The 43,613-nt window shown below is 60.5% G+C and carries 36 protein-coding genes and 13 pseudogenes; 32 read left to right on the top strand and 17 right to left on the bottom strand.

Features of this window, described 5'->3' with window-relative positions:
- Both EH240_RS31270 and EH240_RS40225 read left to right on the top strand, forming a co-directional pair.
- Positions 1–547, top strand: a 547-nt coding sequence (locus EH240_RS31270) for an EAL domain-containing protein (RefSeq protein WP_148101157.1), incomplete at its 5' end; no start/stop codon positions are given.
- Positions 548–1,212: 665 nt separating this feature from the next.
- Positions 1,213–1,599, top strand: coding sequence for a hypothetical protein (locus EH240_RS40225; protein ID WP_125005795.1), 387 nt, complete (start codon positions 1,213–1,215; stop codon positions 1,597–1,599).
- Between the two features lie 602 nt (positions 1,600–2,201).
- On the opposite strand, the gene EH240_RS31260 is transcribed toward EH240_RS40225, so the two are convergent.
- On the bottom strand, positions 2,202–2,630 hold the full coding sequence (locus tag EH240_RS31260; protein ID WP_125005787.1) for a hypothetical protein: 429 nt from the start codon (positions 2,628–2,630) through the stop codon (positions 2,202–2,204).
- A gap of 37 nt (positions 2,631–2,667) precedes the next feature.
- Positions 2,668–2,979, bottom strand: a complete 312-nt coding sequence (locus EH240_RS39385; RefSeq protein ID WP_281035186.1) for an MFS transporter — start codon at positions 2,977–2,979, stop codon at positions 2,668–2,670.
- A gap of 333 nt (positions 2,980–3,312) precedes the next feature.
- Here EH240_RS39385 and EH240_RS31250 point away from each other — a divergent pair, with 333 nt between their 5' ends.
- The 4 genes from EH240_RS31250 (at position 3,313) to EH240_RS39380 (ending at position 5,633) form a co-directional block, all read left to right on the top strand.
- Positions 3,313–3,522, top strand: coding sequence for a hypothetical protein (locus EH240_RS31250; protein WP_125005785.1), 210 nt, complete (start codon positions 3,313–3,315; stop codon positions 3,520–3,522).
- A 44-nt stretch (positions 3,523–3,566) separates the two neighbouring features.
- Positions 3,567–3,764: a hypothetical protein gene (locus EH240_RS38590; RefSeq protein WP_125005783.1), complete on the top strand. Its 198-nt coding sequence runs from the start codon at positions 3,567–3,569 to the stop codon at positions 3,762–3,764.
- Positions 3,765–4,347: 583 nt separating this feature from the next.
- Complete coding sequence (locus tag EH240_RS38265; RefSeq protein WP_167484240.1) at positions 4,348–4,620, top strand: hypothetical protein; 273 nt, start codon at positions 4,348–4,350, stop codon at positions 4,618–4,620.
- 620 nt (positions 4,621–5,240) lie between these two features.
- The gene (locus EH240_RS39380; protein ID WP_245436540.1) at positions 5,241–5,633 is read left to right on the top strand and encodes a thioredoxin domain-containing protein; all 393 of its coding nucleotides are present in this window, start codon (positions 5,241–5,243) and stop codon (positions 5,631–5,633) included.
- Positions 5,634–6,278: 645 nt separating this feature from the next.
- On the opposite strand, the gene EH240_RS31225 is transcribed toward EH240_RS39380, so the two are convergent.
- A complete protein-coding gene (locus tag EH240_RS31225; protein WP_425374851.1) occupies positions 6,279–7,427 on the bottom strand; it encodes an IS110 family RNA-guided transposase in 1,149 nt (382 codons plus the stop codon).
- Between the two features lie 378 nt (positions 7,428–7,805).
- Between EH240_RS31225 and EH240_RS31220 the strand changes: the two are divergent.
- The 4 genes and pseudogenes from EH240_RS31220 to EH240_RS31205 form a co-directional block, all read left to right on the top strand.
- Positions 7,806–8,474: pseudogene (locus tag EH240_RS31220) on the top strand (ArdC family protein); the annotation flags it as partial.
- A gap of 53 nt (positions 8,475–8,527) precedes the next feature.
- A pseudogene (locus tag EH240_RS31215) lies at positions 8,528–9,214 on the top strand (ArdC family protein); the annotation flags it as partial.
- A 174-nt stretch (positions 9,215–9,388) separates the two neighbouring features.
- On the top strand, positions 9,389–10,813 hold the full coding sequence (locus EH240_RS31210) for a tyrosine-type recombinase/integrase (protein ID WP_125005791.1): 1,425 nt from the start codon (positions 9,389–9,391) through the stop codon (positions 10,811–10,813).
- Positions 10,810–12,597, top strand: coding sequence for a hypothetical protein (locus EH240_RS31205; RefSeq protein ID WP_125005775.1), 1,788 nt, complete (start codon positions 10,810–10,812; stop codon positions 12,595–12,597). The genes EH240_RS31210 and EH240_RS31205 overlap by 4 nt, the downstream gene beginning before the upstream one ends.
- A gap of 229 nt (positions 12,598–12,826) precedes the next feature.
- On the opposite strand, the gene EH240_RS39950 is transcribed toward EH240_RS31205, so the two are convergent.
- A complete protein-coding gene (locus EH240_RS39950) occupies positions 12,827–13,039 on the bottom strand; it encodes a hypothetical protein (protein ID WP_342634119.1) in 213 nt (70 codons plus the stop codon).
- 153 nt (positions 13,040–13,192) lie between these two features.
- On the opposite strand from EH240_RS39950, the gene EH240_RS31200 reads away from it, so the two are divergent.
- The 6 genes and pseudogenes from EH240_RS31200 to EH240_RS40215 all read left to right on the top strand — a co-directional run bounded on the left by EH240_RS31200 (position 13,193) and on the right by EH240_RS40215 (position 17,201).
- Positions 13,193–14,758 (top strand): integrase, encoded by a 1,566-nt coding sequence (locus EH240_RS31200; RefSeq protein WP_342634118.1) that lies wholly within the window; start codon positions 13,193–13,195, stop codon positions 14,756–14,758.
- A 218-nt stretch (positions 14,759–14,976) separates the two neighbouring features.
- Positions 14,977–15,855, top strand: a complete 879-nt coding sequence (locus EH240_RS31195; protein ID WP_125005773.1) for an ArdC family protein — start codon at positions 14,977–14,979, stop codon at positions 15,853–15,855.
- Between the two features lie 149 nt (positions 15,856–16,004).
- Positions 16,005–16,193: pseudogene (locus EH240_RS31190) on the top strand (zincin-like metallopeptidase domain-containing protein); the annotation flags it as partial.
- Between the two features lie 149 nt (positions 16,194–16,342).
- Positions 16,343–16,555, top strand: a pseudogene (locus EH240_RS31185) (zincin-like metallopeptidase domain-containing protein); the annotation flags it as partial.
- A gap of 144 nt (positions 16,556–16,699) precedes the next feature.
- Positions 16,700–16,918, top strand: a pseudogene (locus tag EH240_RS40220) (DUF2958 domain-containing protein); the annotation flags it as partial.
- Positions 16,919–16,982: 64 nt separating this feature from the next.
- Positions 16,983–17,201, top strand: coding sequence for a hypothetical protein (locus tag EH240_RS40215; RefSeq protein ID WP_425374852.1), 219 nt, complete (start codon positions 16,983–16,985; stop codon positions 17,199–17,201).
- Here EH240_RS40215 and EH240_RS31175 read toward each other — a convergent pair.
- Together EH240_RS31175 and EH240_RS38260 are read right to left on the bottom strand one after the other, a co-directional pair.
- On the bottom strand, positions 17,173–20,727 hold the full coding sequence (locus EH240_RS31175) for an autotransporter domain-containing protein (RefSeq protein ID WP_125005771.1): 3,555 nt from the start codon (positions 20,725–20,727) through the stop codon (positions 17,173–17,175). The genes EH240_RS40215 and EH240_RS31175 overlap by 29 nt on opposite strands.
- Positions 20,728–21,463: 736 nt before the next feature.
- Positions 21,464–21,754, bottom strand: coding sequence for a hypothetical protein (locus EH240_RS38260; protein ID WP_167484234.1), 291 nt, complete (start codon positions 21,752–21,754; stop codon positions 21,464–21,466).
- 13 nt (positions 21,755–21,767) lie between these two features.
- On the opposite strand from EH240_RS38260, the gene EH240_RS39375 reads away from it, so the two are divergent.
- The 8 genes from EH240_RS39375 to EH240_RS31130 all read left to right on the top strand — a co-directional run bounded on the left by EH240_RS39375 (position 21,768) and on the right by EH240_RS31130 (position 28,735).
- Entirely contained in the window at positions 21,768–22,019 is a 252-nt protein-coding gene (locus tag EH240_RS39375; protein ID WP_245436538.1) for a hypothetical protein, read from the top strand.
- Positions 22,020–22,603: 584 nt separating this feature from the next.
- Positions 22,604–22,927 (top strand): DUF736 domain-containing protein, encoded by a 324-nt coding sequence (locus EH240_RS31160; RefSeq protein ID WP_125005769.1) that lies wholly within the window; start codon positions 22,604–22,606, stop codon positions 22,925–22,927.
- A gap of 177 nt (positions 22,928–23,104) precedes the next feature.
- A complete protein-coding gene (locus tag EH240_RS31155; RefSeq protein ID WP_125005767.1) occupies positions 23,105–23,374 on the top strand; it encodes a helix-turn-helix transcriptional regulator in 270 nt (89 codons plus the stop codon).
- On the top strand, positions 23,371–23,919 hold the full coding sequence (locus EH240_RS31150; protein ID WP_125005765.1) for a S26 family signal peptidase: 549 nt from the start codon (positions 23,371–23,373) through the stop codon (positions 23,917–23,919). The genes EH240_RS31155 and EH240_RS31150 overlap by 4 nt, the downstream gene beginning before the upstream one ends.
- Complete coding sequence (locus EH240_RS31145; protein WP_125005763.1) at positions 23,907–24,587, top strand: lytic transglycosylase domain-containing protein; 681 nt, start codon at positions 23,907–23,909, stop codon at positions 24,585–24,587. Before EH240_RS31150 ends, EH240_RS31145 begins: the two co-directional genes overlap by 13 nt.
- Before the next feature lie 176 nt (positions 24,588–24,763).
- Entirely contained in the window at positions 24,764–26,734 is a 1,971-nt protein-coding gene (gene rlxS, locus EH240_RS31140; RefSeq protein ID WP_125005761.1) for a relaxase/mobilization nuclease RlxS, read from the top strand.
- A gap of 1 nt (position 26,735) precedes the next feature.
- Entirely contained in the window at positions 26,736–27,176 is a 441-nt protein-coding gene (locus EH240_RS31135; protein WP_125005759.1) for a PI-PLC domain-containing protein, read from the top strand.
- Between the two features lie 1,208 nt (positions 27,177–28,384).
- Entirely contained in the window at positions 28,385–28,735 is a 351-nt protein-coding gene (locus tag EH240_RS31130) for a transposase (RefSeq protein ID WP_125005757.1), read from the top strand.
- A 180-nt stretch (positions 28,736–28,915) separates the two neighbouring features.
- On the opposite strand, the gene EH240_RS38255 is transcribed toward EH240_RS31130, so the two are convergent.
- The 3 genes and pseudogenes from EH240_RS38255 to EH240_RS31110 all read right to left on the bottom strand — a co-directional run bounded on the left by EH240_RS38255 (position 28,916) and on the right by EH240_RS31110 (position 30,251).
- Entirely contained in the window at positions 28,916–29,089 is a 174-nt protein-coding gene (locus tag EH240_RS38255) for a hypothetical protein (RefSeq protein ID WP_167484238.1), read from the bottom strand.
- Between the two features lie 17 nt (positions 29,090–29,106).
- Positions 29,107–29,319, bottom strand: a complete 213-nt coding sequence (locus EH240_RS40210; RefSeq protein WP_167484237.1) for a transposase — start codon at positions 29,317–29,319, stop codon at positions 29,107–29,109.
- A gap of 513 nt (positions 29,320–29,832) precedes the next feature.
- Positions 29,833–30,251, bottom strand: a pseudogene (locus tag EH240_RS31110) (Ros/MucR family transcriptional regulator).
- Positions 30,252–30,622: 371 nt separating this feature from the next.
- On the opposite strand from EH240_RS31110, the gene EH240_RS31105 reads away from it, so the two are divergent.
- The 3 genes and pseudogenes from EH240_RS31105 to EH240_RS39370 form a co-directional block, all read left to right on the top strand.
- Positions 30,623–32,275 (top strand): MFS transporter, encoded by a 1,653-nt coding sequence (locus tag EH240_RS31105; RefSeq protein ID WP_125005755.1) that lies wholly within the window; start codon positions 30,623–30,625, stop codon positions 32,273–32,275.
- 1,241 nt (positions 32,276–33,516) lie between these two features.
- Positions 33,517–33,606, top strand: a pseudogene (locus EH240_RS31100) (tyrosine-type recombinase/integrase); the annotation flags it as partial.
- Between the two features lie 429 nt (positions 33,607–34,035).
- Positions 34,036–34,785, top strand: a pseudogene (locus EH240_RS39370) (IS630 family transposase); the annotation flags it as partial.
- A 16-nt stretch (positions 34,786–34,801) separates the two neighbouring features.
- On the opposite strand, the pseudogene EH240_RS39365 reads toward EH240_RS39370, so the two are convergent.
- The 7 genes and pseudogenes from EH240_RS39365 to EH240_RS31055 all read right to left on the bottom strand — a co-directional run.
- A pseudogene (locus EH240_RS39365) lies at positions 34,802–35,017 on the bottom strand (hypothetical protein); the annotation flags it as partial.
- A 4-nt stretch (positions 35,018–35,021) separates the two neighbouring features.
- A pseudogene (locus tag EH240_RS31080) lies at positions 35,022–35,355 on the bottom strand (Tn3 family transposase); the annotation flags it as partial.
- Positions 35,356–35,592: 237 nt separating this feature from the next.
- The gene (locus EH240_RS31075) at positions 35,593–36,030 is read right to left on the bottom strand and encodes a DoxX family protein (protein ID WP_125005749.1); all 438 of its coding nucleotides are present in this window, start codon (positions 36,028–36,030) and stop codon (positions 35,593–35,595) included.
- A gap of 87 nt (positions 36,031–36,117) precedes the next feature.
- A complete protein-coding gene (locus EH240_RS31070; RefSeq protein ID WP_125005747.1) occupies positions 36,118–37,020 on the bottom strand; it encodes an NADP-dependent oxidoreductase in 903 nt (300 codons plus the stop codon).
- Positions 37,021–37,116: 96 nt separating this feature from the next.
- Positions 37,117–37,538, bottom strand: a pseudogene (locus EH240_RS31065) (DoxX family protein).
- Positions 37,539–37,573: 35 nt separating this feature from the next.
- Positions 37,574–37,954: a thioredoxin domain-containing protein gene (locus tag EH240_RS31060; RefSeq protein ID WP_125005745.1), complete on the bottom strand. Its 381-nt coding sequence runs from the start codon at positions 37,952–37,954 to the stop codon at positions 37,574–37,576.
- Positions 37,951–38,793, bottom strand: coding sequence for a DODA-type extradiol aromatic ring-opening family dioxygenase (locus tag EH240_RS31055; protein ID WP_125005743.1), 843 nt, complete (start codon positions 38,791–38,793; stop codon positions 37,951–37,953). Before EH240_RS31055 ends, EH240_RS31060 begins: the two co-directional genes overlap by 4 nt.
- Before the next feature lie 160 nt (positions 38,794–38,953).
- Between EH240_RS31055 and EH240_RS31050 the strand changes: the two genes are divergently transcribed.
- The 3 genes from EH240_RS31050 to EH240_RS31040 all read left to right on the top strand — a co-directional run bounded on the left by EH240_RS31050 (position 38,954) and on the right by EH240_RS31040 (position 40,992).
- Entirely contained in the window at positions 38,954–39,856 is a 903-nt protein-coding gene (locus EH240_RS31050) for a LysR family transcriptional regulator (protein ID WP_125005741.1), read from the top strand.
- 379 nt (positions 39,857–40,235) lie between these two features.
- Positions 40,236–40,646, top strand: a complete 411-nt coding sequence (locus EH240_RS38585) for a hypothetical protein (RefSeq protein ID WP_206075351.1) — start codon at positions 40,236–40,238, stop codon at positions 40,644–40,646.
- Between the two features lie 52 nt (positions 40,647–40,698).
- Positions 40,699–40,992, top strand: coding sequence for a hypothetical protein (locus EH240_RS31040; RefSeq protein WP_125005739.1), 294 nt, complete (start codon positions 40,699–40,701; stop codon positions 40,990–40,992).
- 223 nt (positions 40,993–41,215) lie between these two features.
- Here the strand turns inward: EH240_RS31040 and EH240_RS31035 are convergent, their stop codons facing one another.
- Positions 41,216–42,325, bottom strand: a complete 1,110-nt coding sequence (locus EH240_RS31035) for a YopJ family acetyltransferase (RefSeq protein ID WP_281035185.1) — start codon at positions 42,323–42,325, stop codon at positions 41,216–41,218.
- 417 nt (positions 42,326–42,742) lie between these two features.
- On the opposite strand from EH240_RS31035, the pseudogene EH240_RS38580 reads away from it, so the two are divergent.
- Both EH240_RS38580 and EH240_RS39360 read left to right on the top strand, forming a co-directional pair.
- Positions 42,743–43,092: pseudogene (locus EH240_RS38580) on the top strand (IS630 family transposase); the annotation flags it as partial.
- 199 nt (positions 43,093–43,291) lie between these two features.
- A pseudogene (locus EH240_RS39360) lies at positions 43,292–43,488 on the top strand (transposase); the annotation flags it as partial.
- Positions 43,489–43,613 lie beyond the last annotated feature (125 nt).

Below are 43,613 nucleotides of genomic sequence, written 5' to 3'. Positions count from 1 at the left end.
TGTTTCGGCCATGCAACTCCACGGCGGGAATTTGCCAGAACTGGTCGGGGCAGTGCTGAAAGAAACCGGTCTCGATCCATTCCGCCTCGAGCTGGAAATCACCGAATCTTGCATGATCAAGGACATGGGGCGCGCGCTCACCGCGCTGCGCCAGCTCAAAAGCCTTGGGGTTCAAATCGCCATGGATGATTTTGGCACGGGATACTCGTCGCTATCGAATCTGCGGGCTTTCCCGTTTGATAAGATCAAAGTCGATCAGTCTCTTATCCGGGCGGTGGATACCAGCGACGAGGCGGCCGCCGTCATGCGTGCGGTCTTTGGCCTCGCTCGGGGCCTCAAGCTCCCGGTCCTGGCAGAGGGCGTCGAAACGGACGCGGAACTGACCTTCCTGCGGCAAGAAGCCTGCGATGCGATCCAGGGTTACCTACTTGGCCGACCCTGCCCGATTTCCGACTTCGCTCAGCATACAAGCGGCAATGGCAGGTCGGCCCCATCCCGGCGGCTGGGTAACCACGAACTGCGCGTGATCAAGAACAGCGCGGCCTAGTGCGCAAGCGGTCGCACGTTCGTGATCCTCGCGCGCGTCGGTGATGTTGCAGCGTTCCGCGGGTCAACCGCTCCTATATCGAGATCGCGGCGCATCACGGCAGCTCGGATTTGCCGGCCGGCCGGCGATGACCGCAGCGCCTTACCGCGTTCAAGGGGCATCTATCCAACGGGGCGTTATTTGGTGGGGGTGGGACTTCCCTAGATTCGGACATTTGCCAAACGCAATTTCACCTATTTAGGGGTAAAGAGGAGCCACGATGACCAGCATTACGCTAACCGTAGAATGACCGAGTCTGAACCATGGCCACGTCCTTCTCCATTCCTACCTCTGGGCGCGGGGCGCGGCAGCCCGACGAAATAGCCGTCTTTAGTCATCCTGACGTCGTTGGAATCGATCGGATGACAATCCTTGTTTCCGCAGCAGCCATACTTAAGAACAGGATCCGTCTTGCCCATATACCAATCATGGGCGTCTGGATCGCCGGGCAGCACAAGCCTCGCCAATGCAATGTGTCTCAGCAACGGCCTCATGGAACCGGCCCCTCACCATTTTGCCCATAGCAGATTAGTGGGGGCTAATTATATCGCTTTGATTGGCTGGGGTGTGGATAATCAGCGCTGGCGTCTTGCCGTTTGGGCCAGCCGGCGCGCACTCTCGCAGCTATGGTGGCGGAGCATGTCGAATTGGCGTTGTTTGAGCAGTCGCTTGGCAATATCGAGGGGCTCAATCGACCGTTCTGTGATCGCGTAGCTGACGCCGCGGAAAAAACCGCAGGGTCGCTTCTGTTCGATGTTCGCGTCGACGGCGATGCCGGCGTTCAGCGAATGGCTGCGATTGGATGGGGCGCAACCGGCACAGCGATAATCGTAATGGGGAAGAACGGACAACTTAGATGCGCATCGATAAACGGAGACACCGCTCCTTTGGTGGCAGAACTGGCTGCCTGGAATGCATCTCCGCTGAGTGAGCAGGCGAGGGTTGACTACTGCGGAACGGCGAGCATCCTGCTGGAGAGGCTCCGTCGCTCAGGTCATTTCGGCCGTCTCTAGCCACCTCAGCGCTGCTTACCTGGCGGCCAAATTCCCCTCAAATGGGGCGTGATGAGGGTATCGAAACCCAGTCTATGGCGAGCAAATCACTACTGATCCGGTGCCAGGTGCCCCCGCGAACTCTCTATTTCGAAAGCGGAAAAGGTATCCCAGGCGGTTTTGCGTTGGAAATTATAAGAAGACTATCGATGATGACGTCAAAACCGGGCAACTTTTGAGCGATCTGAAAGAGCTGATCACCATCGGTACGGTCCGCCGTCAATCGTTCCGCGCCTACCGTGACTTTATTCCCATGACGTGAAATTGGTCGTGGAGCAGTGCGGGAACCAAATGGCCCCCGACAAACAAGAGCCTCCAATCACCGACGCGCGCTTTGTCATCAATGGTCTCCCGATGGCGATTGTGGACCGGCGGCTGCGTCGCTTCGATTGAAATAGGCCGATCAGCGGGGCGGGCCAATGAAGAGTTCAAACTCAAAAAATGGCACGCGGCATAGTTCCGTGCTGTTGCGGTTCCAGGCTCCGCCAGCACAGAAACAGCTGGCTTTCTTGGTTTGTCGTGGACAGTTCGACAAGGGTAGCTTCAATCCTGGCGCGATCGGTCTACCGCTCGGCCCAGCTCTGGCGCAGCACCCACGGCAGGCGCCGCTTCCATCGTTCACCGCGCGGCAAAGGGACATCTTTATGCCACCGCTTCTTGCGACGGGTCCGTCGGTCTCCAGGCGATGCGTGCGATCCATCCGGAACCGGCGCTACCTCAACCGCTGGCGGCTCGGGAAGCGATGCGTCGGGCATGATCATGTCCTTGGCGTCGGACAGTGCTTTAGCGGTGGTGAGCACGGGCTGAGAACGAGCATCTTCGCTGGGAACAATCGGCTGAGGCATCGCCTCAGCGACCACACCTTTGGTGTTCGCTATCGCCACATCGTTCGCGATCACGGCCAGGTCGATGCCGGCCCAGATCGACTCTGGCCGCTTCACGAGGCCGCGCTTCTGTTTGAACTCGACGACAAAGGGTCGCTGCTGCTTCATGGTGCTCTCGTCGGACTTGGGGATTTGCGAACATCGTCTAAGCCCATCGCACACCTTCGTCCACCCGCCCCCACGCATTGTCCACATCCATACAGCACCCGCATAGTGTCCGCTTCCGACACGCTGGTCCTGCCTCTTCGCCTTTTGTATCGCCGACAAACCACTGGTGCGAAACAGCCTGTTGTGGTTTTGCGCCGCTGAACAATCCCGGTGTTTCGTCCGCGTCAGTCACGCAGATGGCGACAGTCTGCATCAACCAACCGAAACTCGAAACCTGCGTTGCGAGCCAGATCGAACGAAAGATGGGCTGCATGAGCGGCGCAAACTGTTGGTGCAGCCAAATCTTCATTTGATGCGCGGCCGACGCGACCTTTGGCCTTGGCGTTGCCACAGATGTCGACGCTGAACTCGCATAACGCCCGGCCGAATGCATCACGCTAATCGGCTTGCCCCTCTCTAGGCCCGCTTGCAGCCGCAGCGTTTCTTCGGCCGTTGGTTCATTTCGAAACGCGATACGCGTGGAGGACGGCGTTGCCCGCGCGACGGTTCTTCGAGCGACCCTCACTTGTTTGTATGCCTTTGACCAAAAAGAGTACGACCTCTACATTGGCGAATAACGAGCCATGGGCATCGTCGGGTGAAAGCGACCATTGCGCTTCCGCCCTAAAACAGGGAGGGAGCGATGAACAATCCGGAAAAATCCGCTAGCGGCATAGCCTACCCTGACGACCTCGCTCTGTTGAAGCGGGTCTATGATCGGATCTGCCAAGAAAGAGGAATCAGCGCAGGCTCTGCTGAAGCGGAGCAGCTGGCCGCCCGAGCTATGGACCTATTTGGTATGGGCATTTTCGAAGAAGATGCTCTTTACAAGAACCTGAGCACAGGCAGCTAATCATGGTGGCCCAAACAGGGAGGGTGGGAATACGGGAGGAAATGATGGACTACGAACGTAGTATTCGTATCAACGATCAGGCTTACGAGCTTACCTCCTTCGCCAAAAAGTATGGCCTGTCACTCCCGATTGCCGATGCCGTACTGTTCGCAAGAGGGCCGTCTCGAACGGTGTGTGACTCCGCCGCTTTGGCTTTCCTCTTCGCCATCGCTACATATGCCAGGAAACAACCGGCGCGATAGTTTTTTTCGTCGAGAAAATCCCGGTAGCGATGCATGGCGCAAGTCCAGTTCGCCTGGGAGGTGTGTGGTAGGGCCGATCAGGCCGCCTTCATCGGTTGTGTCGCCGACCTTTCATGCCCCTTCGGACGTAGGCCGTGGCACTCCCTCATACTTGCTTCGCCAATTCAGCATCTCCCGTTCAAATTGATGAAGGCGTGCCGACACAGCTGCGGTTTCCGCGCTACGCCATGAGCGTAAAGCCGGCTGGCTCGCGTTCGACGACAAGCCGGTGTATTCGACGATCGTAAAGCATCTCGTCGCCGTCGGAGAGCATTTAGACGTTTCGCCAAGTGGCGACGCGTTCGCGCAACGATGGAATTCTGACCAGTGTTTTGCGGCCGATGACGCGAGCCGGCTTTCGCCTTCGAAGACGTCACCTTGGAGGAGCCTGGATTCTTGCTTGTCGTTTGGCGCACCATGCTTCATTAACGGGCGTTTCCTGAGCGATGTCTTTTTCGCGAGATGGACCATGTTCTTTCAGTGAAGACTCACTCACCAGATGCATTCCGATGCGCTGAGTGTGGCTTGGGGAGAGTGAGGACGCTTGCAGATCCTTGACAGGATTGACGTGCTGATAGCAGCAGACGATTGCCGAGCTGCGATCGAAGAGGCGCGCGCCTTGCTGCTTCAATTCGAACAAAGGTCTAATGCGCTCACACATGCGATCGACGACTTTCTCCTCGATCTGATGACGCTGTCTTTCCTTGTTGAATCTTACGGACGCGGCTTTGAACTGTTGGCGCGAACGCTTGCCCGCAGAAGGCTGGCAAAGGTCAGACTCTTGTCGGGAGGGATCGATTGCGCCAGGGAAAAATGACACTCAAAGCCTGAGGGCTGAAGCGGCGATCGCGGCGCTTTCCGCACAGTGACGAAGGTAACGACGTTGGGAAGCCAAAAAATAGGGCCGTCGGAAAACCGAGGCCCTTTAGGTGTGAAGGTTAAAACCTCCAGAGGGGAACAGCTGATACGATGGAATGGGAGGAAACCATCGTGTGCATCAGCTGTAGCCTTCATGGCTAAAAGTTGTGCGATGCGCAAACACATTTTGTGCAGTGCAGCTATGCAAGAACGGTGAGGGTTCCCTCTCCAAAATTTGCGCTTGGAATATTCGTGCTCATCGCAGGGTGCTGATGAAGGAAATCCGGCAGACGGGTCTGGGACCAAGCCTGATGGCTGATCGACGACTGATGCATTGAAGCCCGTGCTCAATAGATGAGAAAAGTAGGAAGACCACCTCGTGCGGCCGGGCCAACCGCGGCCGTCACGAATGTTGGTCCTGCTCCGGTCTTCGTTCCGCTAAACGGCTCGCCGTCCTCCACTAACGTTGCGGCCCTCAAGCGACGTCTCCCCCGGTTGCCGGTTCGCGGACCTGCGGTCCTGCGCTGGCGGACCTCGTGACGGTCGCGGTTGGCGCGGCCTCGAACGGAGGTTCGGCAAATGGACAGGAAGACCAACAAATCCCATTGGGGGTCTTCCGCCTCGGCGTACTTCACGATGGCGTCCAGCTTGTCACGACAGAAGTCCGGCTCCCAATCTTGGAGACGTCGCGTTGGTCTCATTCCTCGACTGCAAATTACCGCCCTTGCCGGGCGGCAGCCTTCAATTCCAGCAAGCCCTTCCGAATTCGCCGTGCACGCGGCCCACGCCTGGCGCAAACAGGAAAAGTATCAGGCGTTCGACCTTGAGCAGCTCAAGCGGGACATGCAAGACCCGGCCGTTACGAACGCCATCGCACGCAATCGCGCACTGCGCGATCACCGATGCGCGCTCAAGGGTCAAGGTTCGGTCTTTCACATCGGTAAAATTGGCATTTTGAACGCGGCCTGGTGATCGTCTCGTACGATTGCGCGAGCGGACAGTTGTGAGCGCCCGCGCGCCTGAAGGCGCGCGCCGGGTGCTCGTGCACCGAGCCCGCTTTTCTTCGCCAGGCTCAGGCGGTCTCGGCCATCCGGCTTCGCCCCCTGACGCGGGCAGCCTGTCGGCTGCTGACGGTCGCCGGCCTGTCGGCCGGCGTCGCTTTTGCGGTTGCCTTCCCGGGTGGCGCAGGGTGGGCGGCACTCCCTTCTAGGCCCGCCGCGGCCTCCCGCAACCCTCCGCTTGCCGCTCCGGGTCCTCCTCTTCGTTCCGGTCCTTCGGATGCGGTCCGCCTTCGACGTCGGGCCTTTCCGGTCGCGTTCGCCGCCCACCCCGCTCACATGGGGACTTTGTCGTCAAGGCTGTCTTCGCATATCTACCTCAATGCGTTGTGATCCTAGGTCCGAGCCTGTCGTCTTGGCGCGGCGATAACACCGGTCCAAACTCACATACGGTCGCTGCGCTGTGGCAGCTGCACCAACATCCCGCTTTCGTCGGTAAGGCTCAGGGGAACGCGACCAATCTTCCGGACGGCATTTTAGGCCAAGTGGGGTGGGAGGTTCGTTCGCCCAGGATCAGCCGGGAGCGATCAATCCCGGCGGATGGAAAAGAGTACGTTGATCATGCCGGCTTCATGACAGCGCCCTCAATGACAGCACCATGATGAACATACTTCCATAGCGCGATCAGAAGTTTTCTCGCGAGCGCAATAATGGCCGGCTTCCGGCGCCTGCCACCGTCGAGCGCGACCCTCTCCTGGAACCATTGTGCTAAAGCCGATCGAGGTTGATGCAAAAGCCAGAACCACGACAATTGCACCATCACGGTCCTCAGCCTCGGATTGCCCGCTTTCGATACGCCCTGTTCCCGGCTGATCGATCCGCTTTGCCACGGTGTCGGCGTCAGACCGGCATAGGAGGCGAGCTGCCTTCGATTCGCAAATTCGCGATACAGACCCTCGGACCAAAGCACCTCGGCAAAGTCCGCTCCCACGCCGCGCAGTTGCTTGAGCATCGACATTCCATTGGCGACTTTTGATGGGTCGCATTCATTGCGAGCCACTTCGTCACGCGCTGCTTCCACGTCCTTGATTTGCCGAAGCACGAGCTCGATCCGGTCCAGTGCACGGACAATCTCCGCTTTGAGATTCGACGGTAGTTCACGACCGTCTCCGGTCCTAAGTTCTTCCAGTCGAGTGCGGCGGTCCCGCTTCAGCGGCTCAAATCCAACGATGCCCTGCGAGAACAAGAGCCCCTTGACCCGGTTCACGATCTTGATCCGCTCCGCTATGAGAGCGCGTCGCTCACGGCTGTTGCGCTTTCGGTCCTCTTGCTCGGGCGATGGCGGAACCACCATGGCGCATACCCGCGGCTCGCCGCGCTTGTAGGCAAGCAGGGCGCGAAGCAGGGTCTCGCCATCCAGCTTGTCCGTCTTCGTCCGGCGCTTCCTGCGTGACGTGGCAATGGATGCTGCATCAACCACATGGCTTTCGATACCGTCACGCTCAAGGATCCGATGTATCCAGAAGCCGTCCAGGCCAGCCTCCTGGATTGCGATCACCGGCACGTCACGGCCCGTTCTGCGCCGAACCGTCGACTTCAACTGGCTGATAAGGTCGAACAATCCGGCCGTATCGCCTGCCTTGACGACGCGCTTTGACATCTTCTCTCCGTTGCACGGCAACAAGCTTGTCACCAACCAGCTCGAGCGACTGAGTTCCAGGGACAGGAAGATAGCGCCGAGTGTCGTATGGACCACATCGGTTTCAATCTCAGTCACGTTTTCAGCTTTCATGTGTTCTATCCCTCCAAGTTGTTCATGAGCAATACGCCGCCAAAGCGAGTTGATCGCAGCTGCAGTCATCGCTTCGCGATGTGGTTTTGGTTGTTGCCTGCCCCCGCTCGCGGGGTGGGCGACGCTCCTTTCTAGGCCCGCTGCGGCAGGCCGCAATGTTCGCTCCGCTCACATCCTCCACTCCGTTCCGGCCCTTCGGGTGCGGCCTGCCTCGTTCAGCGGGCCAAGCCAGTCGCGTTCTGCCGCCCACCCCACTCACGGGGGCAGGCACGCGAGATCGGGATCGAGCGCTGCCTCCACCGCCCATGGGATCTTCCGGGGAGGGCGCGCGATTGACGAGCGGAGGACGAAACCATGCGTGCAAACAACAAGCGTTCCGGCAGCGGACAGGCTGGCGCAGGGAAGGGCGGGGGCCCCGGCGCCAGCCTTTATCAGGAAATCACCGACCGTATCATTGCCGAACTGGAGCGCGGCACCGTGCCGTGGGTCAAGCCGTGGGGCAGGGCAAAGGCCAGCCTTGGCCTGCCGAAGAATGCGGCCACCCAGCGCCGCTATTCCGGCATCAACATCCTCATCCTGTGGGGCGCGGTGATCGAGCGCTCATACCCGAGCCAGAACTGGCTCACCTTCCGGCAGGCGCTTGCCCTTGGCGGCAACGTCAGGAAGGGCGAGCGCGGCACGACCATCGTTCACGCCGACCGATTTGTTCCCAAAGACGAAAAGGAACGCGCCAAGACCGACGGCGACCAACCGCAGACGGTGCCGTTCTTGAAGCGCTTTACCGTCTTCAATGTCGCCCAGTGCGATAACCTGCCCGAATATCTCCATGCCGCCGCCGAGCCGCTGCCCGCGCGCCAAATCGTCCCGCAGGCGGAGGCGCTTATTCGCTCAAGCGGCGCGGATTTCCGGATCGGTGGTGATCGCGCTTTCTACATGCCGAGCAGCGACACCATCCAGGTGCCGCCGCAGCCGGCATTCTTCCATCAAATCGACTATTACCGGACCTGCTTTCACGAGTTAGGTTTCATCTCAAGTGTCCTCCTTGGTGCGGTGCCTGCCGCAGGGAGGGCCTGACGATGGCTTCTCTCGATCGCGCGGACGTCTACGCCCGCATAACAGCCGAGATTGTTGCGGCTATCGAAGCCGGCGCCGACGAGTATGTCATGCCTTGGCACCACAACGGCTCCGCGACGGCGCGGCCGGTCAACGTCGCCTCCGGTAAGGCCTATCGGGGCGTACCACTCGCCTTGTGGGTCGCTGCGCAAAGCGCCGCGTATCCGACAGGCCTCTGGGGAACCTATCGGCAGTGGCAGGCGCTTGGCGCTCAGGTGCGCAAAGGCGAGCGCTCCACGACGGTCGTTTTCTGGAAGCAGATCGGCGGTGACAGTGACGAGGATGACAGCGGTTCGGATGATGGAGCGGAGCGCCGCCGCTTCTTTGCTCGCGGCTACTCCGTGTTCAACTGCGCGCAGGTCGGCGGCTACGAGCCGGAACCTATTGCTGCGTACTCAGAAGAAGAACGCGTCGCCCATGCCGATGCTTTCTACGCCAACCTTGGCATCAACACCGTCTATGGCGGCAATGAAGCCTATTATTTGCCATCGGCTGATCGGGTGCATGTCCCAAGTTTCAGTTTATTCAGGGATGCTGCGTCTCATTATAGTGTGCTTTTTCATGAAGGGCTCCATGCCACAGCAGCCAAACATCGACTTGATCGCGATCTATCCGGACGGTTCGGCTCCGAGGCCTATGCCATGGAGGAGATCATTGCCTTATCTTGACAGTCTGCACCGACTCTCAGTGTCTTGCTGGCGTCGATGCAACAGGACTGACGGAGGCGTTGTCCAGGCCGGCCGCAGCGCTCCCACATAGCTGGCGGAGGCCGGCCTGGATAGCGCCGGGCAAGCTGAACTCCTTCGTTGACGCTGGGTCCCCGGATGGGGGTCCGGGGGAAGGTTGAACAACTTGTGGACGATTTAGCGCCGGTTTCGAACATCACCATTCAGGAGCGCCGATCGGCTGACGGGCTTGATGCACACGTTCCCATGATCCTTAGGGATGGGGCACTCTACGATCCTGATCTGGATCGTTTCTTCCGCAACCTGCCTCTCAACGGCGTTCGCTCCCACCATTCCCTTCGGGCCTACGGTTATGATGTCCTCGTCTGGGTCCGCTTTCTTTCGGAAGCCTGCGCCAAGGCGGTATGGCAGGCTGGTCGGCATGACGTCCTTGCCTATCACCGGGTTCGGCGCCGTGCGGAGGTCGGACAACGCATCTCTGCTGCTTCCTGGAATCGTGCCGTCGCCTGCCTCGACCGTGTGTATCGATGGGGCGTCCAGGAGGGTCTCATTGCGGAAGCGCCGTTCACGCATCGGTCCGTGTGGAGGCAAGGGTATGCTGGCCGGCGAGCGCAGATCGCGGCTCGCAACGATGCGTATGAACCCGCCGCGCGCCGCGCGGATGTCAGCTTCGTCACGCTCGACGACTATCGGAGATTTCGGGATGTTGGCTTGAGAGGGCTACTGCCTGATGGCGGAACGCGCCCTGGCGCCCGAGATCGCAACGGCATTCGCAATGCGCTGTTTTCAGATCTTCTGGTTACGACGGGCCTCCGGCTGGAGGAAGCTTCATTTCTCTTCGCATCCGATCTTGCTGTCGTTGGTCAGCCGCCAGGCCGTCAGGTCTGGCTCGAACTGCCCGATGCTTTGACCAAGGGCGATCGTGGTCGCCAGATACTCCTTCCCGCTCGACTGCTCGAGCAGGCGCGCGCCTATATCGCTGTCGAGCGCTCGCATGCGGTTGCAAAGTTTCAGCGCCGTTCGGGGTGGCAATCACTCGACCGCCCGATCCTGGTACACCAGGAGCGGAGCAATTCCCGGCTACGATTGCGTGATGGCGGCGACATCGCGCTTGACCTGCTCAGCCCCGAGGAACGCGGCCGGATCATTGTCTGCAACGACGACGGCACACCGAGCGAACCGGCGGTATTATGGCTCTCGGAGGTCGGCCTGCCGGTACAGCCGAACTCCTGGGAAGTCATCTTCGCCCGTGCTTCCGCGCGGTGCAGATCCTTCGGCTTCGACGTCAAAATCAGTCCGCATCAGCTCCGCCATTCCTTTGCAGTTCATATGCTGGCGATGCTCATTCAGCATCGCCTCCGTGATGCGGCGTTGCCTGCCGGACCGATGGAGGGGTACCGGCAAGTGCTCGGCGATCCTCTTCAGCAAGTCCAACGGCTCCTTGGTCATGCCAGTCTAGCAACGACCTACATCTACCTCGACCACATCGCTGCACGCGCTGATACCGTCGATACGGCGGTCGAGGAACTGCTCGCACTGCTCCCATCGGAGACTTCATTATGACTGGGCGGCCGCGCAAGGGAGCTCCAGTCCGTTTTGCACCAGCCGATGCCATTGCTACCGCTCACGCCCGCGATCCGGTCCTCGGTCTGCGCTTCAACATCGAGGCGCGCTATGGCGGGAGCATCGACGTTGACCTTACTGGCCTGCATCCGCGACCTCTCGCCATCGCATTTGCCGGTGCTCTTCGCCGGCAGGCGGAGCTTGGTGGTTCGCTGGGGGCGCGGAGTACCATCAAGGGGCATCTAAATGCATGTCTTCGGTTCTTCGCGTATCTGCGCGAGCACTCGAGGGCAAAGACGCCCGCCGATCTGCGCGCTGATGATATCGACGGATATGAGGATTTCCTCGAAGCCGGCGGGATGAAGCCTATCTATCGGCACATCGTCCTTGCCAAGGCTATTCTCGCCTTGCGCTCGATTGATGCCGACCAACCTGGCCTTCTCGATGAAGGGGTACGGCGTCGGCTAAGTTATACCAGCACACAATCCGCCGGCCGATCGCAACCGCGCGACGCCTACAGTCCGTTCGTCGCAAGGCAGCTTCGCGATGCGGCCCGCGCTGACATCGGCAAGATATTCAGACGCATCGGGAAGTCGCTCGATGATGATGAGGGCGACTCCAATCTTCGCAGAGTGACCGACGAAGCGAACGACAGGATCGTGGCCTCGGGCGCGCTCAGCAGCGGGGACAGAGCCTTCCATCGCCTGTACTTCATGAGGGCGCGTCGCGGTCTGCCTGTCTCAACCTTGGCCGAAGACATCCACGGTCGTTATCACCTGCGGGCCACCGACATTCCACCGCTTCTGACCTTCCTGTCGCTGGAGACCGGTCTGGAGATAGAATGTTGCAAGGGTTTGACGATCGACTGCCTCCAGAACCCCGGACCTGGAACCATCGACATAGCCTATATTAAGCGACGCGCACGAGGTGCTGAGCACAAACATATTCGTGTACGTGACGGCGGGATCGGAACACCGGGTGGTCTCATTCGCAAGCTGATAGAGGTGACGGCCTTTACGAGGCAGTTCGTCCCAAGCGATTGCCTTTGGCTCTATTACTATACCGGCCGGAAGCAACTCCGCGCAGGTGTCGATAATCCGCATGAACGCGTTGACCAATGGACCGGAAGCCATGGGATCGTCGATGACGATGGCGAGCCTCTTCGGCTCGTTCTTTCGCGCTTGCGCAAGACCCACAAGGCGTTCTGGTATCTGAAGACCGAGGGTCATATGGCCCGCTTTGCGGTCGGACATACGCCCGAGATCGCCGCTCGCCACTATGCGGACATTCCCTCGCTGCGGCCGCTTCATGAGGCCACCGTCGCGGAGGCATTTTCCGAGGTCGTAGCGGTTGCCGGTCCGATCATATTAGTGCCTGACGACGAGGATTCCTGGCGCCAAAGCCACACCGCTTCGGAAGGAAGCAGTGATGTCGACGCGCTTCTAGGCGGCGAACAGGATGTTTGGCTGGCTGCATGCTCTGGCTTTGACCGCAGCCCTTTTGGGGAGCTGGGATCACCTTGCCCGCAACCGTTCTGGGGCTGTCTCGAATGCCGCAACGCCGTCATCACCGCGCGCAAGCTGCCGGCGATCATCGCGTTCCTGCGGTTTATCGAGGAGCAACGGACGGGTCTTCCCGCCGCGGACTGGGCCATGAAGTTCGGCCGCGCGCATCATCGCATTGCGAAGCAGGTTTTGCCTGCTTTCCCGGAGAGTGTAGTTGCCGAAGCTCGCCGCGAGGCGGAAGGGCACGCCCTCTATCTGGCGCCGGAGGCCCGGCAATGATTAGGTCGGCCGCAGCAGCCTCCACCTCTCAAGAACTCGATCTTCGCCCGGTTCTCGCATCCGCTCCTTTGAAGCCGGGCTTTGATCGGGACACCCTTTCGCGCTACGGCGATCCGAGCTGGGATCTCGGACCCGCCGTATTTCGCGAGAACGCCAGGCGTTGTCATGTCACCGTGCATTTCGGGTCCGTCGAGGATGTGAGTGTTCGCGAGGCGCTTCGCGAGCTTCTCTATGCCGGCTCAACGTCGACATGCCGGGTCACCGCAAAAAGCTTCCTCCCGGCAGTATCCGGCAGGTCTTCAATCGTGCACGACGCTTCTTCGAGTTTGTGCGCGATGAGCTTGGTGCTGTCGATCTTCGCCGTGTCGATCAGCAACTGCTCGATCGCTACGTTCGCCATCTCAAGACAGACCGTGCCCGCCGACCGGTTATAGTCGGGCACCTCCTGGAAGTCTCGACTGATCTCTATGCGTTGCGCGACTATCTCCCATCTGGAGGTCTACCGTTCCAACCCTGGGCCGGCCAGGCACCCCACCGTGTCGCCGGTTACCGGCATGTCCGCGAGAACCGAACGCCACGTATTCCGGAAGTGATCATGTCGCCGCTGCTTGCTTGGTCGAGCCGGTATATTACCCAGTTCGCCTCAGACATCTTCGCCGCCCGTGCAGAGCTGGAACGATTGGAAGCCCACTGCGCCGCGCTCATCCAGTCAGATCAGGCTTTCGCATACACGGAACGCCGTAACCGACAGCGAAGGCGTCTTCAGAACTATTTCGATCAGCTACGAAGCGAAGGCCGTGGCGTACCGATCTGGGGGACCGCGCACAACGGCACGATTTTGCGGCACCCAGAGACAGGAGACGTATCGCCGCCCGTCAATTCGCACCTGCTTCACCTGCACATTGGCATCGACGCCCAGGCCGAGCCAAGGATGCATATTCAGCTGACCGGCGGTGCACCTCGCCAGATCAGGGCCGCGTTGCTCGAACTCGGTGTCGAGACCGGTGGCATGGAGACTCCCATCACCATTCTGCCGGAGACCGGCAAGCCCTGGCGGCCCCGGTTCGACATCAAGACCCTTGCTCAGGAAGAGCGGATGCTGCAGGCGGCAGCCTATATCCTCTGCGCTTACCTGACCGGAATGCGAGACTGCGAGGTCCAGGCAATGCAGCGCGGGTGTCTTGCCCTGACGCGCAGCCAAGATGGCATGATCATGCGTCATCGCGTTCGCTCGGTTGCCTACAAGGGTAAGTCGAGCCAAGGTGAGCCGGCTGATTGGATTACAATTGAGCCTGTAGCCAAGGCGATAGAAGTGCTGGAACGTTTGTCCTTCCGGGCGGCCTCCGCACGCGGGCTCACGACGCTCTGGCCCGTTCTTATCGCAAGGTCCGTTAGCAAGGATCACCTCTCGGCCGAGATTGTCCGCCAACTCAACCGCTTCCGCGACCATCTCAACGACCTATTCGGCACACCGGATATGCCGGCTGTCCCGAACGGACCAGGTGATCAGCCTTGGCGGATCACGACGCGACAGTTCAGACGCACGATTGCATGGCACATTGCCAACCGTCCCTTCGGCACAATTGCCGGCATGATCCAGTACAAGCATGCTTCCGTTGCCGCCTTCGAGGGCTATGCCGGCTCCAGCCGATCCGGCTTCCGTGCGGAGGTGCAGAACCAGCGCAGCTTCGGCCAGCTTGATGACCTGTTGACTTATTTCGATCAGCGGCAGGCCGGGGCGACGTTGTCCGGGCCCGCCGCAGCGCGTGTAGCAAAGACACTCGACGGCATATCGACAGAACTCGGCCCGCTTCCGGCCATGATCGCTGATCGTGGGCGGCTCCGCACAATGCTAGCGAGCCTCGCGCGGACATTGCATGTCGGGGTGCTGGCCGACTGCTTCTTTGATCCCGGCACGGCCGCCTGCCTTAAGCAGGCGACGAACATCGACGGCAAGATGCCGCTGACCGCGCTTTGCCAGCCAACCCGCTGCCCCAATGCCTGCATCACCGCACGCCATCGGCCAGCCTGGTCACGCTCTGCCGAGGACGCCAAGACCTTGCTGAAGGAGAAGCGTCTGTCGCCTTTGCAACGGACCATCGTGAAGCAGGATCTCCAGCGGATCCAGGCGGTTCTTGATGGCTTAGATCGTCGGATCTGAGGCGGCGTAGCGGCTTTGCGTGCGGCCCAATGATCGGATGTCCCGTCGGCCCAACCCCGGCGTTCGGCGGAGCGCGCGATGTCAGGTCCGCCCGCGCAACGGCTATCGCCGTCCTTCGCTCACGCTGCGGCTCTTCGAGTGCGCGGTCGGCCCTTAGGCCATCGCAGATGGCTGCTCCGCCGCCGGGGATTGGCCCCGGCGGGACAGGAGTTCCGACCATGGACACGCAAAATCGCACCGACGTTTATACCCGCATCACCTCCCAGATCATTGCCGCCATCGAGGCCGGCGCCGGCGAATGGCGGATGCCCTGGCATCACGATGGAAGCTCGATTGCTCGCCCAACCAACATCTCTTCCGGAAAGGCCTATCGCGGCGTCAATACGCTCGCTCTTTGGATCGCAGCTCAGGCTCACGGCTTTGGAAGCGGCATCTGGGGCACATACCGGCAATGGCAGACCCTTGACGCCCAGGTCCGCAAGGGCGAACGCGCAACAACCGTCGTGCTCTGGAAGGAGTTTGCCGCACACAGTGACGATGATGCAGTCGGCGACGATGAGCACCCCCAGCGACGCCTCTTCGCGCGCGCCTTCTCGGTCTTCAACAGCTCTCAGGTCGAGGGCTTCACGCCTTCCGCCGCTCCAATCTTGCCTGACTCTGAACGAGTCCCGCATGCCGATGCCTTCATCAGTGCGCTCGGCATCCCAGTTACTTTTGGCGCCAACGCTGCATATTACCGCATCGATCTCGACCGAATCTTTATGCCGGACTTCAATCGCTTCCGCGATGCTGTCGCTCACGTCGGGACTTATGTCCACGAGGCCGCGCATGCCACGGGCTCTAAGCATCGGCTCGATCGAGACTTCACCAAACGCTTCACTCGCCAGGCTTTGGCAGTCGAAGAACTGACCGCCGAACTTGCTGCAGCCTATATTTTAGCCGATCTGGGCCTGGAGCATCATCCCCGTCCTGACCACGCAGCCTATGTGGCATCCTGGCTCAAAGTGCTGAAGGACGACCCGCGGGCGATCTTCACTGCCGCAAGCAAAGCGCAGGCTGCCGCTGACTGGATGCACGCGCGACAGCCGCCGAGCTGAGCGCCACGTCGCCTTAGGGCCGCCACCGACGCGCAGCCATGGCCTTTTCACCTTGGCTGCCGCCCAGCCCGCGAGGATAAAAACACCGCTGAGGCCTGACACTCCGTTTCCGCGATAGCCACGATCGTCAGGCTTGACTGTCAGGATATGTCGCAGAACTTGCTGCAGCCTATATTTTAGCCGATCTGGGCCTGGAGCATCATCCCCGTCCTGACCACGCAGCCTATGTGGCATCCTGGCTCAAAGTGCTGAAGGACGACCCGCGGGCGATCTTCACTGCCGCAAGCAAAGCGCAGGCTGCCGCTGACTGGATGCACGCGCGACAGCCGCCGAGCTGAGCGCCACGTCGCCTTAGGGCCGCCACCGACGCGCAGCCATGGCCTTTTCACCTTGGCTGCCGCCCAGCCCGCGAGGATAAAAACACCGCTGAGGCCTGACACTCCGTTTCCGCGATAGCCACGATCGTCAGGCTTGACTGTCAGGATATGTCGCCGAGATCACTGCTGCCTTCATCTGCAGCAGTCTCGGCATCGAGCCGACCGTGCGCCATGCCGATTACATCGGCTCATGGCTCGACGTTCTGCGCGAGGACAATCGCGCCATCTTCCGCGCCGCCAGCCAAGCCTCGAAAGCCGCCGATTTCCTGCTCGGCCTCTATGCCGATGTCGAAGGCAAGACGCATGCCGGGATCGCCGCATGAGCCCGCCTGATGCTCCGCGCGACCGCCTTGCGCTGCTGGCGGACGCGCCGATGCGCCCGCGCGCGGCGCACAAGCCGCTCCATAGAGAGCCTGTTTGACAAGGCCGCCAAAAATCAACGCGCCCTGTTTTGAAGGAATTCCGCCATGATCCTGATCACCGATGCACTGCGCGCCCGGCTTCTCGCCAACAGCGCAGCCGACGCCGAAACCGACCATGTTCCGGTCGTGAAACTGTTCGACCCGACCGGGCCGGCGACCTGGCTTTTGACCGAACTCGACGGCGATGGCGACACGGTGTTCGGCCTTTGCGATCTTGGTGTCGGCTTCCCCGAACTCGGCAGCGTCAGCCTTGCCGAGCTTGAAAGCGTCAGGGGCGCGCTTGGTCTCGGCATCGAGCGCGATCTGCATTTCGAAGGCACGCTTTTCCTTGTCGGTCTATGCCGAGGCGGCGCGCGTCGCCGGCCACATCACCGAGGCCGAGCGGCTGCTGCGACAGGCAGCAGAAGCACTTGTCAATCCTTCATTGCGAGCTTCCGCCGAACCCGGCGGGACAAAAGCGCCAATAGGCGCCAGCCTTTGTCAGGAAATCACGGATCGTAAGACGCGCCAGTTTGCCATTAAAATCCAACTGTTAGATCTGCCTTGACGCCGTTCTCGCTCACGTCGCCCGAAAACTGGCCGGCATAGGACAAGCCGAGCTTCGCGTTGGCAGCGAAGCCGACGTCGAAGCCTGCCTCGACGACAAGTGCATCCTCAGCAACCGATAAGCCTTCGACCATGAACGTTTGGCCGCCGGCGAAGGCGAGGCTCTGTTCAGCCGAAACGTCGCCGAAGGCATGATCCCAGCCAAACATTCCGCGCGCCGTGAGCGCAGTGTTTTCGCGAGCCAGCAATTCCTGCGAAAACCGCAGGCCTAGTCTCGTTATACCAAGATCGGTCGAACTGGAAAGTCCCTTGAGCGCAGTCAGCCCCCCGTCCTCCTGAAAACCGTTGGTTTGCAGATGCACGTAGCGAGCGCCGGCAAAAGGCTCGACTGCGCCGTAGGCAGTCTCGACCCGATAGCCCACTTCGCCGAAAAGCTGCACAGTCTGGCCATCGTAGGACGACGCATGCCGGTTGACGACGCCGGCGGGCAGCGCCGCGTCGCGCCTGGTATCGATCTCATGTTGGGCGATTGTCGCACCCACACGCAGGCCAACGGTGTCCCACTGCGCGCCGCCGTACAAACCCACTTGGTAGCTGTCTACCGAGGCATGGTCGGAGGCGGAATTGACCGAAGTGCTGCCGTGACCGAGCAGGAGGCCAAGCCGCCACGTCTCGTTCACCATGCCATCGATACCAGTGGCGATGCCGCCAAGGTGTCGATTGAAATCCGAGGCGTTGCCGTCGCTGCCGGTATGTGCCCACGATCCATAGGCTTCGCCCCACAGCGTGATACCGTGTCTGGTCGGCTGCATGGCGGCAAAGGCGGAGTTGCGGGCCGGTGCGGTTTCCGGTCCATATTCGGCCGGTTCGACGGTCGATTGCGCTCTTCCCGCCACGCCGCCGAAGGCGGAACGAATCCGATCGATGGCCGCCTGGCCGATGAACTGCCCGTCTTGCGCCAATATTCCCTCCAGCGTAGGGTGAATTTCTCCCGAAAGGGACTGGTAGCTAGCCGAAAGGCCGTCCGCTGGGGTTGCCAAGGCGACCGCGTCATGGATCGCATTGCCCAGCCCGAGCGTTTCGAGAATGGCGGCCGTCGTCCTTTGGTTTCTGGTAAGAGCGATATCGGAAAAGGCACGGCCATTGCGAGATAGGTCGACGCGAACTTCGTTCGGCAGGTACGACAGCGTGGTGTCGATGAAAACATACCCTTGCGCGCCATCGAACTTGCCGCTGACCCCGCCGGTCGAGGTGACGATGGTATAGGTCTGGTCCAACAGCGCCTTCAACCGCTGTCGCGTTTCGGCGCCGGCTTTCGGCGTGACCATCACCACGCCCCCCAGCAAGGTTGTCGCGCCGTTGACGACGAGCTGATCGGTTTTGTTTTCGCCAACCTCGATATGCAGTGCGCTGCCCTTGTTGAAGATCACGTCGCCGTTCGACGTCAGCGTGCCGATCGCCTTACCCGGCGACACGACGCCGCCGCCAGCGACTTCAATGCCCCCGACTGTCCCAATGCCACCCAACGTGCCGAGCTTATTGACGACGACCTTCGAGGTGATCGAGCCGTCTATTCCCAAGAGGCCGCCATCGATCACGGTATCGCCCCTATAAGTGCTGTGGCCGGTTAGCCGCAGCGTACCGGCGCCGGATTTGGTAAGGCCACCCAGATAGTTGTTGGGGTCCGCAAATCTGGCGGTGAGTGTGGACGCGCGTGCCTCATTGGCATTGAACTCGGCGACCCGCTCCTCGGTGATCGCTGCCCGTATGGTGTCAAGGCTTGCTTCGCGCCTACCGGTGAAGTCGACGAACTGCGCCGTCAGCGGGATCTTCGAGTTGGGTTCCGTGGCACGGAAGGTGTTAAATAGCAAAACGGCGATCGGATTTGCACGCATCGCGCTCTGAGCCGCGCGGGCATCTTCTTTGGAGTCGCCTGCGGCTGCCCCCGCGTCGATCGCCGCCCAGAAAGTCCGCACCAGCTTGATCGCCTCGTTGAAGGCGTCGGGCGTCACCTCTGCCGCGACGTCGTTCCTGATGGTCTGGATGACCTCCTCGGTCAGCCCATTCTGCCAACGCTCGGCGACCTTCTTTGCTTCCCAATCGGCGATCGTCCGCTGGTCTTCGCCCTTGCGCTGATCCAGGGCGTCCTGCGAGATGTCGTTTGCCCAGACCTCCTCGCGGGTGCCGCGATAGAAGCCGGGCAGCTTGGCCTCGAAACGCCCCTGGAACTGACCGGGACCTTTCAGCGCCTTCTCCAGATCGATGATTCCCCAGCCGAAAACCTTGTCGACGCCGGCGTCGCCGAGGTCAGTTGACGTCGTTTTGAGGATTTCGTTGACCTCGCCATTGGCCAGATAGGGATAGCGTTCCTTCACCACAGCGAAAGCGCCGGTGGCGAATGGACCGGCCATCGAAGTACCGTCCTGCTTCTTATAGGCCGGGCGCAGGCGGTCGTCGTTGACGACGTCGCCCCGCATCAGGCCGGTGATGTCGCCTTCTGCAATGCTGCTGTTGATCCGGCTTCCCGGCGCGGCCACGCAATAATACTTCGCGTAGCCGCAAATGCTGGAAAAGCTGCTCTTCGAATAGCCTTGCGGATTGTCCGCGTCCGCGACCACGCTGATCGTCGCCAGCCAGTGTTTCTCGATGTCGGGCACGAAGCTGGCAAGCCCCGCCATTGCGTCCGGTTCCCGGCCGTCGTCGTTGCCGGCCGAGAATTCGACGATGATGCCCTTGCGCGCCGCCTTGATGGCGCCGTCATAGGCGCCGCCATCGGGCGTGCCGAGGATCGCCTCGATCTCCTGGAACTGCGAATAGGCCTGCGCGTAGGACCCTGACGGCTTCGACAGGCCAATGCCCCAGCTGTCGGTGATGACGTCGACGCCGGCATCGATCATCGCCTGCCAGGCCGCGCCATAGATGGCGCCGTCATTGCCCCGCACTCGACCATCTTCGGGTCCGGGATCGTAGTTGCTCGCAGCGAAAAGGCCAGCGCCGAATGCCACGCCCATCATGCCGGCGCCGTCCCTGTTGGCGCCGGCGATGCCCGCCACATGGGTCCCGTGCGTGGAAATCTGGCCATGTTCGCTGATGAACTGCCTGCCGTCGGCGAAGAACGGATCACCGGCTTTGACATGGAAGTAAGGGTCCGAATAGACGCGCGTGCCTGAGGTTGGCAGAAACGTCAGCCGGCCGGCAAACTCTGGATGCGCCCCCCAGACCGGCTGGTCGATGATGCCGATTTTCGCGCCCTTGCCGGTGAAGCCCAACGCATAAGCGGCATCTGCATTGATGGCTCCGAGCCCGACATTGCCATTGAATTCGACGTCATCGCGCCAACTCGCGCGCGCCGCTTCCAAGTCGGAGGTCGTGCTGCCGTCAGCACGAACATACTGCTGCGCCTCACTTCCCCCCGACGCTGCGGCGAGCAGCGCCGCCGTTAGACCGGTCGTTTGAAGATGCTTGCGAAAGGTGGAGAGGGAGCGGGAATGCGCCGGGCTTTTGGTGCAAAGGCTAAAAAACGTCATTAACAAGTCCTCTTGCAAGTCGAATTCCCCTTCTCCACCCTCGGCGCGCCACGCGGACAAAAGTCCGCACCGCGTTGAAGACGAGCGCTGCGGGTACTAAGAAAGATGTCGTGCGAATGGATATCCGTCCCCGGAACCTTTGTTATTTCTTGTCTCTCACTCGTTCAGCAAGCTGTTGTGGAGCGCGAGATTATTCGCCGTGATGGGATGGCGGCGCACTTCGGCTGGAAGATCACTCGATACGGCTGGAACTCCTCGCAACATTAGCCTCGAACCTGCTGCAAACGTTCCAGGAAAGGACAGCGTCGCTCATCTCACGCGTCTGCATGTAGTCAACCTTCAATCCGTGTGCCGCATCTCAAATAGCAAAGGCCGTGCCAGCGCTCAGCGGGCAGCAAGCGCATGGCTATCCCTTGAAAACCTCCAACAGTGCCCAGCATGGCCGATGGTACGGAACCCGACATGTCTTCTGCCGCTGTCAGGTTTCGGATATGCATCAGGCGTTTCGCGCCGCCAGAAATGTGTCGCCATCCGCCATCCCCCCAAGGCCGTCAGCACTCTCCCCGAGGGCCGCACGCGTCCCCGGCGGCGCGTTTGTTGATCTCGAGAGGCGGATGCTGCCATGCATTAAAGGCGTGACGGGCGCAGAGCCTGTCTTCAGAAGAACCCGCATCCCCGTACTCATGATCACGGCTATGCTCGCGCAGAGCGCGGACCCGATGCTCTCCTGGGCGACCTAGTTCCAGAGGAATTCCTGATTGATGACGCTATCGAAATTGAGATCGAAAACGGCGTTGCGGTCATCTGCAAAATGTTTTCCACGGAGTTCCGCGAATGGGCGTTTGCGGCAGGAGAAGACGAGAATCTGCTGATGGCGTGACTGGCGGTGCAACGAGACAATGGCCGCAGCCTGCCGGCTGCGAGGTTCATGGCGCGCTCGGATGACGATGTCATGCGCGTCTTGGCCATCATGATGGCCGAGACGCTCGAAGCCGGCAGCGCCTTCATGGAGGCGCTCGGCAACCATCTTAACGTCGACATTGGGCCCTTGCTGGCAGCAACCGGACGACACCTTCTTCGTCCTGGTGCGCGACAAGGAAATCGCCAATTCGATGCTTGCCGATGTCGGCGGCAAGCATGTCGCAGACGGCAATGTCACCGACAAGGTGAAGACGCAAAAGAAGATCATCCGCGCCTTTCTTTCGGGCGAAAACGGCAGAAGGTCGAGGCTGGCTGCCGCGCTTGATGAAATTCTCGGCCGAGAGCTACACCGATCGAGGCGGCTTCCGTAACCGCCGATCAGTGGGCGAGCGTCCGGTCTGTTCGTCTGCGAATGAGCCAGTCACGTTGAGCGCTGGCTTCTCGATAGCGGCCGCTCGATACTGTACCCCGCTGGGCGCCGGTTGCTTATCCGGCCATGCCTCGGCCACCCATCGCGCAGCAAAATCCGGCCGGCAAACTCCTTGCTTTCATTGGTCGATCACCACGCCGGATGCCTGCTATCGCGGCCGGCCTGTGGGCACCATCTCGATCCGGCATCGGCGCAGCATCAGCTGCGCGGGCCCGTCAATTCCAAGCCTCCTGCTTGGCTGCAGCTACCGCGCTCGCGACGATCTCCACGCTCTCCTCCGGGACCATTCCCCTGCCGCTGGCTTGTCGACCTATGGGCGGGTACGGCCGCCCGAAACCCTCGCCATCAGCTTTTTTCCCCGCCGCCTGCGGCGGCTTCCTCGCGCCGCTTCGCTTCAAAAAAGCTGCCCGCTCGGGTCCTCCGCTGCCGCTTCGGCCCTGTCGGGTTCAGGCGGTCCGGACGCGCCCCATCACGGTCCGCCATCGCAGGGGATGGTCCCCGGCGACAGCAAAAGGAGACTTCGAAATGACCGCCATCGGTTACGTCAACAAGCAGGAAAACGGTGCCTACAAGGGCCAACTCAAGACGCTCAGCGTCCGCGCCGACATCGATATCGTCCCCAATCAGGCCAAGAGCGCCGACAACCATCCCGACTTCCGGGTGCTGACGCAAGGAGTCGAAGTGGGCGCCGGCTGGATCCGCACCGGCGAGACTTCCGGCAAGGACTATGTGAGCTTGTCGATCGCAGCGCCGGAGTTCGGACCGCGTAAGCTCTACGCCAATCTCGGCCGCGCCGCCGGCCAGGACGATGACGACACCTACGCCATCATCTGGAACCCGGTCGACTGATCGGCCGACTTCGAGCCTCGCGCCGCAGCCGGCGCGGGGCTCATTCTCAGGAGCTCCGCCGAAACCGGTCCGCCCGAAAGGGCGGCGAAAACTCGCCGCCCACTCTTCGCCCGTCCCCGAAACGATCTCGCTCCCCCATCCTCGCCGTCGCTTGTCCGAAGCCAAACGAGGATCATCATGGACGACGAAAACGAACGCGCGGCCCGCGCCAAGAAGGGCAGTCCGTTTCTCAACACGGCCCAAGCCGCCTTCTATATCGGGCTCTCCCAGCGCACGCTGGAAAAGATGCGGCTCAAGGGTGGCGGCCCGAAATTCCGCAAGCACGGCCGCTACGTCCGCTATCACATCGACGAACTCGACGACTGGTCGAAAGGTCACCCGCAGCACGCCGCTGCCGAGGCTGGTGACGCCGGTTGCGGCCAAGCCGGCGAGGGAGGCCGCTCATGAGCCGGCGCCCCTTCATCCGTCTGATCGGCACCCGCTTGCGGCGCATTAGGGCGCAAAAAACGATCGCCATCGCCACGATCGGCCTGGGTCTGATCGGCTTTACAGCGCTCGCAAAACCCACACCTTGGCTGGTCTGGAACGCCTCGGCCAGCGCCCCCGTCGGCCTTTATCGCTTCGCTGTGGGAGCACCGGCTCGTGGTGAGCTCGTCCTGGTCAGCCCACCGAAATCGGTTGCCGATCTCGCCGCCGAACGCAGCTATCTGCCGGCCAACGTATCGCTGGTGAAGCGCCTTGCCGCACTGCCGGGTGAGCACGTCTGTGCCTTCAACGACGCCATCATCATTGGCGGCGAGATCGTCGCGCGACGCCTGACAACCGACGGCCAAGGCCGCCCGCTGCCACGGTGGAACGGGTGCCGGACGCTCGACGGCAATGAAATCTTCCTGCTCGGCAACGACAATATCCGCTCCTTCGACAGCCGCTATTTCGGGCCTGTTCCCGCCCCAAATCTCATCGGGAGGCTCGTGCCGCTATGGACCGAGTGACCCTCCTGATGTTCGGCATGATCGCCTTTGCGCCATGCGCCTGTTCCGCCTCGACCGGCGCTGAGCCGGTCGCCATCTCCCAAAGTCCGCAGCTTCAACGATGGCAGGAGTTCACAGCGCAAGCAAGCAGGCGCTTCCGTATTCCACAAGCTTGGATTTACGCTGTCATGGATGCCGAAAGCGGCGGCAAGACCATGCTCCACGGCCGCCCCATCACCTCAGGCGCGGGCGCCATCGGCCTCATGCAGGTGATGCCGGAAACGTATCAGGAGATCCGTGCCGAATACGGGCTGGGGGCCGATCCGCACGATCCGCGTGACAACATCCTCGCCGGGACCGCCTATCTCAGCGCCATGTTTGACCGCTTCGGGTTTCCCGGCCTGTTTGCCGCCTACAACGCAGGGCCCGAGCGCTACGAAGACCATTTGAAGCATGGAAAGCCGCTGCCGAGGGAGACGGTTGCCTACTTGAAACAGCTCAAGACGATGGGGGTTTCGGCCCACGACATGGACGAATTCGAAGGGGAGTCCAATGCGCCAAAGAGGCAAAACGCTCCCTCGGGACGCGCGCTCTTCTTCCTTCGTGATGGCGTGAGCGCCGGCGAAGAAAAAGGCGATCTCTTCGTACCGCTCGGGGATAATCGAACGAAGAAGCCGGACGGCGGGTGAACCGGGAGGCGGGGGGCGGGTTTTGCGGGGCGGGAAAAGCGGAAGGCAAGATAAAGGCACCGCCTCCAGGAGCCGGCGAAGTCCTTGTCTGCACATCGTTTTTTCAGGAGGCTGGCGCCAGCGCCAAGAGCGTTGGACGCCTAAGCCTTTGATTTACTGGCCAGGAGGAGGCTGGCATGAAGGACGACGAGTTCAGGCCGAAGCTCGGCAAGATAGGGTCGCGCAGCACAAAGGCAGGCAAACGCTATGCCGGCCAGGTCCAGGCAGCGATCAACAAAGCCGGCGGCCGGCCCCAGCATGGCGCTCGCTTCAACGGAAGCCGGGCCGGGCGCGGCGGGCCGGCCGCCGCGCTGCTCAGATCGCGCGACCGCTACGCCGCCTTTCGGCAGCGGCGCGTGATCGTCAAGGCTCGGGTCGTCAAGCTGGCGGGCAAGGGCCAGGACGGGGCGCGTGCGCACCTGCGCTACATCCAGCGCGACGGCGTCACCCGGGAAGGCGCGCCTGGCGAGCTCTACGGCGCCAAAGGTGACTGCGTCGACGGCAAGGACTTCCTCGAACGCGCGGATGGTGACCGCCATCAGTTCCGCGTCATCGTCGCTGCTGAAGACGGCATCGAGTATGACGACCTCAAGCCGCTCACCCGTCGACTCATGGCGCAGATGGAAGAAGACCTCGGTACGAAACTCGATTGGGTGGCCGTCGACCATTTCAACACCGGTCATCCCCATACCCACATCATGGTTCGCGGGAGGGACGACCGCGGCAAGAACCTCGTCATCGCGCGCGAGTATATTTCGAGCGGGATCCGCGAGCGCGCCGCCGAGCTGGTCAGCCTCGATCTCGGTCCCCGCAACGACCGCGAGATCGAACAGCGCCTGCGTCAGGAAATGGAGCAGGAACGCTTCACCAGCATCGACCGGCAGCTGCTGCGGATGCGCGACGATGACGGACTTGTTTCGGCTAACGGCCGCGACGCGTTTCGCCAGACGCTGCATCAGGGCCGTCTTCGCAAGCTCGGCCGGATGGGCTTGGCCGAAGAGGTCGGCTCGGGCCGCTGGCGCCTGGATGATCAACTGGCAGCGACGCTGCGCGGCATCGGCGAACGCGGCGACATCATCAAAATCATGCACCGTGAGCTGACAGGCAAGGGGCTCGCACGCAACGCCACAGACTGGGTGATCCACGATCGATCCGGCGAGCCGGCCCGGCCTGTCGTCGGCCGCGTCATCGCGCGCGGGCTCGCCGACGAAATCAATGACCGGCAGTACCTTGTTGTCGACGGCGTCGACGGCAAAAGTCATTGGATCGACATCGGAAGAGGCGAGGCCACAGAACCGACGCCAGACGGCTGCATCGTGCGTGTCACGTCGAGGAACACCAAGCCCAGGAAATTCGACCGTGCCGTCGCCGACATCGCCGCCACGCACGGCTATCGTTACAGCGTTGATATACACCTGAGGCATGATCCGTCCGCAACCCAAGCCTTTGCCGAAACGCATGTCCGTCGGCTGGAGGCGATCCGTCGCGTCATCGGAGGCGTCGAACGCGAGCCGGACGGCACCTGGATCATCGCGCCGGATCATCTCGATCGCGTCTCCGACTACGAGCGGCTGCGGGCCAGGGCCGAACCCGTTGTCGTCGAGAAGCTCTCATCAATGCCGCTGGAACGCCAAGTCAGCTTCGATGGCGCCACCTGGCTCGACCGGGGCCTGGTTGCCGAGAAACCGGAGGCGTTGCGCAACTCAGGCTTTGGGCATGAGTTGCGGGAGGCGCATGCCCGCCGGCAGCAGTGGCTGATCGCGCAAGACCTTGCACATGAGGAGCAGGACCGGGTCGTCTGTCGCGCCAACATGCTTTTGATCCTGCGCCAGCGCGAGCTCAACCGTGTTGTCGGCCAGCTGTCGGAGGAACTTGGCCTGTCCTACACCGAAACGCGGTCCGGAGAACAAGTTGAGGGCAAACTGCGCCGCTCCGTCGAGCTTGCCGGGGGAAAATATGCCGTCATTGAAAAGTCGCGCGAGTTCACGCTGGTGCCATGGCGGCCGATGCTTGATCATCACGTCGGCAAGGAGGTGTCCGGGATCATGCGCGGGGAGGGGATATCTTGGACCATCGGCCGGCAGAGGAGCGGGCCGAGCGTTTCGTGATATGGCTACACAGATTTTTTCAACCTCGGTGCCCAACTACGGAACGGCGTTGGCCCAGCTCAGCCGCTCCGCCAGCAGGGGTTTTGTCGTTCTAGCCCTCGGCTTTGTGATGAACATCGCGCAGGCTGGCGAGTTCAACAGCGACAAAATCGGCGATGTTCTGAGGGACCCGCGCGGGGATCACACCTTGTGCGCCCATCGCGGCTTATGCGGCAATGCGGTTGGCAACAACAGCGAGAATCCCAGCGTCAGGGATATCCCAGAAAATTCCGGTGCTGCAATCCAAGCCGCCACATATACCGAAATTGACGTGCGCTCTACGCAGCGGGGCGACCTGATCATGTTGTACGACACCAACCTGGGCCGCACCACGAATGTTGGTACTAAGAACGGCAAGCGGGATTGCGATCCATCTGAGACTCGTCAGCTTTTCGAAAGCTAACGCCCCTTAAGGGAGCGTGCGCCCGAAGCACGGTCGAGGCCCCATCATGGGCCTAGGTAGAGCGGTGAGATGCGAACTGGAAAATATGCACCTTCGCGGTTCAGCGCTAAACCGGCGCTGTCGACAAGGATTGCACGCTTAGCGAACAGGCTCTGTTCGCCGCGGGGGCAGACCGATCTAAACTTTCATGCAGGCATACCTGCGGAAGCGCACTTGAAAAAGAAGCTCGCAGAGCAGCGGGGTCTGAGAAGCTCGACGCGTCTAACAAACAAGCTGAAGTTCCCACGCTGGGGCGTGCGATGCGTTGGGCAAGCAGCATGACGGACGCCGTGCAGGGAAGGCCACGCGGAATCGATCCTGGCCAGCGAAGTCTTGGTGGTACGACGGTTGCGGTCCATCCAACCAGAGAGGGCTCGACGACCCAGCATGCATGGATGACCGACAACACTTTAGCGAGCGCATTCTCGCCAGATCGGAGATGGAATATGAAGGGCATTGGCCGACATGGTAGATCGCGCATTGGGACTGCTGCAGCCGACACCACGCGGGCATCACCAGTTCGCGCTGGCAATCCAAATGTTGCTCCTGGGGAAGGCAGTGAATCGTTCGATACCGTCGTCGAGCAGATGCACGCTGGGCCCCAAGATAGGGGGAAGTCCTACGCCCCCATTGCGCGCGGTGCAGATGATGCCGTTCGCGAGGGTTTTTCCGGTCCCTCCGATGACGTACATCGAACTCTGGCGGCTGCGCCCCGTGCGGCCGCTGCGGGGCGGCGTGGCTTTCCTACGATGTCGGCGGGTGAAGCCACGGCGCCAGCGGCCAGCCTGCCGCCAACCCCGTGTGTCGCAGGCCCCTCTTCCTCGACAGGGGAAGAAATAAACGTAGCAAAGCAATGCATGGACGGCCTGGTTGAGGAATTTTGCGCTCGCGCCGATCTGGGCATGCAAGCCCGGAGCTCGCCGACCGCGAGTTCATCGGCGCCGAATGGATGGATTTCCTCAACGAAAACAATATCCCCTTTGCCATCCGCGTGAAGGTCGACATGACCCTAACCCTCGAGGACGGCAGCGCATGGTCGCTCGCCACGCTCTTGCGGGCGCAGGCGGGCCCGCGCAACCCTCGTCGGGCACATCAACGGCACCGCAGGCGCCACGCGCGAACCTCTTCGTCTTGCCGCCAAACGCCTTGGCAACGGCGAATGGCTGATCGTGGCCACCAATCGCGCCGACCCCAAGCAGGCGCTCGGCGACTACCGAAAGCGGTGGGGCATCGAGTGCCTGTTCGGTGACGCCAAGACACGAGGCCTCAATCTCGAGGACACCCACATCACCAATCCAGAGAAGCTCGCAAGCCTCATCGTCGTCGTCATGCTCGCCATCACATGGGCCTACCGATGCGCCCCCAGCACCATGGGCATGAAGGCCATACCCGCAAAAGCCATGGCCGCCGCGAAAAATCCTGGTTCCGCATCGGTCTCGACGCGCTCAGAGACTGGTTACTCAACAGCCCCAAAGCAGCAGCCCATGCTTGGCTCGAAAAAGCACCCCGAAGATCAATGACGATCTCAAAACACGCCTGAGTCGTGTACCGTGCAGCTCGCATGGCGATACGCTTGAACTCCTTGAGTTTGCATAAGAAGTTCTCGATGAGATAACGCCATTTGTAGAGTTCGAGATCGAGAGGCAGCGGCAAGGCGCGCCTCGGATGCTGCGAGATGACGATCTTGGCGCCGCGCTCGTTCAGATCGGCAATGACGGGTTGCTGTCGAAGGTCTTGTCAGCGATCCGCCCGCCGAAGGCGAGGCCGTCAATGAGCGGGGCGACGCCCAGCGTATCGAAGCGATGTCCTGGCAGGAGAACGAAGCGCACGAGATTGCCGAGCGCATCGGTGAGCGCAAGAAGCATGGTAGTCATGCAGCGCTTGGAGCGGCCTATGGCCTGGCTTTGAGTCCCCCTTTGCGCCCTGGCCGTGGCGGTGGACCTTGACGATGGTTGCGTCGACCATGGCGAACTCCATGTCCGGCTGGTCCGAACAGGCCTCGAAAAGCCGAACGAAAACATCGGCTTTGACCAAATCGCTTGAAGACGGTGTTCCAACTTCCGAAAAAGGCTGGACGGTCACGCCACGGGATTCCCGTGCGCACGATCCAAAGGCTCGATCCGGCGCATCTGCTCCGGCGTCAACATCAGCAAATCACTCAAGGCGGCACCTCCTGCCACCTTGAATCACCCAACAGATGTCAATTCAACAAATTAATGGGTCCTGACCCTAGAAGAATGGCACGCATGCTCACGCCCTTACTCGACCCGGATGTCACCGATGAAGCACCGTGTCTATACTGAGCCGGTTACGACAAGGAGCGGCTGATCTTGTACATTCGGCTACTGGACGCCGCAGCAGAAGACGTGGCGCGACGTGGCCGAAATCGTGCTGAAAATTGATCCTGAAAAAGAGCCGAGCGCGCGTACCGAGCATGGCAAAGCCATCTCGCGCGCGCCCGATGGATGACGACGAACGGCTACAAGTACCTTTTTTCAGATGGCGCACCCCGTTGAGCGAACCTGCGCAGCACGCCTGCGAGGAGTCAGGTAACTGTTCGCAGCTAAAAGGCGGGGTTCTTCCGCCTTTTCAAACGCCGCGTGCGAAATACGGACCATCAGGCCACGGCCTTTTTGCGTGTTCTTTTTTGCAGGCAGGCTGTTCGGGTTCCTTAAGCTTTCTACCAAGGCCAATAGTTTTGGCCAAAGCCGAGCGCGGTGGCATAACTCGGGGCGACGCCGGACATCAGCCTGTAGTGGATAGAGAGATGCCGCTTCAATGACTTGAACTTTTTTCCGTCTTCCAGGCTGATGATGTAGTCGTGCATGACCGACTCCTTGATGGGGATTGCAGGCTTGAGTGCTTCAGGCTTTTCCGGAAAGCCGCCGACTGTGCTCTTAAGCGCATGGCCGGAAGTTCGCCTAGGGGGACTGGATTGTTCGAGACATAGGCCGACACGGCGTCAGCAGTGAGCTCGATGAAAGCAGTATTGTTCTCGGATTCTTCCGTAACGGAATGCTCATGATTTGAAAGCAATGGGAGAAGTTCCGCTTCCTAATCAAAGCAGCCACAGAAAGCAATGAACGTCACGCCAGTGCTCGATCAATACTGTCTACTCAAACTGCTACCCCACGCAAGCGCCCATGATTTGGTACGGAAACGATTCTGCATTGCTGTCCTGGTCAGACGCTCTGGCAGAACCATCGATCGCACCCGCTAAGGCGGTTCGGCTGATGCATAAACAGCCATTTTCTAGCAGAAGGGTTTCATTTTCGACCCTGTAGGAGCCGCACGAGAAATACTTCGCTACGCACCCTCTAATGCCCTGATCCTGCCACTCTCCATAGGCAAGTGCGACAACGAGAAATCTTTAACGCGACCTGTACAAGCAAGAGAGGCTCGGCCCAATGAGCAGGGTAGTGCGCGCAGACGCGGCTTCAGTTTCGTCGGCGACGTTTGCTCCGCTAGAGAATCCCACCTTTCGCGCGATCTGGACTGCCGCACAGGTGTCCAGCTTGGGCTGGCTGATGCAGACTGTTGCGGTCAGTTGGCTGATGGCAACCATCTCGCCTTCGGACGTGATGGTTGCCCTGGTGCAGACTTCCACGACGCTGCCCGTATTCATTCTGTCGATCTTCGCCGGGGCCATTGCGGACAATTTCAGCCGGCGCCATGTGATGGCGCTCGGCTGGTGCGTGATAGCCTTGTCGTCGACGATGCTGACTGCTCTTGTGGGGCTGGGGTTTTACAATCCATGGATGATCCTCGCATTCAGTTGTTTGGCCGGATGCGGCGCCGCCTTCACCGACCCTGCCTGGCACGCGTCGGTCGGCGACATCCTGCGAAAGCGGGAAGTTCCGGCCGCAGTAACGCTGATCTCAGTCGGCTACAACGCCGTGCGAAGCATTGGTCCGGCGCTCGGCGGCATCGTCGTTGCCTCCTCAGGACCTCTGACGGCTTTCGCGCTGGCGACGCTGATGTATCTGACGATGCTGTGGGCTATAGGGCGCTGCAAATGGAATGCTCGCTCTTCGCCCCTTCCACGTGAGCCATTGATCACGGCCATTCATGACGGAGGGCGCTTCACGGCGCTGTCGGGAGAAATCAAGGCCGCAATTGCGCGGGGAGCGCTTTTTGGTTTTACTAGCATCTCGATACTGGCTTTGCTGCCCCTGGTCGCCCGCAATCAGCTGGGGGGAGGGCCGATCGCCTACGGTATTCTTATGGCCGGCTTTGGTACGGGCGCCTTGTGCGCCGGCATTTCCAACAACGTGCTGAGACGGTCGCTATCGCAGGAGCGACTGACAACACTGGCGTGTGTAGCCTGCGCGGCGTGCTGCCTGGTTCTGGCCTTCACTCCTTCACTGGTCGTGGCGACGATGGCTTTGGCGCTCGGCGGCGCGGGCTGGGTCGTCACCTGGACGGGGCTTGACGTGAGCGTGCAGTTGTCGAGCCCCCGGTGGGTCGTTGGTCGCACGCTTTCGATTTACTCTGCCCTCTCGTCAGGCGGCATCGCGGCCGGCAGCTGGCTGTGGGGTATGGTGGCTGAGAACTATTCGCTCACATTGGCGCTGGAAAGCTCCGCTGGCGCTCTCCTGTTGGTTGCCGCCACCGGGTTCCTGCTCCCCATTCGTCAATGGAAAGAGTCTGACCTAGATCCTCTTGCCTTCGAAACGCCAAAGCTCGCCTTGGACTTGAAGTGGAGAAGCGGCCCGATCGTCGTCAAAATCGAGTACTCAATACCGGAGAACAATGTCGAAGCTTTCCTGGACTTGATGCGGGAACGACGTCGAGTACAAAGCCGCGTCGGTGCTCGGCACTGGAACCTCCAGCGCGATCTGCAGGACCCGTTGCATTGGATAGAGACATTCCGCACGCCGACTTGGATGGATTACCTTCGCCTGAACCATCGCCTCACCGCGGCGGACAAGGAACTGGATCAGCTTCTCCTCGAATTGCACGTGGGAGAGATTGCGCCTCGCACCAAGCTTTCGATTGAGCGGCCGACCGGAGCGACCCGCAAGCGGGATCAATCGACAAGCTTCTTTTTTCGGCGTTGATCCCATGCAAAGCGTCAAGATCGCTGAGCCAAGACGTCCGCCGCCTCGCACCGACTGGTTTGTCAAGGGTGTGGTGAAGTATTAGCGCAGCATTGGAACCACCCTTAACGCGCTGGTCAGTGCCGGATTTGCCATCCAAGCGATCAATGAGTTCGCAACCGTCGATGGAACAGCTCATGGAAGTCCCGGAGCTGAAGGAAGCACTGCAAAGACCGGTGATGCTGCTTGTCTCGTCAAAGCGCTAGGGCCGCAAAGGAGGTGGCGTTATGTCCGGCGCTAAAAGCGGTTTCTGATGCCACGGGCGTGGGAAGTCCTGAAACTGTCTGGCAGAATTGCTTCGGCTCCGGTCGTGGAAGGGCTGGGCACTATGACTTGCGCAAACGTATCGGCCGTTCGGAACGGCCTGGCTCGCGATCTGCTTTCTCTAATGGAGCGACTCCGGCTTTGTAAGGGCAGGAAGAGCTGCTGTTTCCTTTTTGAAGGGTTCCCTAAAAAGTCTTCAGCCTTAACCCGATTATTGTGGTGCAACTGTCGTATTTTCCAAGGTCATTACAAGGTAGAATTGATTGCACTTCGCCACCTGTGTAGGCAGGGAAGGGTAGGGCCATGGCATAGCCGGGACCACGGCAAGACGGCGCAGACGGTCGGGCTCCTTATTCAGAGGGGATCGTCATTATTGGTCCGGCGTTCGGGGAGGTTCGGCCGGCTGAAAAGAGGACGACGGCAATGGGGCGGCCAGGAGATAGCTGGGATGATCCACGCCATGTACTTGCAGGGATCACCTGCCAAAAATGGCAGACCGGGCCCGGACTCGAGCCGCCGTCGCGAGTTTTTCGGCGCCGTAGCGGCCTCGCTGTCTGCTGTGCGCCGGGCGAACCGCGCAGCAGATAAGCCTGCGCTGTGTCTCGCGCTGACGGTGTAGCCGAAGATTCTGCTCCTCGATGAGAGGCGGTGCTTGGGAGGACGAATGACGCGATCTCAAAGTCGTTCGTCCTATCGGCTATCTTCGGCTCTGATTTCATGCGAAGTCTGGTTGAGGAGCGTTGCAACAGCTTATACCAAATCCTTGAAGGTGTGACTCACGAGGGGATTCCCTTTCGGCCGATTTTCTGATTGAACTAAACCGCTGCCGCGGTAGCTGATGCGGGGGTCTGGCCTGAGGAGGCCCCTGTCTGAGAAGATTTGGTGTCGAGCCAGCGTTCCAGACAGGAGAACCCCAGATAAGCCCCCTGCGTCAGCGGATGATTGAAGATCTGACGATCCGCAATTTGTCACCGGAGACCCGGCGATCCTACGTGCATCACGTGGCGAAGTTCAGTCGATTTTTTGGCCCGGTGGCGATTTACATTGTTCCGTTTGCCGAATGGCTCGGTGATTGAGGGTACGGTCTTGTTTCCATGAGGACCAGGTGCTGATGGCCGCAGGCTTCAGTACGTGGCTCCGACAGCAGGGGATTGAGCTAAGCGACGTAAATGAAGAGTATGCTGAGCGTTATTTGCTGGACCGAGCGCAACGGCCAAAGCGTGGAGACGGCACAGCTCTTCGACATCTGTTGGCTTTTCTACGACGCCGGAACGCAATCGCCGAAGAGAAGGCCGAGTACAACCCGTCACCGGTTGAACAACATGTGCTGGCATACCAGCGGTATTTGCAAGACGCACGTGCACTGTCTCGTCAAACGATCTTAAATTATGGGCTAGTCGCCCGAGATTTTCTCAACTTTCGCTTCAGCGATGGTGAGGTGTCGCTCGCACAATTGCGCGGCGCACGGGGTGGTGCGCTGGCGACTGATCGACCTTGCCCAATGGCTGTGGGATGAGTTCGCGATCACGATCAGCAAGCAGACGCTGAGGCGGGAATTGCGCGCGCTCGGCTACCGCAAGCTATCGGCCCGGCCGCGCCATCATGCGCAGGATGCCGAAGCGATCCCCGCTTTTAAAAAGACTTCCCCGCCAAGCTGGCGGCGATCCGGGCGCGCCTCCCGCGCGGCACGCCCATAGAGCTATGGTGGCAGGATGAAGCCCGGATCGGCCAGCAGACCAAGCTCACCCGCCGCTGGGCAAGGCGCGGCACCCGCCCCTCAGCTCCGAAGGATCAGCGCCGATCCTCGGCATGGATTTTTGGCGCTGTCTACCTGCCGAGGGCAAAGGCGCCGCGCTCGTGCTGCCACGATGCAATACCGAAGCGATGAACCTGCATCTGGCGGAAATCTCCGTTGCCGTCGCCCCGGGCGCGCACGCCGTGCTGCTGCTCGATCAGGCCGGATGGCATGGCTCCGGCACGCTCATCGTTCCGGCCAATATCACCCTCTTGCCGCTGCCGTCCAAATGTCCGAACTCAACCCGGTCGAGAATATCTGGCAGTTCATGCGCGATAACTGGCTGTCCAACAGGATCTTCAAATCCTACGCCGACATCCTCGACCATTGCTGCTTCGCCTGGAACCGCCTGGTCGAGCAGCCGTGGCGCATCATGTCCATCGGATTGCGCCAGTGGGCACATAAGTTCTGATCAATGGGAATTGGTATCAGGCGTGCCGCGACCAAGCGATGTAGCGCCAGTAAAGAGCGCGCATCTGACGACCCGTGGCGGCGCGGAATACGTACGGCAACTGCAGTACCGGCGGTATCCGTGATCAGAGGATCCGCATGATTTCCGGGCTGTGCCGAGTTTTCCGAACAGCATTTCCTTTGACGACGCGCTGGTACCAGCGAAAGCCGATTTCGTGGGAATACAGGTCGGCACATGTAGATGCCGCTCAGGCTGATATGTTCCCAACTCAGCAGCGAGATGTGCTTGAGCAGATCATCTAGAATGACCCGGCGCGTGCTGCGCAAATGAGTAGCTCGTTCGGTATAGACCGTAGCCCTGTGTACGATCGCGCTGACGACGAGATTGAGGCCGGATGCTCGGAAGGCTAGGCTTTCGAACGATCAGTCCCGGATTTCGCCGCTCATGAAAGAACACTGCGCGCTTGTGCGCCGCCTCGCCCTTTGTGAGGGCAGCTTGGCGGCGCCGACGTAGCGCCCGACTTGAGTACCATTCGATCATGAATTGGGACCGCTCGATACTACCCAGTTCAAGTCGCATGATTTAAGAGAGACGCCTCATCGCCTGGAACTACCGTTCTGTCAAAACACGCCGAACAGTGATCCAGGCGCCCAAGCGCTCTAGCAACAGACTTTTCTTTCCGAGTTTTTCGAATGGCAATAAAAAATACCTTTCGGGACCCATTGGACAGCACCAAATGTTCACAAGGAATCTTTCGACGCGGAGTCAGTGTTCGGCGCGTTTTCACACTACTGCTGTTTCAGCGCTTCAGCGGCGGGTAATTGGCGCTTTTCGCGTGCGGCCCCAAAGCACGAAGAGCGACAGCGCCAGAAAAACAACGTTCATCGGCAAGGTGTGGCTGGTCTCTCCTCGGAATGCATGGAAGCCGATAGCAAGCACCTGGATGGTGACGAAGCCGAGCGCAGCAAGAGGTGTCAGGAACGGCAGGATGCGGGTCGCCGTCGGGAGGATCATTCCAAACGCACCTGCCAATTCGCAAAGGCCGATGAAGCGCAGAAACCAAATGGGAACATCCGTTGCCCAGACAATGCCCATAGGCGGAAGAACCGACGGGTCCATGAACGTCTTCATGATACCGGGCCAGCCAAACAGGATAACGAGCACGAGCTGGGCGGCCCACAGCCCAATATGCCAGGAGCGAGACGAGGGACCTGCGGATGCAGGGCTAGATTGAGAAACAGACATGGTTGGTACCTTTCTTTGAATGACGAGGCATGAACATTGCGTCCGCCCGGTCAGAAGTTTGCATGGCTTGAGACGATCTTGAGGGCGTCAGTGCTTCAGCACGATCTTGCCTCTGGCACCCGCTGCGACTGCGCTTTGAGCCGCGCCGGTCTGATCTAGCGTGTACGTCGCCGCGATCGGAATGAACAGAAGACCGCGGGAAGCGGCATCGGCGACCGCCGCAAGTGTCCCGGCGTCGGTGCGGTGGTAGAGCTCGCGAATAGTCACCCGATTGCCGAATTTTGAACCCTCGGGCACGGGAACGATGCTGGCTATTTGGCCGCCGTCGCGCACACGGGCGATGAGATTGCCCGCGACAGGTGCCGCGGCGCTGATCGCATAGTCGAAGCTGGCAACACTAGACGAGGCGGTGATGTCGAGCGCCTCGCCGGCTAGCGCGCCCCCCTCCTCGAGTCGCTCCGGCCGGACCCCCGCTACCGGCTTTGCACCGATCTCCTGCAGATGCTGGATCGCGGCGCGGCCGACAGAGCCAAGGGCCCCAGAAATCAGGACGCGGTCGCCCGCCTTGACCTCTAGCGCGTCGACCGTCTGCCGTCCGGTAAGACCGGCTTTGACGAGCGACGCGCCCTGCTCGAAGCTCAGATTGGCCGGGAGTTTGGCGACCGACGTCGCCGGCACCACTCCATATTCCGCATGGGCGCCCCTGCCGTTCGCTGGAAAGTCCGCAATGACCCGGTCGCCAACTGCGAACTCGGTCACGCCATCGCCCAACTCAGCGATAGTGCCCGCGGCATCTCCGCCGAGCACCGCGGGAAGCTCCAGTGGGATGAACTGGGCCATGAAACCCTGGCGGACAATGAGATCAAAGGGATTGACCGCGGAGGCTCTGATCTTGATCAGAACTTCGCCGGCTTTCGGCTTCGGCATGGGCACGTTCTCGATCACAAACTGATCGACATCGCCGTAGGATCTGAGAAGGGCAGCTTTCATTGTTTGACTCCTGGATTTGGTTGCTGCTTTTGCCCGCCAATGGTTCCGAACGGGCGCGATGAGGCTGACGCGTTTTGAAGACGCATTGGCCGAAGATTATGCGCGGTCGGGCATCGGCGACTGGTTCAGCGCAGGGCGCAGGATACTGTCGAGCGCCCAGGCACCAGCGCCGGCAAAGGCGAAATAAAGGAAGACGAAGCAGAACATGATCGCCGGTTCGCCCATGTTGAGCGCTGGCCAAAAGCCTTGCGGGGCATGGGCAATCCAGTAGGCGACTGCCATCTCGCCGGAAGCGACAAAGGGTGCGACGCGGGTAAACAATCCAACCGCCATCAGCGCTCCGGTGATTAGTTCGATCACTCCGGCGACGAGCATGATGGGAGGCAGTGTGCCCTCCATTCCTGGTATGCCCGTCGGGGAGGCAAACAATTTCATCGTCGCATGTTCCACGAATAGAGTGCAGTGACGAGCCGCAGAACGGCCAGAGCCATCGGCGTCCATTTGGAGGTATTAAGCATATTCATAGTGTTTCTCCCGGATGGGCTGCCAAAGATCAGGCTGCTGACGCGGCCTTCTTGAGCTCCTGGTTTTCCTTCCAAAGGGTCATTGCCATGTTGAACGGGCCCTCGACATAGTTTCGATACACTGGCATGCTCGCTATCTCGCGGCCGGATTTCGCTGCTAGAAACGCGATTATGTCGTCAGATTCGGCGGCGTAGTGGCCGGGTTCGAGCTGGGCGGCGGGGAAGCTCAACCTGGCGAGATGCGGGATGAGCTCGGCGCGAATGTCATCTTCCTGCTGCGTCCCAGGCGCGAAGTCGCGAATTTTCACATCCTCCATCATGGCCGCTTCCAGCAGGTACAGCCTGACCTTCAGGCAGAAGGGGCAGTTCTGCTTAAGGTAGAGGATCGGCTTCGGTGTAGTGTGAGTCATCGCATATCTCCTTGGGAGGCTCCGGGCGGATTGCCGAAGCGGAAACTGGAGGCAGCGAGGCCGCCGGCGAAATCAGTCTGATGGTAGGTGACGGCACCGGGCTCGTTCCAGGCTGCGCCCACCGTGACCATCAGCGGAAAGAGATGATCCTCGCGTGGATGCGCGAAGCGGGCGAAAGGCGCCTGTTGCCAGTCGACCAGCCGATCGGCGCGGTCATCGGGCGAGGAATCGACCAGGGTGTGCTGCAGCCAGGCATCGAACCGGCGCGACGGTTCGACAGCGCTCGGGCTGCCCATCGCCTTCAGGTTATGAAAACTGAGCCCGCTGCCGAGGATCAGTACGCCTTCATCACGCAGGGGCGCGAGCGCCAGTCCGGCAGCAAGGTTCAGCTTGGGATTGAAGCTGGCGTCCAGCGAAAGCTGGACGACGAGGATGTCTTCGTCGGGGTAGCGCGGTTGCAAGATGCTGAACGTGCCGTGATCGTAGCCGCGGGTAGGGTCGACCTGCGCATCGATACCGCCCCCACGGAGCAGCCCCTGTACCTGCCGCGCCAGCTCGGGTGAGCCCGGAGCGCCGTATGTGATATGATATAGGTGCTCCGGGAATCCCTGATAGTCGTAGACCATTCCAGGGCGCACGCCCGAGGAAATGGTAAAGCCTTTCTCTTCCCAATGCCCCGAGATGACAAGAACAGCCCTCGGTATATCGCCGAGTTCAGCCCGCATCTCGATGAGCAATTGTTCGAGCCGGTCGAAGTTGCGGCGGAATTCGCCAGTCATGTAGGGCCAGGGACCACCACCATGGCTGATGAAATAGGTTGGAAGATGAGCGTTCAACACCGTGTTCGTCCTTGGTCGGATATGCCGGCCCCTGTCGGCGCAAAATCGTCACCGATGCTTCGGCACACGCCAGCTTTGCCTTGACCAAGAGTTGGACTTTTCTCCTTGGTTGATCAATTGTTTCGCAGTTGACGAACTATTTCTCGTGAGTTGATGACCAATGGACACGTTGACCAGCCTGCAGGTGTTTTGCATGGTGGCGGAGCTGAAGAGCTTCACCGCCGCCGCCGACCGCCTCGCCCTCTCGCCCGCCATGGTGAGCAAGCATGTCATGCATCTGGAGAACCGGCTCGCCACCCGGTTGCTCAACCGCACCAGCCGCCGCGTCAGCCTGACCGAAACCGGCACGCTTTACTTCACCCAAGTGAGGCCGATGCTCGAGGGTTTGGACGAGGTCGAGGCCGCGGTAAGCAATGTCACGGTCACGCCACGCGGGAGATTGAAACTCAGTGCCCCTGTCTGGATCGCCAACAGCTTCGTCGCCGGCCTGATGGCGCAGTATCACCGGCGTTACCCTGACGTCACTTTTGACATGGACCTCAGTGGCCGGATCGTCAATTTGGTCGACGAGGGCTTCGACCTCGCCTTGCGCGCGACCTCATCGGATCGGCTCGATCCCGGCCTCATCTCGCGCCCGTTGACCCGTATAAACTTCAATCTCATGTCATCCCCAGCCTACCTGGCGCGCACCGGCCGGCCGGCCAAGCTGGCCGATCTCAATGGGCATTCGATGCTGCTCTACAGCGGCATGAATCTGAGCGGCAGTCTGTCCTTTGGTGGCCCGGAAGACCGGGAGACCGTGCAATTCCGCACCGTGATGCAGAGCGAGAACGAGACCATGCTGCACCAGGCTGCACTCGAGGGCATGGGCCTGACTTTCCTTCCGACGTTGATGGCCGCGCCCGACATCGCGGCAGGGCGGCTGGAGAGTGTCCTGCCCGAGGTGATAAAGTTCAGCACGACCCTTCACGCGGTATATCCCAGCCGGAAATATCTCTCGGCCAAGGTTCGCACCTTTATCGACTTTCTCGCCGGCCGGATAAGCGTCGGCTCCGCGGACTGATCCAGGCGCCGCCGCAGAACGCGATAGCTATAGCTCCCAACGGCACCGTCGCCTAAACTTGGTATGAGGGGCGGGTATGCCGCGCCATGACCGAATGTCCTGCCGAACCCGCCAGTCGCGCAGGCTGGTGATTTCAGCCGGCAAGCGATGGCGACGGAGAGCATATCCTCGGAGCGCAGACTAAGGGGAAATCTGCGGCATCGAAGTATCGCTCCAGACCGTCACCGATTGGGCTGGTAAATTCGGCGGTGAGTATGCATGCCGAAGACTGCTCAAGGAGCGGGGCATGGCTCCGCGCATGTTGATCACCGACAAACTCCGCTCATGGCGATGGTGGAGAGTTCTCCTCTTGCCTGTGCCGAGACGGGAGGCGTCATGAATGGCTCAAGTCAAGAGACCGTGCCAGCGCTTCGTTTCCATCCACGGCCCGATGGCAAATCTTCTCCACTGTACCCACAACGACATGACCGCTGTCCAATACCGAGAGCTTCGAACGGTCTCCCTGGAAACGAGCTCGATCACCGTGCACGGTCAAGTGGTACATCCCAAAAATGGCTTCGGCTTCACGGTGAGGAAGGACGTCTTCGTCATGCAGCCACCGCTGAACCGCTCAGGGCTCATGGCCGGTGGAAAGGGACAGACGGTGTTTATCCACTGCGGACAGGGCAAAAAGGCCTGGAAGGCCGGAGCGCTCGTTTCGCTTAGAGATCAATACGTTGGGCTTGGAGCGAAGTTACCCCAGACAACGAAATGCCCCCTGCCGGAGGAAGTGGCAGCGGGCTCGATTTGAAATGCAGCGCGGGAGGGGCACCACATTCAGCGCCGGCATCTGGGAGGAGTAGATGGCCAACAACAACATATCGATCGCCGCTGATATTGCAATGCACAAATTGCGTTGCGCGGTTGCGAAACGACTCGACCGCGCGTTGGGGATGATCCGGGCCATCGGCTTGCGGAGGCGGGTTCCGCTCCCCACGGCGACGCCTCGCGGAATTACATTTGGCATGGGCTTTTGCAAGGGAGGCGGGCTGGCCCCGCCTTTTATCCCGCCTCGTCGGGAGCGTCAGCCGATCCTTTTGGGCTATATCAGCATTTTCCCAAAACTATCTGCCCTGGCGGAATTCGATTTTCGTTAGAGCCACCGCGTTACCCTGGGTGTTAAAGCCTTGACAGGCGTGAGTGCCAAGCGTGGGCTTCAGGTCACTTCGAAGCAGCCCTCGAATGAGATGCTGGCAGCAGCCGCGCAGACTTCGCACGGCTGTGCCTCGCACTATGAAGGGCTTGAACCGCAGACGGCGAGGGATCGTGCGTACCATGCGAAGAACCAGACCGAGACTTCCGTGCAATGATGCGCAGAACCTATATCATGTTCAGTGCGGTCCGGATCTTGGTTGCTCTCGACGTCTCAATAGATGCACTGTACTGACGGGAGCCTCGCTGGACAGCGAAGGCTTCGAGGCGGTTAGCCAACGACTCCGTTTTGGGATCGCGCCTGCTAGTGCTCACGTCTCTCTCTTTGATGCCAGGTTGGTGGCCTGCCACTTCGGCAATTACACTGCTGGAATGGGAGTGCTTGTAAAAAGGCGCAGGGAGGAACCTCTCCCCATGAAATAGATTTATTTGAGCATATTCCAGCATCGCATCGGGTGAGGGCATGAAATCGCTGGAACAGTCACCTTCGCGGGCCATCGTTCCATGCTGATGCAGATTGTCATGCCAGCTATCGAACGTCGGTGACTCTCGGTGAGCTGCTAGCGCAAACTGTAGGCCGAACATTACGCAGTCAGCAGCAGACTTCTGCGCATCAATCTCGATAAAGGCCCACTGCGGTTCCGCTCCCAGCTGCTCCAGCGATGCCGCCCGCAATTTAAAGTGGGGGGCCACAAAGGTGTAAAAGTTGGCGCCCTCCATCACGATCACGGTCGGAGCTGCTCCCGCGCGCGTCCGAACATCGGCGGCAAAGTGGTGCTTCTCGCCGTCCGACAACCGCACGACAGCACGCCAGGCTCGATCCCTTGACCGGTCGTTCAGAGTGTCGAGAAACGTGGCAGGCGAGTCCATGTGCCTAAGGTCAAGCTCGGGGTAGCGCCGGTTGTAGCTCGCTGCCAAGTGATGAAAATTGTTGATATCCAGCGACAAAATCCTTTCGTCCGGCTGTGTGTTGGCAGACAGATAGTGTGCTACCTGCCGACCGTATTCCATCAGACTGGACGGGGTCCCCGTCTGCCTGGCACGCTCAAGGGTTTGGCCAAGCAGCTCGATCTTCTCGTTGACACGTGACGAGCGGCTACGGCTCGAGGCGTTTCCGCTACCGGACTGTTCGGTTGATTGTAGGGGGCGTTCAAAACTGGATCGAGGCGAACTTGATTGCGCAGACTCAAGGTGAGCTGCAAACTCGGTTTCCTGGCTGTGTCTATAGTCCTGGTGGGTCTCGCGCCGTCCGCTCATTCGTGAGATGCAGCCGCCCATATGTATGCTCCTGGAATACGTGTTACCCGACCCGGCGGGGCCAAGAACGTGATCGCGCACAAGCGAACCAACCGGTTCACAGTCTTCTAGGATCGACTTGCACGGCCTCACTGCGGTGCGATCCGCTCAGACGCGGCTCAAATATCGCTTGCTCCACCTGCTGCATCAGCATGACGCAGTAGGCATTTGTGAAATCTGGATTCCAATTGGTCGATAGTCAGATGGCCCATTGCTATTCCTCAGTTCGAGGGCGGTTCGCAGGTCTAAATACTCGGATCGCGTTTTCACGCTAGGAGAATTACCTTTCGAGAAGCTGACGGTTGAAGTGAACCCCAATCGGTGGGCTGGAGCACGTCCCGAGATCGATTGTGATGTGACCTCGGGCTGCGCGGGTGTTCAAGGGTGATGTGAAGAGCACTGAGCGACGATCTTCGATCCCGGGTCTTTAAGACTTCGGACGCGAGCATTGTCTGCCCGGCAGGGCGACGGCGCGGTTCGGCGAGGCATATCGAATGTGATCCGCTGGATCACGGGCGAAGATCGGCGAGCGGACGCCGCGACCGCAGGGCCGCCAACGTGCATCCAGCCTTGATCCACAAGAAGCCTTCTGATCGGGCTGATCGATGAGAGCAAGGACATCACGCTGAACGAGATGATGGAGCGGCTGGGGGGAGCGGTCAGTGCGGATCAACCGCAGCGCCTTGAGCGCATGGCTTCGCGGCCACGGGTGGACGTTCAAAAAGTCTGGACACGCACCGGAGCAGAACGGCCATCCTGCTGCTAACGAAGCTTCGGAGCTCGGGCACTTCGCCCGTTTCTAGCCCGCTGAGCGCCTCTTTCTCTATTATATAGTGTCCTAAAGGTTCTGCAAAAAGCTTTGGAGAGAGGCCAGCGCCTGCGCTGAAGTGGGGCGGCCATGGCACGGTGGTGAGTTGCGATCACCGATTCCCGTGGAAGGGGAGTGCCATGACCAATCGAGAAATTAGACTGAACAGAGGCGAGTTGAAAGCGTTGCTATTGTCGGATGAGGACGGCTTCGCAAGGTGTTGCAGACTGTCGTGCAGGAGACTTTGGAAGCCGAGATGACGGTGGCGATCGGGGCCGAGAAAGGCGAGCGGACGGCGGAGCGGGTTGGTTACCGGTCCGGCTACTATGAGCGCACGTAAGCTTGTGACGCGGGTTGGGGTGCTGGAACTTCGCGTTCCGCAAGATCGGGCCGGCCGCAATCGAAAACGTTTTATTCTAAGCAGATGGCGCGGCGGCGATGAGGCACCAGGCGCGCGAACAC

The organism is Mesorhizobium tamadayense (genome assembly GCF_003863365.1).
GTDB classification, from domain to species: domain Bacteria; phylum Pseudomonadota; class Alphaproteobacteria; order Rhizobiales; family Rhizobiaceae; genus Mesorhizobium; species Mesorhizobium tamadayense.
This window is presented reverse-complemented; position numbering and strand designations above follow the sequence as displayed.

Coding starts and splice junctions, on each gene's coding strand:
- EH240_RS40225 (WP_125005795.1), top strand. CDS start 1,213: ATGGTGGCGGAGCATGTCGAATTGGCGTTGTTTGAGCAGTCGCTTGGC.
- EH240_RS31260 (WP_125005787.1), bottom strand. CDS start 2,630: ATGAAGCAGCAGCGACCCTTTGTCGTCGAGTTCAAACAGAAGCGCGGC.
- EH240_RS39385 (WP_281035186.1), bottom strand. CDS start 2,979: ATGAAGATTTGGCTGCACCAACAGTTTGCGCCGCTCATGCAGCCCATC.
- EH240_RS31250 (WP_125005785.1), top strand. CDS start 3,313: ATGAACAATCCGGAAAAATCCGCTAGCGGCATAGCCTACCCTGACGAC.
- EH240_RS38590 (WP_125005783.1), top strand. CDS start 3,567: ATGGACTACGAACGTAGTATTCGTATCAACGATCAGGCTTACGAGCTT.
- EH240_RS39380 (WP_245436540.1), top strand. CDS start 5,241: ATGGACAGGAAGACCAACAAATCCCATTGGGGGTCTTCCGCCTCGGCG.
- EH240_RS31210 (WP_125005791.1), top strand. CDS start 9,389: ATGGGGGTCCGGGGGAAGGTTGAACAACTTGTGGACGATTTAGCGCCG.
- EH240_RS31205 (WP_125005775.1), top strand. CDS start 10,810: ATGACTGGGCGGCCGCGCAAGGGAGCTCCAGTCCGTTTTGCACCAGCC.
- EH240_RS31200 (WP_342634118.1), top strand. CDS start 13,193: ATGTCGCCGCTGCTTGCTTGGTCGAGCCGGTATATTACCCAGTTCGCC.
- EH240_RS31195 (WP_125005773.1), top strand. CDS start 14,977: ATGGACACGCAAAATCGCACCGACGTTTATACCCGCATCACCTCCCAG.
- EH240_RS31175 (WP_125005771.1), bottom strand. CDS start 20,727: ATGACGTTTTTTAGCCTTTGCACCAAAAGCCCGGCGCATTCCCGCTCC.
- EH240_RS38260 (WP_167484234.1), bottom strand. CDS start 21,754: ATGGTTGCCGAGCGCCTCCATGAAGGCGCTGCCGGCTTCGAGCGTCTC.
- EH240_RS31160 (WP_125005769.1), top strand. CDS start 22,604: ATGACCGCCATCGGTTACGTCAACAAGCAGGAAAACGGTGCCTACAAG.
- EH240_RS31155 (WP_125005767.1), top strand. CDS start 23,105: ATGGACGACGAAAACGAACGCGCGGCCCGCGCCAAGAAGGGCAGTCCG.
- EH240_RS31150 (WP_125005765.1), top strand. CDS start 23,371: ATGAGCCGGCGCCCCTTCATCCGTCTGATCGGCACCCGCTTGCGGCGC.
- EH240_RS31145 (WP_125005763.1), top strand. CDS start 23,907: ATGGACCGAGTGACCCTCCTGATGTTCGGCATGATCGCCTTTGCGCCA.
- rlxS (WP_125005761.1), top strand. CDS start 24,764: ATGAAGGACGACGAGTTCAGGCCGAAGCTCGGCAAGATAGGGTCGCGC.
- EH240_RS31135 (WP_125005759.1), top strand. CDS start 26,736: ATGGCTACACAGATTTTTTCAACCTCGGTGCCCAACTACGGAACGGCG.
- EH240_RS38255 (WP_167484238.1), bottom strand. CDS start 29,089: ATGACTACCATGCTTCTTGCGCTCACCGATGCGCTCGGCAATCTCGTG.
- EH240_RS31105 (WP_125005755.1), top strand. CDS start 30,623: ATGAGCAGGGTAGTGCGCGCAGACGCGGCTTCAGTTTCGTCGGCGACG.
- EH240_RS31075 (WP_125005749.1), bottom strand. CDS start 36,030: ATGTCTGTTTCTCAATCTAGCCCTGCATCCGCAGGTCCCTCGTCTCGC.
- EH240_RS31070 (WP_125005747.1), bottom strand. CDS start 37,020: ATGAAAGCTGCCCTTCTCAGATCCTACGGCGATGTCGATCAGTTTGTG.
- EH240_RS31060 (WP_125005745.1), bottom strand. CDS start 37,954: ATGACTCACACTACACCGAAGCCGATCCTCTACCTTAAGCAGAACTGC.
- EH240_RS31050 (WP_125005741.1), top strand. CDS start 38,954: ATGGACACGTTGACCAGCCTGCAGGTGTTTTGCATGGTGGCGGAGCTG.
- EH240_RS38585 (WP_206075351.1), top strand. CDS start 40,236: ATGGCTCAAGTCAAGAGACCGTGCCAGCGCTTCGTTTCCATCCACGGC.
- EH240_RS31040 (WP_125005739.1), top strand. CDS start 40,699: ATGGCCAACAACAACATATCGATCGCCGCTGATATTGCAATGCACAAA.
- EH240_RS31035 (WP_281035185.1), bottom strand. CDS start 42,325: ATGGGCGGCTGCATCTCACGAATGAGCGGACGGCGCGAGACCCACCAG.